Genomic DNA, 53,659 nt, shown 5'->3' with positions numbered 1-53,659 from the left:
GCCGCTCGGACATGGGCGCGGACAAGCGCGTGAACGTCGAATATGTCTCTGCCAACCCGACAGGGCCGCTGCATGTGGGCCACACCCGCGGCGCGGTGTTCGGCGATGCGCTGGCGGCACTGCTGGCCTATGCCGGCTATGACGTCACCCGCGAGTATTACATCAACGACGGCGGCGGCCAGGTGGATGTGCTGGCGCGTTCTGTCTACCTGCGCTACCTGGAGGCGCACGGGCAGGAGGTGGCCTTTGCCGATGGCACCTATCCGGGCGACTACCTGGTCCCCGTCGGGCAGGCGCTGAAGGACAAGGTTGGCGATGCCTATGTCGGCAAGGGCGAGGACGTCTGGCTGGCCGAGGTGCGTGAGTTCTCCACCGACGCGATGATGGAGCTGATCCGCGAGGATCTGGCCCAGCTCGGCATCAAAATGGACAAGTTCTACTCCGAGAAATCGCTCTATGGCACCGGCAAGATCGAGGCGGCACTGGCCAGCCTGGAATCCAAGGGGCTGATTTATCAGGGCGTGCTGGAGCCGCCGAAGGGCAAAAAGCCCGACGATTGGGAGCCGCGCGAGCAGACCCTGTTCAAATCCACCGATCACGGCGACGACGTGGATCGGGCGGTGAAGAAATCCGACGGTTCCTGGACCTATTTCGCGCCCGATATCGCCTATCACTACGACAAGGTGGAGCGCGGCTTTGACGAGCTGATCGACATTTTCGGCGCCGACCACGGCGGTTACGTCAAACGCATGAAGGCAGCGGTTTCGGCGCTCTCCGACGGCAAGGTGCCGCTGGATATCAAGCTGTGCCAGTTGGTGAAGCTGTTCAAGGACGGCCAGGAATTCAAGATGTCCAAGCGGGCAGGGACCTTTGTCACCCTGCGCGATGTGGTTGATGCTGTCGGCGCGGACGTGACCCGCTTCATGCTGCTGACACGCAAGAACGACCAGGGCTTCGACTTCGACCTCGACAAGGCGCTGGAGCAGTCCAAGGACAACCCGGTGTTCTACGTGCAATACGCCAACGCGCGGATCTGCTCGACCCTGCGCAAGGCAGAGGAGCAGGGGATTGCCGCGGATGACGCCGCCCTGAATGCTGCCGACCTGAGCCTGATCGCCGATCCGGCGCAGCTGGCTGTGGCCAAGAAGCTGGCCGAATGGCCGCGCCAGGTGGAAATCGCCGCCCGCACCCATGAGCCGCACCGGGTGGCATTCTATCTCTACGATCTCGCGTCTGAGCTGCACGGGCTGTACCACCTCGGCAAATCGAACGAAGGTTTACGATTTGTTAATGAAAGCAGCCAATCGGCAACACATGCGAATTTGGCGCTGGCGCGGGCCGTTTCCGTTGTCATTTCCGCAGGTCTTGGTATTCTTGGCGTGAAACCGGCAGAAGAGATGCGATAACCAAAGGGGCCTGTCCCCTGAGGGAATAAATCACACATTCCGCCGGACTGAGGCAGTTCAAGAGACTTGGGTCGCAGCACCACCTTAGGTGCTGCCGAACCGGGCAGTGAGGCGGACAATGGCGTATTTTGCGCAGGCGGGCCAGGGCCACGCCTATTCACAGGGCGATGTTCAGGAGCAGAACACCGCAACTGGCGGCTCATACGGGCAGCAGTACACCGATCAGACCTATGCGGCGCAGCCGTATGCCGGCCAGCAGTACTCCGGGCCCGGGGCAGAGCCGGGTTACGGCTATGAAGACCCGGCCTATGGCTATCAGCCAGAGGGGCAGGGCTACGGCGCGGATGCGTATGCGGCCTATGCCGCGGCGCCGGCGGGGCTGCGGGCGCGGTTTTCCAAATCGTTGAGCATCCTGGGCGCGGTGGCCTCCATCGCGCTGGTCGCAGGTGTCGGCTTCTGGGGCTACAAGCTGGTGATGCGCGACGTCAGCGGTGTGCCGGTGGTGCGTGCCGCCGAAGGCCCGATGCGCGAGCAGCCCGAAAACCCGGGCGGCAGCCAGGCCGACCATCAGGGGCTGGCGGTGAACGCGGTGGCGGCCAGCGGCAGCGCCGAGGCGCCCGCGGACCGGCTCACCCTGGCGCCCGCTGCCATTGAGCTGACAGAAGATGACAAGCCGCTGCCGGAACTGGCAGCCGAAGCCGCGCCGGCAGCGGAATTGCCTGCTGTCCCGGCTGAGCCTGAGATTCCTTCTGCCCCTGGTGCCTCAACCAATGTCAGCGATGAAGCGGTGGCCTCCTTCCAGAACGGTGACATTGATGCGCTGGTGGCGGAGCTTGCGCGCGAAGCCGAGGATGTTTCCGCTGCGGTTCCCGCCTCGGCAGCAGCTCCGGCGATCGTGCAGCCGGAACCGCTGCAGCCGGCACTGGCTGCAGCCGCAGCTTCTCCGGCGGTGCTGAATGCGCCCGGCGTCAAGGTCTCGCTGCGGCCCTCGGCCCGCCCCGCACGGTTCAGCTCCGCTCCGGCCGCAGCCGCACCGGCAGCGCGTGCCGGAACCGTCGATGTGGACCCTGCAACCCTTGCCGCCGGCACCCGCCTGGCGCAGCTGGGCGCCTATGAAAGCCCGGAAGTTGCGCGCGCGGAATGGAACCGTATCAGCGCCCGCTTCCCGGAGTATCTGGACACCAAGCAGCGGGTGATTCAGCGTGCCGAAAGCGGCGGTCGGACGTTCTACCGCTTGCGGGCGATGGGGTTTGACGGGCTGTCGGATGCGCGCCGGTTCTGCTCGGCGCTGGTGGCAGGGAACGCGGATTGTATTCCGGTAACCACCCGGTAATGATGTAAGTGAAATACTTCTACTGCCTGGCAGTTCCGGGCGACGCCCGCCGGTACCTCCCCGGCGGGTCGTCGGCATCCTGAAACAGGTGCTTTTGTTTCTAGGAGGAAGCGCAGGGGGCACTCATGACCTACGGAGCTACGATCCTTGACGCTGAAGGCCTGCGGCTGACAGCAGACGAAAAGGCGTTCTTCCGCGATGCTGATCCGTTTGGCTTCATCCTGTTTGCCCGCAATCTGGAAGACGTCGAGCAGATCCAGGCCCTGTGCAGTGACTTCCGCGAGGCGGTGGGCCGCAATTGCCCCATCACCATCGACCAGGAGGGCGGCCGGGTACAGCGGCTGCGCAAACCCTTGGCGCGCAACTGGCATCCGCCGCTGCAGCATGTGCAGCTGGCCGGCGAGGATGCCGTCCGGGCGATGTATCTGCGCTACCGGCTGATTGCGCATGAGCTGCACACGCTGGGCATCGACAGCAATTGCGCGCCAATCGCTGACATCGCCTATGCGGAGACCCACGAATTCCTGCGCAACCGCTGCTATGGCACCAGCGCTGCAACCGTGGCGCGGATTGCCCGCACGGTGGCCACCGCGCATCTGGATGGCGGCGTGCTGCCGGTGCTGAAGCACATTCCCGGCCACGGCCGCGCCACCGCCGACAGCCACCTGGACCTGCCGCATGTGGCCAGCCACCCGGAAATGCTGGAGGAAAACGACTTCGCAGCCTTCGCAGCGCTTAGCGACCTGCCGCTGGGGATGACCGCGCATCTGGTCTATGAGGCTTATGACGACCGGCCCGCCACCACCTCGCCGGTGATGATGCGGCTCATTCGGGAACGCATCGGCTTTGACGGGCTGATCATGACCGACGACATCTCGATGAAGGCGCTGCAGGGATCGCTGGCCGGCAACGCCCGCGCCTCGATCGAGGCAGGCTGCGATGTGGTCCTGCTGTGCAATGCCCCGCTGGAGGAGCGGATCGCCGTGGCTGAGGCCGCAGGCACCATGAGCGAGGCGGCACAGACCCGCGCAGAGCGCGCGCTGGAGGCCCGCCGCGCGCCTGTTGCCCTTGACATTATGAGCGCTGAAAGAGAACTTGCCGCCCTCATGGGCGGGCAGGTGTATGGCTGAGCAGACACTTTTTTCAGAAGCGGACACGAGCGTAGAGGAACGGCTGGCGGCCGAAGCCCTGATCGTGGACGTGGACGGGTTCGAAGGCCCGCTGGACCTTCTGCTGACGCTGTCGCGTACCCAGAAGGTGGACCTGCGCCGGATCTCGGTGCTGGAGCTGGCAAAGCAGTATCTGGCCTTTGTCGAGAAGGCCAAGGAACTGCGGATCGAACTGGCGGCCGACTATCTGGTGATGGCGGCCTGGCTGGCGTTCCTGAAATCCCGCCTGCTTTTGCCCCCGGACCCGGAGGAAGAGGGGCCGTCGGGCGAAGAACTGGCGGCGCACCTGGCGTTCCAGCTCGAACGTCTGCAGGCAATGCGCGACGCCGCCGCGCGGCTGATGGCCCGCGACCGGCTGGGCCGCGACTTCTTTGCCCGCGGCGAGGAAGAGAGCGTCGCCCGCATCAAGACCGTCACCTATACCGCCAACCTCTTGGATCTGATGCAGGCCTACGCCCGCATCCGCACCAAGGAGGATTTCCGCCCCTTCGTGATGGACCGCGACTCGGTCTTCACCATGGAGGAGGCGCTGGACCGGATGCGCCATTTGCTGGGCTTCACCGGCGACTGGACCGACCTGATCAGCTATCTGCCCGACGGCTGGCACAGCGATCCCGTGAAGCGGCGCTCTGCCACCGCGGCGACCTTTGCCGCCTCGCTGCAGCTGGTCAAGGAAGGCAAGGCCGAGCTGCGCCAGAGCGAAACATTTGCGCCCATTCAGCTGCGCAGCCTCGACGAGGATACCTGATGGAAGATCAGATCATGGATGCGGCCAGCAGCTCTGGCCGGACCGAGAACGACACCCTGTTTGATGCGCCGCCGATGGCAGAGCAGGAGCGGATGGTCGAGGCGGTGCTGTTCGCCAGCGCCGAGCCTGTTACTTTACGCGACCTTGAGGGCCGCATGCCGCCCGGCTGCAACCCGCGCGAGGCGCTGGAGCATCTGCGCAAACGCTATGAGGGCCGCGGGGTGCGCGTCGTGCGTCTGGGCGATGCCTGGGCGATCCGCACGGCGCCGGATCTGGGCTTCTTGATGCAAAAGGAAACCACCGAGCTGCGCAAGCTGAGCCGTGCCGCCATCGAGACCCTGGCGATTGTCGCCTATCACCAGCCGGTGACACGGGCGGAGATCGAGGAAATCCGCGGCGTCTCGGTGTCGCGCGGCACCATCGACCAGCTGATGGAGATGGACTGGATCCGCCTGGGCCGCCGCCGGATGACGCCGGGCCGCCCGGTGACCTTTGTGGTGACGCCGGACTTCCTGGATCACTTCGGCCTCGAAAGCGCCCGCGACCTGCCGGGGCTCAAGGAGCTGCGCGCCGCGGGCCTCCTGGAGAACCGCCCGCCGCCGGGCAGCCTGCCGCTGGGGCAGGGCAGCGACGAGGACGACGAGGCAGAAGAACAGGCGGAACTGTTCGAGGAGTAACGCCTGCGCGTCCCGGAACGCCCGGAAATTGCCGCATTGGTTTTCTAAGATGCCCGTAGGGCTAGGCAGAGGACTGAAGCCATGAACGCGAACTGGATCATCCGCATGGTGCTGCGCCGCCTGATCGGGCGCGCCGTCAATGCCGGGCTGCGCCATGCCGCGCAGCAGGGCGCGAAGCGTATGGGCAAGAGCAAGGGGCCGGCACCGGGATTCGGACCTGGCCCCAGCCCGCAGCTCAAATTCCGCAATGCAAGGTCACGCATTCCCAAGGTCAAGTAGCAGAACCGGCGTGCAGTGCGCCGGGCTTGTGCCGGAGGCTAAGCGCCTCAGCCGCGCCGCTGAGCGCCAGCAGCGCGGACAGCATCAGGCAGCCTGCGAGGCCCCAGGCAGTGAACAGCAGACCGCCGGCAAAGGGCGCCGCAAAGACGCAGAGATAGGTGACGGTGCTGTAAAGCCCCATGATCGCGCCGCGCTGCGCAGGCTCCAGCGCCGTAAGGCGCGCCACCAGCAGGTTGAGGGCAAGATGCTGGAACATGCCCCAGACCAGGGCCGCCCCCAACAGCAGCAGGTATTGCGGTGCCACCGCCATCATCAGCAGGTAGCTGGCTGTGACCACCAGCAGCACCGGCGCAGTGGCGCGGGCCAGTCCCAGCCGGTCCAGCAGCGGATCCAGCAGCACGGCGAGGCCAAAGCCGATGCCGTAGAACAGCGGCAACAGGCCCGCCTGCGTGGTGCTGAGGCCAAGCGCTTGGGTGATATGGGCACCGGTAAAGAAATAGCTGCTGTAAAACCCCATCATCAGCAGCCCGGTTGCCAGCAGGCCGCGGAAAATCCCTGGCACCCGCAGCGCCGTCAGCGGCGAGGTGGCCTGGCCGCTGGGGCTGCCCGCAGCACGCATTTGGGCCGAAGCGCCCCACAGCAGCAGCGCCACACCCGCCAGCGTGCCATAGACCGCGCGCCAGCCCGCGAGATCAGTGGCCCAGGCGCTGACGCTGACACCCAGCACCATCGACACCGTCCAGCCCGCCAGCACATAGCCCAGAACCCGCGCCTCGCGCCCCTTGGGCGCAATCACCATCGCCAGCGTGTAGATTGAGGGCAGGGCTGCCCCGGCCGCCAGCCCGCAGACAGCCTGTGCCGCCATCAGCCACCAGGCATCCGGCGCTGCAGCACTTGCGCCCAGCCCGGCGCCCAGCAGCAAGAGCGCCGCGCGCATTAGCCGCCCGGCGCCGATCCGGTCCCCCAGCGGTGCCAGCAGCAGCGCCGCCGCTGCAACCCCCAGCCCATAGGCGCTGGCGGCCCGCATCACCTCTGCGGTGGTGGCATTCAGCGTCTGGCTGACCGCCGTCACCACTGGCGACAGCAGCAGGGAGTTCGCGCCAATCACGCCAATGGCGCTCATCAGGATCAGAATTGGGGTTCGCATGGGTTTACCTTGAAGAATGTTCAGGTATCCTTGCTAAATGCTGAATGAGGTTCTGTGAAGGGCGGGCGGAAATGGTCAGGGAAAAAACAGATGAGGTTCGGAGGAACGGCGGCGCTGCCCGTGTTCTCGACGCTTTGGACCGAAAAATATTAGGCGCGCTGAGCGTCGATGCGACCCTGTCCTATGCCGCCATAGGGCAGGAGGTGGGCCTCTCGGCGCCCGCGGTTCATGAGCGGGTGAAGCGGCTCAGGGCCTCTGGCGCGATCCGGGCGACGGTGGCGCAGCTGGACGGGCCTGCGGTGGGCAAGCCGATGCTGGCCTTCATCCATGTGGACACGGTCGGCTGGGGCAAGACGGCAGAACTTTTGTCACTGGAGGCCTGGCCGGAGGTGGAGGAGATCCACACCGCCACCGGCGACACCTGTCTGATCCTCAAGGTTCGAGTCGCCTCACCCCATGCTCTGGAGGGGCTGCTGGCCCGCATCTACGACGTCGAAGGGGTGCGCGGCACCCGCACCTACATGACGCTCTCCACTCATCTGGAGCGCACTGTGCAGGCCGGCGTCAGCGCGGAACTGGAGGAGGAACTGTATATCAAGCGTTGAGGGCGCGGATGCCGCGGCCCGGCGGTGCCGCCGGGCGAACGGGGTCAAGCAGGCGTCTTGAAATGCTTCGACAGCTTCAGCCCCTGGCCCTGGTAGTTCGAGGCAATGCCAGCACCATAAAGCTGCTCCGGCACCTCGGCCATCTTCTCATAGACGAGGCGGCCGACCACTTGGCCGTGCTCCAGCACAAAGGGTGCCTCGTGGCAGCGCACTTCCAGCACCCCGCGCGAGCCGGTGCCGCCGGCCGCGTCATGGCCGAAACCGGGGTCGAAGAAACCGGCGTAATGCACCCGGAATTCACCGACCATCGCCAGATAGGGGGCCATCTCCGCCGCATAGGCGGGCGGGATATGCACCGCCTCGCGACTCACCAGAATATAAAACGCGCCGGGGTCCAGGATGATGCGGCCATCCTTGGTGCGGACCTCTTCCCAGTATTCCTGCGGGTCGTATTCGCCGATTCGGTCCAGGTCGATGACGCCGGTGTGGGGCTTGGCGCGGTAGCCGACCAGATCGGTGCTGGGCAGCTTCAGGTCGACGGAAAAACCCAGCCCATCCTCGATCACTGCCTCGCCATCCACCAGCGGGCTTCCGGCGTGCAGCATCTTCAGTTCGGCATCACTTAGGACCGCCTGGCCGGTGCGGAAACGGATCTGATTGAGGCGCATGCCAGGGCGCACCAGCACCGAGAAGGAGCGGGGGCAGATCTCCGCATAAAGCGGCCCGGTGTAGCCGGGCTTGATGCGGTCAAACTCCTCGCCGCCGTCGGTGATGGTGCGGGTCAGGAGGTCCAGACGCCCGGTGGAGCTTTTGGCATTGGCGACGGCAGAAACATCCTGCGGCAGCGCCAGCCCTTCCATCAGCGGCACCACATAGACGCAACCCTTTTCCAGAACAGCGCCATTGCTCAGGTCGATCCGGTGCATCTCAAACTCGGTCAGCCGGTCGGAAACGCTGCGGCCTTGACCGGCCAGAAAAGACGCCCGCACCCGGTAGGCCACGTTGCCCAGGCGCAAATCAAGGCTGGCGGGCTGCACCTGGCCCTCCACCAGCGGCGTGCTGACGGTGATCTCCCCGCGCTCCAGCATTGTTTCGATGGTCTGGCTGGGCAATACGCCTGTCATGTCCTGTCCCCCTCCGCGCCGGCTTTGCGGCGATGCTGGCCCAAACGGGGCCGGTTCGCAATCCCAGTTCGCAACCGGCAACGCCTTGCGCTGGATACGAAAACGCCCGGGTGCGTGAACACCCGGGCGTTTTTCATATGGTCGGGCTAGCAGGACTCGAACCTGCGACCTTCCGTCCCCCAGACGGACGCGCTACCAGGCTGCGCCATAGCCCGTTGCAAAGCCTTCTAACCGTTTTGGCGGCAGGGGCAAGAGGGGGCGGCAAGATTTTTTGCCGCCCCGCAAAGAAATTCAGCAGGCAGAAGCAGTTGCCGGGGCAGGCCCGGAAATCAGGTGATTTCCGGCGTGCCGGCTTCAGGACCTGTCCTGAACAAGCGTGCGCAGCTCTTCGGCGCAGGCGGCAATTGCCGCCAGCGACTGCGGCGGCAGGCTGCGGGTTTCTGCCAGCAGCGCCAGAATGCCGGGCTGAATTGGGGCCGGGGCAGCCGAAGACTCTTCGCTGAGCGTTTCTGCCGGCTCTTCAGCGGCATGCTCCAGCGCAGGCTCTGCTGCCGGTTCGGCTGGCTCATCCGGCATTTCCCCGGGCACAATGTCCGGCTGGGCGGATGGCTCCTCCACGGCAGCCGTTTGCACGTCCGGTTCGTCCTCAAGTGCTGTGTCCGGATGGGCTGCCTCCCCGGCGCCGTCACCATCGCCACCGTTGAAACCAGCAGCAAACTCCAGCGCATCCACCTGGCGGGCAGCTTCGTCCAAGTCGTGCGGCGGGAAGGCTGAGGCTGGGTCGGAGAGGGGGGATTCCTCCGGCTCGGGCACCGGTTCTTCCGCGGCAAAGGCGAAATCCAGCGGCTCCTCCGGCTGCATCCCTGCGGCGGCAACCAGCGTGTCTTCCGCCGGGGCCGGTTCTGCCGGCGCCTCTTCCTCAGCAGGCTCTGCTGCAAGCGGCGTCTGCTCTTCTGCATCAGGACCGGCGGCAGAGGTAAGGTCCTCTTCCTCAAAATCCATGGCTGCGGCAGCGGGTTCCGGCGCAGGTTCGGCTTGCGGAGCAGGGTCCTGAATACCCTCTTCCGCGGGCAGCCTGGCGGTCAGAGGCATTTCTGCAGCGGTGAGATCCGGTTCCGGCTCCTCAGGTTCTTCCGGCTCTGACAGGTCATCCTGACCGGTCAGCGGCGTGATCTCTTCCAGCGGTGCGGACGGTGCCTCAGAGGCTGGCTCTGCAGTCGCTTCCAGGGCGGTTTCCTGAATTTCTTCCTGCAACAGATTCCCGGCCACAGGCGGCAGCTCGGCGGCGGCCGCGGCTGGCTCCTCTGCGGGGGCATCTTCGGAGTTCAGCTCTGGTTCCGGTAAGTGCTCCTGGCCTGTCAGCGGAGCAATATCCTCCAGCGGGGAGGGGGGAGCAACAGGGGCGGGTTCCGCTGCCGGTTCCGGCGCGGTTTCCGGAATGTCTTCAACAGGTTCAGCTGTTTCAGCTGTCTCGGTTGCTTCCGGTGCCGCTTCCTCCGCAGTGGCGGGCGCATCGGCAAAACCGGCCTGAGGCTCCTTAACCCGGTCGGCGGTTTCAGGCGCGGGGACAGGCTCCGCGACGTCCTCCATCAGCGGTGTACTGGTTTCCGGTTCTGTGGCGCTGTCATCCGCGAAAAGCTTTTGGGGCGCCTCGGCCGCGGGTCCGGCAACCTGCTCCTGGGCCGCTTCGTCACTAGGCGGAAGGTTTGTCTCGGCAGCTTCCGGCTCATGATCCCGCACTGCGTCTACGGCGGCAGGCTGTTCTGCGTCCTCAGCTTCGGGCTGTGCCTCCGGTTCAAGGGCAGAGGATGGCTGCGCTGCTTCCGGCGGATGCTCAACCGGCTGATCCGCAAACTGTGCTTCATCTTCGGCCTGCTCTTGGGCCTGACCGGCATCCTCACCTGCTGAGGCAGCGGGCTCTGCCGCAGGGGCGGGGGATGCCGATGCCGGGGCCGCCGGCGCGTTTCCGGACGGGGCGGTGCCGCCGCTTGCGGCGGGCGGTGCCAGGTCCATCTGCATCTGCGGGGCAGCGGCGGCTTCGGGCCTTGGGGTTGCCGGGGAAGGCGTAGAGAGGGAAGCAGGCGGCGGGGTGTCCGGCAGGGTAGGTTTCGGGAATCCCACGACATTGCTGTCTTCGGGGGTGGGCTGGGGCGCGACCTCCGCGCTCATCTCCAGCGATTCCTGCCAGTCATCACCCAGCTTGTCCGCGGGCGGTGGCGCCTCAACAACAGGCTCTTCCTCTCCGTCCAGTGGGTGCGACAGGCTGGCGACATGGGCCACGCCCTGTTCGCGCAACAGTGCCTGCACTTCCTTGATCGACAATCCGTCAACGTGCAGCAGTTTCCTGATCCCGCCCAGAAGCTGCATGTCCGCAGGCCGGTAATAGCGCCGCCCGCCGGCGCGCTTTACAGGTTTGACCTGGGTGAACTTGCTCTCCCAGAAGCGCAGAACATGCGCCTGCACGTCCAGCCATTCCGCAACTTCGCTGATGGTGCGGAAGGCGTCCGGTGATTTCGACATGACTTAATAGGTCCCGTTACTTACGGTTGCCGTCTGCCACGCGGTCTTTCATCAGGTGGGAGGGCCGGAAAGTCAGCACGCGGCGCGGCTGGATCGGCACTTCTTCGCCCGTCTTCGGGTTGCGCCCGACGCGGGCCGACTTGTCCCTTACGCTGAAGGTGCCGAACGAGGAAATCTTAACCTGTTCACCGCGCACCAGGGCATCCGACATATGCTGCAGCATGCTTTCCACCAGCTGCGCGCTTTCGTTGCGCGACAGGCCGACTTCCCGGAAAACAGCTTCACTCAAATCCATTCTTGTCAGTGTTTTTTCGCCCATACCAATCCCCGTTGTTTGCCAAAGCATAGGGCGGAGGGAATTTCCCTGTCAATATCAATGAATTGCACGGGGGTATTCGGGCGGAAATTAGAGCTGCGCGGTTACCAGCGCAACACAACAGCGCCCCAGGCCAGGCCGCCGCCGATGGCCTCAGTCACGATCAGATCGCCTTCCTTGATCTGGCCGCGGTCCTTGCCGACCGACAGGGCCAGCGGAATGGAGGCGGCGGAGGTATTGCCGTGATCCTGCACGGTAACCACCACGTTGTCCATGCTGAGGCCCATTTTCTTGGCCGTGCCCTGGATAATGCGGATGTTGGCCTGATGCGGCACGATCCAGTCGACATCCCCCGCAGACAGGCCTGCGCGGTCCAGCGCGGTATTAGCGGTGGAGGCGAGTTTTTCGACCGCGTGGCGGAACACCTGGTTGCCCTGCATCCGCAGGTGGCCGGTGGTATGGGTGGAGACGCCGCCGTCGACGTACAGCAGGTCCTTGTAGCGGCCATCGGAATTGAGGTCGGTGGCCAGGATGCCGCGGTCCTTGTTGGTGCCGGGCTGGTCCTGCGCTTCCAGCAGCAGCGCGCCGGCGCCGTCGCCGAACAGCACGCAGGTGGAGCGGTCGGTCCAGTCCATGATCCGGCTGAAGGTTTCCGCGCCGATCACCATCACACGGGATGCCTGGCCCGAAGCAATCAGGGCGCTGGCATTGGACAGCGCATAGACGAAGCCTGCGCAAACCGCCTGCACGTCAAAGGCAAAGCCCTTGGTCATGCCCAGTTTGGACTGCACCATCGTGGCGGCAGACGGGAAGGTGAGGTCGGGGGTGGATGTCGCGACAACAATGGCGTCCACATCATCCGCGGTCAGGCCCGCGTCCGCCAAAGCGCGTTCAGCTGCCCTGGCGGCCATATCCGATGTGGTCTCTCCCTCAGCGGCAAAATGGCGGCGTTCGATGCCGGAGCGGCTGCGGATCCATTCGTCCGTTGTGTCCAGCGTGGCTTCGAATTCCGCGTTTTCAACCACCCGTTCGGGGAGATAGTGTCCTGTGCCAACAACTACCGCGCGTCGCGTCATCCGTCTGCCTGCCTATTTTCAGTCTTTTTCGGTGGCCGCCCGCATCTTGCGGGGGGCAGTATTATCTTGGGTATGCAAACCGGCAGATGCAACCCGCGCTGCCAGCTTTTCGGCGAATCCGTGCTGTGCCAGCCGGAAGGCCAGTTTGACCGCAGCGGAGACGCCCATGGCATCGGCGCCGCCGTGGGATTTCACCACCGTGCCGTTGAGCCCGAGAAACACGCCGCCATTGACGCGGCGGGGGTCCATCCGTTTGGATAGCCGTTTCAGGGAGGTCATCGCCAGCACTGCGGCAATCTTTGACAGGAACGAGTACCCGAACGCCTCGCGCAGTGCGGTGCGCATCAGGCTAGCAGTGCCTTCGCCGGTCTTGATCGCGACATTGCCGGTAAAGCCGTCGGTCACGATCACATCGGCGACATCGCCGGGAATATCGCTGCCTTCGACAAAGCCGACGAATTCGTAATTCGCCTGCTCCGCTTGTTCTGAGATCAGCCCGAAGGCCTCCTTCAGTTCGGCGCGGCCTTTGTGCTCTTCGGTGCCGACATTCAGCAGGCCCACGCGGGGGCGGGCGATGTCCATCGAGTTGCGCACGTAAGATGTGCCCATCAGGGCGTATTGCAGCAGATCCTCGGCATCCGCCTTCACGTCGGCGCCGACATCCAGCATCACGTTGAAACCTTGCGGGTTCAGCGAGGGCCACAGGATTGCAATGGCGGGCCTGTTGACGCCCGGCAGCTTGCGCAGCCGCAGCATCGAGAGCGCCATCAGCGCGCCGGTGTTGCCGCAGGAGACCGCGCCCGAAGCCTCGCCGTTCTTGACCGCGTCCAGGGCCGACCACATCGAGGTGCCCTTGCCGTTGCGCATCACCTGGGAGGGCTTGTCCTCCATGGTGACCACATCGCGGGCATCGCGAATCTCGACGCGGCCCTTGAGCGCGCGCTTTTTGGCAACCAGAGGTTCCAGCTGTTCGGTAGGCCCATGCAGGATGAACCCGATATCCGGATTCTTTTCCGCAGACATGGCAATGCCGGCCACTACAACTGCAGGGCCGGCGTCTCCGCCCATGGCGTCAACAGAAATAGTGATGCGGCCGGCTTTTGCCTGATTTTGATCGGGTTTACCCGTCATGCGAAAGCCTGCCTGGCATCAGGATCCTGTCCGTGGCTTACGCCGCGTCCTCATCGATCTCGATCTCGTCTGCAGCTGCGACGATTTCCTTGTCGTCGTAGTGGCCGCAGGAGGGGCATACGTGGTGCGGGCGCTTCAGCTCGCCGCAGTTGCCGCATTCGTTCGGATTCGCAGCAACCAGTGCATCGTGCGCGCGGCGGTTGTTGCGGCGCGATTTGGATACTTTGTTCTGTTGGACGGCCATGTCTCAACCTTTGTCTGTTTGGGCCTTGGGGCCATCCCCGCGGCGCGATTGCATTCTGTTCGATCAGTCTGACGTGCGTTTAGGCGTCTGCCCAAGCATTGTCCAACCAAAAATTCCGATGAGCGCGCGAAAATACTGCGAATCTTCGCTGGCGCAAGCTGTTTTTTAAGGCAGCCGGCGGTGCGGCGCCAGAGATGATTTTCTGCGCTGCAAAAAATCTGCGCTCAGTCCTCATCTTTCAGCTGGCCGCGCAGCGCCGCAAGGCCTGCGAACGGCCGGGTGTCCTCGTCGCGCATCGGCTGCACGCCGTCCTCGGCATAGACCGCCTCGCCCAGTTCGGCGCCGTCTTTGCGCGGATAGGCGGGGATGTGCAGTGCCAGCGCCTCTGCCATCACCGCAGCAGGGTCGATGTGGCTGCCTAGCGGTTCAATGCTGTCATCCTCGGGCATTTCAACCTCGGCGCCTTCCGGGGTTTCGATGCGGGCCAGATAGGTGATTTCCACCGCTTCCTCGACCCTTGTGGTCACCGGCTCCAGCGTCACTACACAGTCCTGCACCACGGTTGCCCCCAGCCGGCCTGACAGTTTCCAGTCCTTCTTGCCCATCGCCTTGATCTCGCCGCTGAAGCGCAGTTTGCGCAAGGCGTTCACCCCCAGTTCCGCCGCCAGCGCGGCCATGGCGGCCTTGTCCGGGATGATTTCAAAGGCGGTCGGGGTGTTCTGCGGCAGGTCCGCGACCCGCAAAGCGGTGCTGTCAGACATATTCGGGGACTTTCGTTTCTTGAACCGGAGGCGGTCATTAGGTAATCGGGTTAAAAGACGTATTCAAGCCGCCGGTGATGGCGGCAGGCTGGGGGGCAGTCATGGTTGCAAAGGCATTTCACTTCAAGGCGGTTTTGCGCGGGGCGGTATTTGCGGCAGCGGGGCTGGCCCTGGCGGCCTGTACTTCGGTCTACCGCAAGCACGGCTATGTGCCGGCGCCGGAACTGCTGGCAGAGGTGGTGCCGGGTGTCGACACCCGGGATTCGGTGGCCGAGACCATCGGTATTCCATCCTCGACCGGCGTGCTCAACGAAAGCGGCTACTACTACGTGGCCACCCGGTTCCGCCACTACGGTGCCAAGGCGCCGGAGCCGGTGGCACGCGACCTGGTGGCGATCAGCTTTGACACATCCGGCGTGGTGCAGGCGATCGAGCGTTACAGCCTGGAAGACGGCAAGGTGGTGCCCCTGGAGCGCCGCGTGACCAGCTCCGGCGTTCAGGACAACACATTCCTGCGCCAGCTGTTGGGCAACCTGGGCAATTTCGCCCCCGGTCAGCTGCTGAACAACGAATAGGACTGCTTCCTGCTCTGTCACTGCGCATATGCTAAGGTCTGAGCTGGAAAGCTGGAGGCCGCTGCCATGGCGGAACCTGACATGCTGCTGAACAGGGGGCGCTATCGCGCCCGGCTGGCTGCAAGTGCAGCGGATGTGGCTGCGGCGCAGGCCCTGCGGGCCCAGTGTTTCCGCTCCGGGTGCACAGACAGCGATGCTTTTGACAGCGAATGCTGCCATGTTCTGGTGGAGGAGCAGCCCGGCGGCGCACTGGTCTGCTGTTTCCGGCTGCTGCTGCTGGAAAGCGGCGCGGAGCTGGCGCGGAGCTATTCAGCACAGTTTTATGATCTGACAGCATTGCAGGCTTTTGAGGGGCGGATGGCCGAACTGGGCCGGTTCTGCATTCACCCGAATTGGCAGGATGCAGATATTCTGCGTGTCGCTTGGGGGGCAATGACGGGCCTTGTTGACGGGCAGGGGGTGCAGATGCTGTTTGGCTGCTCGTCCTTTGCAGGCATCTCTGCCGCACCCTACGCTGAGGCATTGGCGCTGCTTCGGCAGCGGCATCTGGCGCCGGCGCAGTGGCGGCCGGGCATCAAAGCGCCCGAGGTGGTGTGTTTTGGCGCGGAACCGCTGCGGGAGGCGGAGACTAAGAAGGCCCTTCAGAAGATGCCGCCCTTGTTGCGGACCTATCTGCTGATGGGCGGCTGGGTCAGCGATCACGCGGTGGTGGACCGGCAGATGAACACGCTGCATGTGTTTACCGGGCTGGAGATTGGCGCCATTCCTGATACCCGCAAGCGGTTGCTGCGGGCTGTGGCTGGCGGGGACTGAGTATTTCAGGAAAGATGAACGGGGAGCGTTGACGCGATTTTGCCGCCGGGGTAGCAGCCTTTCATGGCACGTATTCCTCTTTTGCAGATGTCCGGCATTTCCCTCACCTTTGGGGGCGATCCGGTTTTTTCGAACCTCGATCTGGTGGTGCAGCCCGGCGACCGGGTGGCGCTGGTGGGCCGCAATGGTTCCGGAAAATCCACCCTGATGAAGGTGATGGCGGGGATTGTTGAAGCCGATCAGGGCGATATCGTGGTGCCGCCGGGCAAGTCGGTCGGCTACATGGAGCAGGACCCGAAGATGGAGGGGTTTGCTACCTTAGGTGATTTTGCCGCCAGCGAGCTGGATCCCGGCGAGATGTACAAGGTGGAACGTGCAGGCGAGGGTCTGAAATTCGATCCCGCACGGCCGGTTGAAACCGCCTCCGGAGGTGAGCGGCGGCGCGCGGCGCTGGCCAAGCTGATGGCCGAGGCGCCGGACCTGATGCTGCTGGACGAGCCGACCAACCATCTGGATATCGAGGCAATCACCTGGCTGGAGAACGAACTCAAAAACACCCGCGCGGCTTTTGTGCTGATCTCCCACGACCGCGCGTTTCTGAGGGCGCTGACCCGGGCCACCCTGTGGGTGGACCGCGGCGAGGTGCGCCGGCAGGAAAAGGGGTTTGAACATTTCGAGGCCTGGCGCGATAAGGTCTGGGAAGATGAAGACATGCAGCGCCACAAGCTGAACCGGCTGATCAAGTCGGAAAGCCGCTGGGCGGTGGAAGGGATTTCCGCGCGCCGCAAGCGCAACATGGGCCGGGTGCGGGCGCTGCAGGATCTGAAGGCGGAGCGCGCAGGCCAGATCAAACGGCAGGGCACCGCCGAGATGGCGCTGGAATCCGGCCCCAAGTCGGGCCGCAAGGTGATCGAGGCCGAAGGGCTGAGCAAGGCGTTCGGCGGCAAGCAGATCGTCCGGGACTTCTCGCTGAAGGTGCAGCGCGGTGACCGGGTGGCTTTTGTCGGTCCCAACGGCGCAGGGAAAACCACGCTGCTGAAGATGCTTCTAGGTATGGAAGACCCGGATGCAGGTGCGGTCAAACTGGGCACCAACCTGGAGATTGCGTTGTTCGACCAGACCCGCGACCAGCTGGACGGCGATTCGACCCTGTGGGAGAATCTGACCGCCGATCCGCTGCTGGGGATTTCCGGCAAGGCCGATCAGGTGATGGTGCGCGGCCAGCCCAAGCACGTGGTTGGGTATCTGAAGGAGTTCCTGTTCGACGAGCGACAGGCGCGGGCGCCGGTGCGTTCGCTGTCGGGCGGTGAAAAGGCGCGGCTGTTGCTGGCGCGGCTGATGGCGCGGTCCTCGAACCTGCTGGTTTTGGACGAACCGACCAACGATCTGGATGTGGAAACGCTGGATCTGCTGCAGGAGCTGCTGGACAATTACGACGGTACCGTTCTGCTGGTCAGCCACGACCGGGATTTTCTGGACCGGGTGGCGACCACCACCATTGCAATGGAAGGCAACGGCAAGGCCACCGCCTATGCCGGCGGCTGGAGCGACTACATCGCGCAGCGCGGGCCGCTAGAGGTTGCGGCTAGAGCGGAGAAGGTGAAGCCCGCGAAGGCGAAGCCTAAGCAAGAGAGCCAGCCCAAGGGCGGCCTGAGCTTCAAGGAAAAGCACCGGCTGGAGGCGCTGCCTGCGGAGATCGAACGGCTGGAGGCGGAGATCGGCAAGCTGCAGGAGCTGATGAACGATCCGGAGCTGTTCACCCGCGAGCCGGTCAAGTTCAAGAAGGCCACTGAGGCGCTGGTGGAACGGCAGGAAAAGCTGGCCGCCGCTGAAGAGGAATGGCTGGAGCTGGAGGAAAAGGCCGGGGCCTGAGGCCGGTTCCTCAGTTAGGTCAGAACGTCTGACCAAATGTTTCGCGCGCGAAACATTTGGTCAAAGATGCTGCCATAATGCTTTGGAAACTATCGAGAAAGTTGAATCTTGGGTGAAGGCGGCGGGCGCTGGCTTTACCCTTTGATTACCCCTGCCGGAGGCGGGCGGGATTGCCGGTGACGGTCTGGCCCGCGGCGACATCTGTGGTTACCACGGCGCCCGCGCCAACGATGGCGCCGTCGCCGATGGTGACGCCCGGCAGGATGATCGCGCCGCCGCCGATCCAGACATCTGCGCCAAGGGTGACGGGATAGGCAATCTCCAGCCCTTTGGCCCGCAACGCACTGTTTTTGTGGTGCTGGGCACAGTAGATCTGCACGTTCGGCCCCAGCATGGTGCCGTCGCCGATGCTGACGGGAGCGGTGTCCAGAATGGTGCAGCCCGCGTTCAAATAGACGTTGTTGCCGAGGGTGATGTTGATGCCGTAGGCGCAGTGAAACGGCGCCTCGATCAGGCAGTTTTCGCCGGCGGCGGCGAAGAGTTTGGCGAGCGGCGGGCTGAGGTTTTCAGCCGGATCAGGCAGTGCGCCGTTGTGCTGATGCACCGCAACGCGGGCCTGGTGGCGCAACGCCGAGAGTTCGCTGTCCAGGCAACAGTACCAGTCGCCTGCCTGCATTTTCTGCCGTTCGGATTTGTTCATCGGGGCCTCCTGACCCGGAGTGAAGGGCGGAGGGCCGGGATTGTCAACGCCCGGGCAACTCCCGCGCCCGCAGGCGCCCTGGCTTCGCCAAGGCGCCCTTGTTCGGCCTTGGGCCCGGCACCGCTGGCGCGGTGCCGGGCGGGCTGCAACTCAGGCGGTTTGGGTCATCTCGTTGAGGGTAAAAGCGGCCACTGCGCCCTCTGTTGCGGCCATATAGGCGGCCAGGTGCGGCGCGTTCATGTGCTGCTGCCACAGCGCCCGCGATTCCCAGGTTTCGTAGAACACAAAGAAGCCGGGTGTCTGGTTGTCCTGGTGCAGGTCATAGCGGATGCAGCCTTCCTCGGCGCGGGTGATGGGCACCAGCTTTTCGAGTTCGGCTTTGACTAGGGCTTCTTTGCCGGGCTGGGCGGTGATCTGGGCGAGAATGGTCAGGGCCATTTGGGCCTCCTGTGCTTGAGTGGTTTGACGGGACGGGATATGGCTGCATGGTGTATTCTGCGCAAGAACGCACGTTTTGTGAGGGTAGGTACAGAATGGATACTGGAAATCAGGGCGAAAGCCGGGCGGCACGGTTTGAGACTTACGATTGCAGCGGCGGCTGCCCGGTTGAGGCGGCGCTGGAGCAGATCTCAGGCAAGTGGAAGGGACTGATCGTCTATCACCTGCTGCCCGGCACCTTGCGGTTCAATGCCCTGGCGCGGGCGCTGGGGGATGTGACACAGCGCAGCCTGACCAAGCAGCTGCGGGAGCTGGAGGCGGATGGCATCGTGCACCGCAAGGTCTATGCCGAGGTGCCGCCGCGGGTGGAATACAGCCTGACCGGCAAAGGGCAGGCGCTGCGCCCGGTGATCGAGGCGCTGGCGGCCTGGGGTGCCGGTCCGGGGAGCTAAGGCGGCAGTTTGGCAAGAAGCTCCCGCGGCCGCAGGTGCCCTGGCTGCGCCAAGGCGCCTTTGTGCGGCCTTGGGCCGGGCATTGCTGCGCAATGCAGAAGATTCTGCTGAGACGCGCTTTAGGGGCAGGCTTGCCCTGAAGGCGCGATTTCCAGTGTGTGATCTGCTGAGGCCGCTTCAAGGGTGAACGGCGCAGGCGCCGCCGCTTTGGGCTCCGCCCGTTCGCAAGCGAAACGCTCCCCCGGAGCGTTTCCAGGGAGCTTGCTCACCCCTTGACCCGGCCTCAGCAGCGGGGTGTCAGCGCATGCGCAGGGCGCCGTCGATGCGGATGACTTCGCCGTTGAGGTATCCCATCTCGACGATGAAGCCCGCGAGGCGGCCGTATTCGCGCGGATCGCCCAGGCGGGCGGGGTTGGGAACATCTGCAGCCAGCTGCTGCTGCACCTCTTCCGGCAGGCCAGCCAGCATGGGGGTCATGAAGATGCCCGGCGCGATGGTCATCACCCGGATGCCGGAGGACGCTAGATCCCGCGCCATTGGCAGGCACATGCCGGCAACCCCGCCCTTGGAGGCAGCATAGGCGGCCTGGCCCTTTTGCCCGTCAAAGGCCGCAATCGACGCGGTGTTGATGATCACGCCGCGGGCGTTGTCTGCATCGGGCGCGTTCTTGGTGATCTCGACAGCGGCAAGGCGGGCGACGTTGAAGGTGCCGACCAGATTGATGTCGATGGTGCGCTTGTAAGCATCCAAGGGGTGCGCGCCTTCCTTGCCCACGGTCTTGGCGCCGATGGCGATACCGGCGCAGTTCACGCAGGCAGTGATCTTGCCCATCTTCTCAGCAGCGTCGGCGATGGCAGCAGAAACAGACTCTTCGCTGGTCACGTCGGTCTGGGCGAAGTTGCCGCCGATTTCTTCGGCCACCTGCTGGCCGCGTTCGGCGTCGCGGTCCAGAATGGTGACCTGGGCGCCTTGTTCGGCGAAGTAGCGCGCGGTGGCCTCACCCAGGCCGGACGCGCCGCCGGTGACGACGGCTGCAGTGTCTGCAAGTTTCATGAGCGGGGCTCCTCCCGGTTATCTGAACATGTGTTCATATAATGGAGGGGCCGGGGATCTGTCCAGCGGGACGGGGCGTCGCGGGTGTTTAAGCGCCCATCAGGCGGCGGTCGAGCAAGGATAGCGGTTGCAGAAGGCGGCCCAGCGGTGGCCATAGGCCCCAGGTGCCGCCCAGGCGGTGCAGTTGTGCGCCGGTGCCAAGCTTGAAGCGGGCAAGGCCGGGGGCGTCCTCGGTGTTGATGAGGCCGAGGTCCAGGCGGCAGACGCCCTTGGCGGCGAGCCAGTTTGCGGCCTCCCATAGCAGGAGCGGGTGGGCGCTGAGCCGTTTACCGCGCGTGGTGGTGTGGGCGATGTGGTAGCTGGCGGCATTGCCATGGGTGAGGATCAGGATTGCGGCGACCGGTTCCTTGCCCTCAAACGCCTGGAAGAGTTTTACCTGCCCCTTGTTCTCGCGCGCATAGGCGAGGGTGAGACCAATCGGCCAGCTGCGATAGCCGCGAGCGGATTGCTGTTTTGCGTCGGCGCGGAACAGCCAGTGGCGCACGTCATGCGGCAGGTTCTGGCGGGTGAGGCGGAGGGGCTGCGCCTCGCCGTGTTTCAGCCGGTTGCGCCATTTCGGGTGCAGCGCGGCGCGGCGCTGGTCCGCATCGCCGCTGAGGTCCCAGAGCGCGGCGTGGGCGGGCGTGGCCAGCGGCACGGCGCCGAGGCGGGCAAGATGCGGCGCTGGGGATTCGGGCGACAGGATCAGCGGCGTACGGGCAAGGGCGCCTGCGCGCAGGGCCGCCAGCAGGGGGGCGGGATCTGTCAGATCCGCCCGGTTCACCATCGCCAGCCGCAGCCCGCCGGGCAGGCGGCGGTGCAGCACCAGCGTATCGTCGAGTAACAGCGGGTCTTGGCCGCAGGCCATCAGCGCGCGGGCGAACTCCGGTGATTGCTGGAGCGCGCGGGGTTGGGGGCGGGCGGTAGCTGCTGCGGGCAGATCGGGATCGGGGGCGCTGTCGAACATAATTCCATTAACGCGCTGGAAACCTAAATTATGGTTAATTTCCAGTATGAGAAATGCAAAACAGATCATGGGGCAGGCGGCAGCCGCCCCGCGGATGACCAAGGCGGCGGCGCTGCTGATTGCGATCGGGTTGTCGGTGCCGGTCTTTCTGGTGCTGACGCTGGTGGAGGCGCTGCTGTTTTAGAGGCAGGATGATTTGCTGAGAGGCGCCTAAGGTCAGGTCTGCCCTTAGGCGCCTGTTCCAGTGTATCCCGGCCATCCCCGCCTCAAGGGTGAACCGTGCTGCGCACGGCCGCATGCGCGGCCCTTGACCCGGGGCTGGCCTGAGTGGGGTGTTGCGAGGAAGTGCTGGCGCGCCGCGCAGCGGCGCGCGGCCCAACCGTGAAGGCTCATCTTGGATGAGGCTGGAATGGGCGGGAGCATCTGCGGGCAAAAAGAAAGGGAGCCAATGGCTCCCTTTTTCCGTTTCATGGCAGAAGGCTCAGCCGTCCAGCCGCACCAGCGCGTGGCGCTTTTTGCCGGCGCTCAGCTTGATCGGCGAAGACAGAGCGCCCGCGTCGATCATCAGGCCTGCATCGGTCAGCGGCTGGTCGTCGATTTTGGCACCATTCTCGGAAATCAGCCGCTTGGCGTCCTTGCCGGATTTGGCAAGGCCGGATTTCACGATCAGTTGCACGATCGAGATGCCGTCGCCCAGATCGGCAGTCGTCAGCGAGAGAGTGGGCAGGTCATCGCCCACGCCGCCCTTCTCGAACACTTCACGTGCGGTGGCTTCGGCGGCGGCTGCGGCCTCGGCGCCGTGCAGGAGGGTGGTCACTTCGTTGGCGAGGATGACCTTGCCCTCGTTGATCTCAGAGCCCGCCAGCGCGCCGATGCGTTCGCATTCCTCCACCGGCAGTTCGGTGTAGAGCTTCAGGAAGCGGCCCACGTCGGCGTCGGTGGTGTTGCGCCAGAACTGCCAGAATTCATAAGGCGACCGCATGTCGGCGTTGAGCCAGATCGCGCCTTCGGCGGTCTTGCCCATCTTCTTGCCGTCCGAGGTGGTCAGCAGCGGCGAGGTGAGGCCGTAGACCTCATGATCGATGGTGCGGCGGGTGAGGTCGATGCCGTTGACGATATTGCCCCACTGGTCAGAGCCGCCCATCTGCAGGATGCAACCGTAGCGGTTGTTCAGCTCCATGAAGTCATAGGCTTGCAGGATCATGTAGTTGAATTCAAGGAACGACAGGGACTGCTCGCGATCGAGGCGCGATTTGACGCTCTCGAACGACAGCATCCGGTTCACCGAGAAATGGCGGCCAATGTCGCGCAGGAATTCCAGGTAGTTCAGCCCATCCAGCCATTCGGCGTTGTTCAGCATCAGCGCCTTGTTCGGCGCGTCGCTGTCATAGTCGATATAGGCCGAGAACACCTTTTTGATGCCGGCGATATTGTCGTCGATCTGTGCTTCGGTCAGCAACGGGCGCTCGTCGGCGCGGAAAGACGGGTCGCCCACCTTGGTGGTGCCGCCGCCCATCAGGGTGATCGGCTGGTGGCCGGTCTTCTGGAACCAGCGCAGCATCATGATCTGAATGAGTGAGCCGACGTGCAGCGATTTCGCTGTGGCGTCAAAGCCGATATAGGCCGGGCGCACACCTTGCAGCAGGGCGTCGTCAAGGCCCTGATAATCGGTGCAGTCCGCGAGGAACCCGCGTTCCATCATGACTGCGACGAAATCCGATTTCGGTGTGTAGGTCATAATATGCCTCGGTCTTTGATTTTGCACCATGCCCTATAAATCGCATTGGCGCCGGTTGGAACCTGTTTTCCCGGCAAATTATGCGCTGTAGTATCCCCAGCAACGGGCGGTACGGCCCGGATCCAGAAGGATGGGGGCAGGCCATGAGCAGGGCCATTGCAAAAACGGGTGCGGTACGGGCGCTGGGGGCGATGAGCGGCACCTCGCTGGACGGGGTGGATGCGGCGGTGGTGGTGACCGACGGCGCGCGCATTCACGGGTTTGGCGAGAGCAGCTACCGCGAGTATTCGGCAGAAGAACGCAGCGTGTTGCGTGCGGGCCTCGGCAAGTGGGCGGGGCCGGAGGTGGAGGCTGCGGCAGAGGTCTGCGATGCGGCCCATGCGGCGGCGCTGGCGGAGTTCGGCGATGTGGAAATCATCGGCTTTCACGGCCAGACCCTGGCCCATGCGCCGCGGCTGCAGGGAACCCTGCAGGTAGGCGACGGCGCGGCGCTGGCCGAACACCTGGGCAAGCCGGTGGTCTGGGATTTCCGCAGTGACGACGTGGCAATGGGCGGCGAGGGCGCGCCGCTGGCGACGTTCTTTCACTTTGCCTGCGCCAAGTATATAGGTGCTGAGCGGCCCTTGTGTTTCCTGAACCTGGGTGGGGTTGGCAATATCACCTATGTAGATCCGCGGTTTGAGCGGCCAGAGGAGCCAGGAGCGCTGTTGGCCTTTGACACCGGCCCGGCCAATGCGCCGGTCAATGATCTGGTACAGGAGCGTTTGGGCATTCCCTGGGACGCGGATGGCAAGGTGGCGCGCTCAGGCAAAGTGGAAACAGGCGCGCTGGAGCTGTTCCTGGCCGAGCCGTATTTTGCAAGAATGCCGCCCAAGTCGCTGGACAGGAACGATTTTGCTGAGATGGTTGAACTGGTCAATGAACTGAGCGACGCGGATGCTGCGGCCACCCTGATTGCCATGTGCGCCGCTGCCGTCGCGCAGGGCATGGAGCATTGCCCGGAACCGCCGGAGATGGTGCTTGTCACCGGCGGCGGGCGGCACAATCCGGTACTGATGGAGATGCTGCGGGTGTCGCTTGATTGCCCGGTGAAGCCGGTAGAGGACGCAGGGCTGGACGGTGACATGCTGGAGGCGCAGGCCTTTGCCCATCTGGCGGTGCGGGTGGCGCGGGGAATGCCGACATCGGCGCCTGGCACCACCGGAGTCAGCGCCTGTGTGGGCGGCGGTGTGGTGAGCGTGCCGGGGGCGTAAGGTTGTGACCGGCGGACAAGAAACTTCGAAGTTTCTTGGCAAATTTCTTCCAAGAAATTTGTGCGGCCTCTGGCGGCGGATCAGCGGGAGAGCTGGCGGAGGTAGTCCGCCGTGAACTCCCCGTACCCGTCTGACGTCGACTTCAGATGTGCCCGGGTAAAGGTGTGGAATGCGGGGAGCCTGTGGAAGGGCACGTTCGGAAAGGCGTGATGCTCGGCGTGGTAGGGCATGTTCCAGGCCAGGAAACGCACCACCCGGTTGGTGAAGGTGGTGCGGGAGTTCTCCAGCATGTTCGCCACCGGGGGGCAGAGACCGTGTTCCGCCAGCAGATAGGCGCGCAAGAAAGGCTGGCCGATCAGCAACGGGACAATCCACAGCCATAGAACCAAGGGTGAGGCCAGCAGGCTCAGCAGGGCGGCGGCGTAGAGGACCAGCAGCGCACGCGCCTCTAGCTGCACATGCGCGTGGCGGCGTTCGGGCAGGTAGGGGGCGTTGATGGTGCCAAAGGCGTTGCGCCAGAGGGTTGCGGCCATTGCGCGCCAATAGCCCCAGCCGCTCAGGTATGTGAGCCATTGGCCGAATGTCCCAGGCCGTCCGCCATGTTCCAGCTCCGGGTCGCGCTGGGGGTCGTTGGTGTATTTGTGATGCGCCAGGTGAAAGTAGCGGAACCAGACAAAGGGCAGCGCGATGGCAATGGCGCAGAAATGGCCCGCTGCTTCATTCAGCCATTTGCTGCGGAACGGCGTCTGGTGGGTGCATTCGTGGCTGAGCGTGAAGAGAAAGACCAGCAGTATGCCTTGCGGCACCATCAGCAGCGGCCAGAAGGGTATTTGCAGAGCGAGACCCGCGGTGCAGGCAGCAAGGGCAGCCAGATACAGGGCAAGATGCCGAAGTCCCGCCGCATCGGAACGGGCCGTCAGGGCGGCCTTTGTCTCTGGCGGCAGCGATTTGATCAGGGCTGTGTGATCCAGTGCGGCAGACATGTGGACACTCTTGTCCAGTCTGGCGATTCGCTGCAAGGGGCTGGTCAGCTGCGCGGGATGTCGAAGCCCGGAGCAGCCAGTTCAAACCCCTCAAACTCAAACCCCGGCGAAACCGTGCAGCTGACCAGCGTGTAGTCCCCGGTGCTGCGGGCAGCCTGCCAGTGGCCCTCGGGCACAATCAGCTGCGGCGCGCCTTTGGTCAGGTCCGGGGTGAGCAGGTGGTCCTGCGCCGGGCCCTCATCGGTCGCCGCCAGCGACAGCACCAGCGGTGCGCCGGCGTGGTAGAGCCAGATCTCGGCGGCATCGACCCGGTGCCAGTGGCTGGCTTCGCCTGCCTTCAAAAGGAAGTAAATACAGGTGCCTGTGGGGCGGCCTTCATTTTCCGCACGCCAGGTTTCCTTGTACCAGCCGCCCTCCGGGTGCTGCTGCAGTCCCAGGTGTTCGATGATCCGGTCTGCGTCCATTGCTGCTGCCTCCGCTTTGGTGCTGGTAAATCTCTATTCCAGTCATATGTTTGGGCCATGACATTCACGATCCCCTTTGACAACACCTATGCTGCCCTGCCGGGGCAGTTCTACTCCAAACTGCCGCCGCAGGCGGTAAAGGCGCCGCGGCTGGCGGCCTTTAACGAGGATCTGGCGCGGATCATGGGGATCACATCCGGTGAGGCCGGGGAGATGGCGGCGGTGTTCGGCGGCAATCTGGTGCCGGAGGGGGCTGATCCGCTGGCGCAGCTTTATTCCGGGCATCAGTTCGGCACGTATAATCCGCAGCTGGGCGACGGGCGCGCGATCCTGCTGGGCGAAGTGGTGGGAACGGACGGCAGGCGCCGTGATATCCAGCTGAAGGGTTCGGGACGGACGCCGTATTCGCGCAATGGCGACGGGCGGGCCTGGCTGGGGCCGGTACTGCGCGAATATGTGGTGAGCGAGGCGATGCACAGCCTGGGCATCCCGACCACCCGCGCGCTGGCGGCGGTGGAGACGGGTGAGACCGTCTGGCGCGAGGGCGGCCTGCCCGGTGCGGTGCTGACCCGGGTGGCGGCGAGCCATTTGCGGGTGGGCACCTTCCAGGTGTTCGCGGCCCGCGGTGACAAGGCGAGCCTGCAGCAGCTGACGGACTATGCCATTGCCCGCCATTACCCGGAGGTGGAAGGCCCGATGGGCCTGCTGCAAGCCGTGCGCGATGCGCAGGCGGAGCTGATAGCCGCCTGGATGTCCGTGGGGTTCATTCACGGGGTGATGAATACCGACAATTCTTCGATCTCCGGCGAGACCATCGATTATGGCCCGTGCGCCTTCATGGATGTTTATCACCCGCATACTGTGTTTTCCTCGATCGACCGGGGGCGGCGCTATGCCTATGCCAACCAGCCCGCGATTGCGGTCTGGAACCTGGCGCAGCTGGCAACCGCGCTGATCCAACAGATGGACGACCCGCAGGACGGTGTCGCGGCGGCGACAGAGATTGTGCATGCGATGCCCGCGCTGACCGAAGCGGCCTGGCTGCGGCGGTTCCGCGCAAAACTGGGGATCACTTCAGAACAGGAGAGTGATTTGGAGCTGGTTACTTCCCTGCTGGGGCGGATGGCAGAGAACCAGAGCGATTTCACCAATACGTTCCGTACCCTGGGTGAAGGCACGGCAAGGGACCAGTTCACCGATCCGGTGGCTTTTGATGCTTGGGAGCCGGACTGGCAGGCGCGGCTGGAAGGCGAACCAGACCCGCAGGCGGTCATGCGTGCGGCGAACCCTGCCTTCATTCCGCGCAACCACCGGATCGAGGAGATGATTGCCGGTGCGGTGGCAGGCGACTATGCGCTGTTCCACCGGCTGAACACGGTGCTGGCCAACCCTTATGAGGACCAGCCGGAGCACAAGGATCTGCAGCGCCCGCCGCTGCCGGAGGAAGTGGTGCAGGCGACCTTCTGCGGCACCTGACTGGCTTCTTTCTGGTGCAAAATACCCCGGGGGTGAATTGAGCCGAACGGCTCAAGAGGGGGCAGGCAGCCCTACTTAACCAGAACAGATCTGGTTTATTTGCGGTTGATCAGGAACACGCCTGCAGCAACCAGCGCCAGGGCGGCCCAGACCTGCAGCCCGATCACCTCATCCAGCAGCGCCCAGCCCATGAGCACTGCCAGCACCGGCGAAAGAGAGCTGAAGGATGCCACCGAACTGGCGCGGTAGATCTTGATCAGCTGGAACCACAGGAGATAGCCGAGGCTGGCGATGCAGATCCCCTGGAAGGCTAGCCCCCAGAGGTGCAGGGGTTCGATACCGCGGATCAGCGGTCCGAACAGCGGCGCAGCAGCCGTCAGCAGCACGGCTGAGACTGCCAGCTGGAACACAAGCTGGGTGACCGGCGGCACTGCGGCCAGCGGCGTGATACGCAGGCAAAGCGCAATGCCCGCCCAGCCGAAGGTGGCACCTAGTGCCAGCAGATCGCCCGCCAGGCTGGCGGTGCCGCCGCCCCGGTCCAGAACCGCCAGCGCCACCCCGCCCATCGCCAGAACCAGGCCGAGGCTGCGGACCCGGTTGAACTGTTCGCCGGGCAGCAGCAGATGCGCAGCCAGCGCCAGCCAGACCGGCATGGAGTAGAAGATGATCGACGCGCGCGAGACGGAGGTCACATCCAGTGCGATGAACAGGCAGATGAATTCAAAGCAGAACAGAAGGCCCGCAACCACACCCCAGAGCGCGGCGCCGCGGGGCAGCGGGCCGAGCCGCGGACGGCGGAGGATGATCCAGACCGCCAGCACCAGGAGGCCAATGGCGGAGCGAAGCCCGGCCTGAAACACCGGGCCAAAGCCGCCGCCTGTCACCTTGATCACCACCTGGTTGAAGGCGAGGAGCAGGGCAAAGCCGGTCAGAAGTGCAGCGCCGGAGGTGTCGATGGGGCGTTTTTCTGTCATGGCGGCAACTGGAGGCGGGCAGCCGCGGCAAGTCAAGCGGAACCCGGTGGCGCTGGCGGCCGGATCGGGGCTGTACGGCGGCACGGGTTTTGCGCAAGATCGGGACAGCGAAAGGGGGACGGATGCCGAAAGCCAAAAGGCCTGATACGCTGCGGATTGCCACGTACAACATTCAGAAATGCATCGGCCTGGACCTGCGTCGGCGGCCCGAGCGGATTCTGCAGGTGCTGGGCGGGATCAAGGCCGATGTGGCTGTGTTGCAGGAGGCGGACAAGCGCCTGCCGCCGCGCCCGGCGGCACTGCCGCATTTCCTGGTGGAGGAAACCGGCTGGCAGGCGGCGGACCTGGGCGGCGCGGGTTCGCTGGGCTGGCACGGGAATGCGGTGCTGTTCAGGAATGCGGTTCGGCTGAGGGCCAAGGGACATATCGCCCTGCCGGGGCTGGAACCGCGCGGTGCGGTTTGGGTGGAACTGGACACTGGACTGGGCGTGGTGCGGGTGATTGGTGCGCATCTGGGGCTGACAGGCCGGGCGCGGCGCGAGCAGATGCATGCGCTGGCACGGGCCGCCAAACATGATGACGCTGCCGTGGTGCTGGCGGGTGATTTCAATGAATGGTCGCGCGGCCAGGTGCTGGAGCATATCGCACCGGCGCTGAAGTTCCTGCCGCCCAGGCCCAGCTTTCCAGCGCTCAGGCCCCTGGGGGCGCTGGACCGGATCGCTCATTGCAAGCGTTTGCAGGCCGTGGCGCATGGGGTGCATGGGGGGCGGCCTGCCCATATCGCTTCGGACCATTTGCCGGTCTGGGCGGATCTGCGGGCGGTTTGAGGCGGGCGCGCTTCCGCGCCTTTTCCGGCAAATTGCCGTCAGGCTTGGGCGTGGCGCTGCTGCTCAGCGCAGGGATTATATGCTGAGAGGCGCCCAAGGGCAGATTTGCCCTTGGGCGCGAATTCAAATGTGTGGTTTGCCAGTGCCGCGTCAAGGGCAAGCCGCGCGTTTCGCGCGGTCCCTTCGGGACCCTTGACCCGGCGCTGGCGGAGAGAGCTTATCGCGCGCGCTGTTTCTGGCTGCGGCGCTGGGCGTTGCCGGGCTTGCCGCCCTGCGGTTTGCCCTGGCCGCTGTTACCGCCGCCGCCACCGCGGCGGCGCTGGCCGCCGGGTTTGCCGCCGCCGCGGCGTCCGCCGGGACGGCCGCCCGGTTTGCCTGCGGGGGCTGCCGGATCGGGCATCGCTTCCCAGGGGCGGCCGGAAGCGGTGGGGATGGTGATCTTCATCACCTTCTGGATCGCCTTCAGCTCTTCCATTTCATCCGGGGCGCAGAGCGCGATTGCCTGACCGTCCTTGCCCGCGCGGGCGGTGCGGCCGATACGGTGGACATAAGCGTCCGGGACATTGGGCAATTCGTAGTTGTAGACGAATTTCACATCCGGAATGTCGAGACCGCGGGCCGCCACGTCGGTGGCAACCAGAACCTTGATCTCACCTGCCTTGAAGGCGGCAAGCGCGCGCTCGCGCTGGCCCTGGGATTTGTTGCCATGGATGGACGCCGCGGCAAAACCTGCCTTGTCCAGCGTCTTCATCAGCTTCTCCATGCCCCATTTGGTGCGGCCGAAGACCAGGGTGCGTTCGTCCTTGTGCTCGTTCAGCAGTTCCTTCAGCAGGTCCAGCTTGGCGGCCTTGGCGATGAAATGCACCGACTGGGTGATCTTGTCGGCGGCCTTGCCCGGAGGTGAGACCTCGATCCGGACCGGGCTTTGCAGGTAGGAGTTGGCGATCTCGTTCATCTGTTTGGGCATGGTGGCCGAGAACAGCATGGTCTGGCGTTCTGCCGGGATCAGCGCCGCGATCTTGCGCAGCGTGTGGATGAAGCCGAGGTCCAGCATCTGGTCGGCCTCGTCCAGCACCAGGAAATCACAGGAGCCGAGGTCCAGCGCGCCGCGGTCGAGGATGTCGATCAGGCGGCCGGGGGTGGCAACCAGGATGTCGGTGCCCTTGGCGATGCGGGCGATCTGCGGGTTGATGGAAACACCGCCGACCACCAGGCCCACTTTCATCGGGGTGCCCTCGGTCAGGCCCTTCAGCGTGTCGGCGATCTGGTTGGCCAGCTCGCGGGTCGGCGCCAGCACCAGGCCGCGCACGGTCATCGCGGCGGGCTTGCGGCCGTATTCCAGCATCCGTGCCACCAGCGGCACACCGAATGCGGCGGTTTTGCCGGTGCCGGTCTGCGCCAGGCCCAGCACGTCCTTGCCGTTCAGGGCATGGGGAATGGCGCGGGCCTGGATCGGGGTGGGGTCGTTCAGACCCATGTCCTTGAGGCGGGCGAGGAGCTTCTCAGGCAGCCCCATGGTCGAAAATTCAGTCACGTATCGTCCTTTCACGGCCCTGCGGTCTGCACGGGCCGGGTCCGCTGCGCGGCAGCGGGTTCATGCGGGGCAGGGACCTCGGGCGCGCGCTGGCCGGATGCCAGGCCGCTGGCCTCTGCAATCCCCACGCGTGATCTTGGGAATGGCGGCATATCACTAGACCCCGGAATATTGTCATGCGCTGGATGCGCGCCCGGTCTCATGGCCTCTGCTCACGCGGCAGGGAGGGATGCCTGTGCGCCAAATGGCTGTGGATAAGGTGTTTGTCAAGCTTTGATACGGGTGAAAAGCCTGTTTTCGCCGCAGAATGCATCCGTTAAAGAGGAAGGTCAGAAAACCACGAGGAAGAGATGCGAAAGACGATTATCGCCCGCTGCGAGGCCAAGGGGCTGCGCATGACCGGCCAGCGCCGGGTGATTGCCCAGGTGCTGCAGGACAGCGATGATCATCCGGATGTCGAGGAGCTGTATACGCGCGCCAGCGCGATGGACGCGGGGATTTCCATCGCCACAGTGTACCGCACTGTGAAGCTGTTCGAGGAAGCGGGGATTCTGGAACGGCTGGAGTTCGGCGATGGGCGGGCGCGGTATGAGGATGCTGAACGTGAGCATCATGACCACCTGATCGACATGAACACCGGCGAGGTGATTGAGTTCTGCGACCCGGAAATCGAGGCACTGCAGGAGCGGATCGCGCGTAAGCTGGGCTATGAACTGCGCGGGCACAAGCTGGAGCTTTACGGGGTGCCGGCCAAGAAGGCCTGAACCTGCCGGAGAACTGGCCAAGCTACAGCTTGGCTTCGCCTTTGATCTGCACCGTGATCTTGTAGGACTTCATCAGTTTCATTTGCTGCGCCAGATAAGCGGCATTGCCTGCATAGCGCAGCTTGAACCCTCTGACTGTTTTCTTCTTGGGGACCCAGTCCCAGCGGAAGTCATAGACATCGTTCACTGTTCCATCGAATTCGAACGTCTTGCCCTTGGGGGTCAGATTGCCGGAGAGGGACGCCTGATACAGTGTTCTGGCAAGGTCGCGGTTCTTGACGAAGAAGATCGTCACATTCTTCAGCTTGACCGGATTCTTGTGCTTTGCAGCAATCTTGCGCAGTTCCGCGCTGTTCAGGATGGCTTGCGAGATTTTTGATTTCACCCCGTGACTGATGTTCCCCTTGCCATCAATGGAACGTTTCATGTGCTCATAGGCGATGGGATAGCTCTTGTTCTCCGCCTTGTTGGCATCATGCATGGCTGCCCTGATTTCATCCACGGCGGATTTGCCAAGCTCGTCGATCGCCTTCTCGGCGTCCTTGGCGGTTTTGATCAGTGAATTCAGCGGGTCGAAGTCTGGCATCAGGGTGTCTCCTGCTGGATATGGAAACGGTGTGCGGCGCGATATGTGGTGCGGCGGAACCCCGGGACACTGCCGATATGCTGCGGCTGCAACCGGGAGCTGGTACTCCTTAATATATATCAGAAGTCTTGATGGTTGCCGTAACGACTTGTCATGGCAGGGCGTCGGAAACGGAGTTGCCCACGCCGGGACACTGATGTTTTTTGCCCGGATGGTCTGGCGTGCTGCCGGTCTGCAATACAGGACGCGCGAACATGAACAACCTGCACGGCATTTTGCTGGTCATCGTCTCGATGGCCGCCTTCACGCTTGAAGACATGTTCATCAAGCAGCTGTCCGGTACCTTGCCCGTCGGGCAGATCCTGATCTGCCTTGGTGTTGGCAGCGGGCTGGTCTTTGCGGTAATGGCCAAGATGCAAGGGCACAACCTGTTTGCGCCGCGGTCCTGGCGGCTGCGGCCCGTACTGCGTGCGGGGACAGAGGCGGTATCGGCAATGGGCTTTGCCTCGGCGCTAGCGCTGGTCGACATCTCGGTTGTGGCCGCCGTGTTTCAGGCGACGCCGCTGGTGATCACTATGGGGGCTGCGCTGTTTCTGGGCGAGCAGGTCGGCTGGCGGCGCTGGCTGGCGATTTGCGTCGGTTTTGCCGGGGTGCTGCTGATCATCCGGCCGGGGCTGGACAGCTTTGAGCCTGCGGCATTACTGGTTTTGATCGCGGTGCTGGGTGTTGCCACGCGTGATCTGATGACACGGGTAATGGACAGCGCGGTGCCCTCCACCATTGTCAGTTTTCAGGCGTTCCTGTCGGTCATTCCTGCGGGTCTGCTACTGCTTGCGTTCACCCCTGGCGACGCGCAGGTGATGGAGCAGAATGAATACCTGATGCTGGCAGGCGGTGTGCTGTTCGGCGTGCTGGGGTATTACGGCATTGTCACGGCAACGCGGGTGGGGGATGCCTCTGCGGTGACGCCGTTCCGCTATACTAGGCTGTTGTTTTCGATCCTGGCGGGCGTGCTGGTCTTTGGCGAAAGGCCGGATGCACTGACGCTGACAGGGGCTGCGCTGATCATCGGATCGGGGCTTTACACCTTTGTGCGCGAGCAGCGGCTGGCACGGCGGGCCCGCCGGGCGGCTGCTGCTGCGGCCTGACGTCCCTGCTGGCGGAAATCCTCTACCCTGTTGGCGCAAACAGCGCCTTGTTAGCCCTAACCTGCCGCTTTTATGCGTGTTAGCGATAACGATCCCGGTTTACTTTCCTGCAGCGGCTGGTATGACGCTGGCAGCAAAACGCGCCGCTTTCAGGCCAAACCAAGGATGGACAGATGAGCACCATTATCGACATTCACGCCCGTGAGATCCTCGACAGCCGGGGCAACCCGACGGTTGAGGTCGACGTGATCCTGGAAGACGGCACCATGGGCCGTGCTGCCGTGCCCTCGGGCGCCTCTACCGGCGCCTATGAGGCGGTGGAGAAGCGCGACGGCGACAAGTCCCGTTACATGGGCAAAGGCGTGCTGGAAGCGGTGGCCGCGGTGAATGGCGAGATTGCCGAGGAACTGGTGGGTTTTGACGCGACCGAGCAGGTCGCGGTCGATCAGGCGATGATCGAACTGGACGGCACCGAAAACAAGGGCCGCTTGGGTGCCAACGCGATCCTGGGCGTGTCGATGGCGGTGGCCAAGGCAGCCGCAGATTTCACCACCCAGCCGCTGTACCGCTATATCGGCGGCACCTCGGCGCGCGTCCTGCCGGTTCCGATGATGAATATCATCAACGGAGGCGAGCATGCCGACAACCCGATCGACATTCAGGAATTCATGATCATGCCAGTGGCCGCGGACAACATCCGCGAAGCGGTGCGCATGGGTTCCGAGGTGTTCCACACCCTGAAGAAAGAACTGTCGGCAGCAGGTCTGTCGACCGGTATCGGCGACGAGGGCGGCTTTGCCCCCAACATCGGCTCCTCCCGCGAGGCGCTGGACTTCATCCTGAAGTCGATCGAAAAGGCAGGCTACAAGCCCGGTGAGGAGATTTACCTTGCGCTGGATTGCGCGGCGACCGAATACTACAAAGACGGCAAATATGTCCTGTCTGGCGAAGGCAAATCCCTGACTTCCGAAGAAAACGCCGACTATCTGGCGGCGCTGGTCAATGACTACCCGATCATCTCCATCGAAGACGGCATGTCCGAAGACGACTGGGACGGCTGGAAGCTGCTGACCGACAAGATCGGCAACTCTGTGCAGCTGGTGGGGGACGACCTGTTCGTGACCAACCCGGCGCGTCTGGCTGAGGGCATCGAGCGCGGGGTGGCGAACTCGATGCTGGTGAAGGTGAACCAGATCGGTTCGCTGACCGAGACCCTGAAGGCGGTCGATATGGCGCACCGCGCCCGTTACACCAACGTGATGTCGCACCGCTCGGGCGAGACCGAGGATGCCACCATTGCGGACCTGGCTGTGGCCACCAACTGCGGCCAGATCAAAACCGGCTCGCTGGCGCGCTCTGACCGGCTCGCGAAATACAACCAGCTGATCCGTATCGAGGAAGCGCTGGGCGAAGTGGCTGAATACGCGGGCCGTACGATCCTGAAGTAAGGCCTGAGGCCGGAAGATTTGCATGTCTATCTTGCAGGAAAGCCCCGCCTGAATGGCGGGGCTTTTTTCCTGTTTGCCGGTCCGTTTGAACGTCCGGCGGCTGGAAGAAGCGGCAAGCGCAGTCTATTGCTCCCCTACGAGACTTCTTAAGAGGCAAAGATGCAGGTGCCCGGACCGGAGAACAGCTATCAAGCCGCGCACGCAGAGCTACTGCTGACGTCATTTTTGAATGTGACGGGCCGAACGCTGCTCAATCGCGCGGACGCCGAAGCACTCTATCACGCGCCATTCCCGGTTCTGTCGCATAACACCGCCGCCGATCCGGTGCTGACCTATGGCAACCTGGCGGCGCAGGCGCTGTGGGAGATGGGCTGGGAGCAGCTGACCGCGATGCCCTCGCGGCTGACAGCGGAGCCTGCGCACCGGGAGCAGCGCGAAGCGATGTTTGCGCAGATGCGCGCCAAAGGGTTTATCGAAGATTATGCGGGCGTCAGAACCAGCGCCTCGGGGCGGCGGTTCGAGATCCGGGGAGCGGTGATCTGGCCGCTGCTGGGGCCGGACGGCGTGAAGCTGGGAGAGGCAGCAAGTTTCCGGGAGTACGGGTTTTTCTGACAGCATACCTGCCGGAAACGGCATATGTGGCCCGGATCACAGACGCTCACGCGGGCGTCATGCTAGCGTGTTCTTACGCGGTGCAAAGGCGCTGCGGGAAAGGGGAACAGGCCATGACGATGCGGATGATGCGCACAGTGGCAATCTGCGCAGTTCTTTCAACCCTTTTGGGGTGCAGCGGACCGGGGATGTACCCGTTCAGCGGTCAGGCCGCGTCACCGGATGATCCGGTCCAGCGGCTGAACCTTGGCGGGGAAATACGCTGATACCAGGGCTGCGGCTTGAACGCAGGCTGCAGCCGGAGATCTGGCGCCCTAGCCGGGGGGAGGGCGCCAGATCAAAAAACTCTTAACAGGCTGCGGTGTAATAGGTGCCGTCGCCGCGGGAATAGGCGCACTGATTTGACTGGTTGTTTTGGGCGACCAGGGTGCCAGCGGCAGCGCCGCCAAGCGCCGCGATAAGCCGCCAGTCGTCGTCAGCCTTGAGCGCGTCAGCGGCAATCAGGCCAGCTGCGGCGCCGCCTGCCACACCGGCAACAGTGCGCTGTTCCGGGGTCAGGTTGGTACAGGCGCCAAGGCCCAGTACGGCGGAACTTGCAAGTGCAGGGATCCAGCGGAAAGTCATTTGATATCTCCATTTTCAGGTCCGGTGCGGCCATATTGCTGGCCGCAGACGGGACTATAACGCCGGCCTCTGCAGGATGGTTCCGTATAAATGCGCGCGGTTACGACAGCAGCGCAATTCTGCCGGAGGGGGGCGCACAGCGGCGGGCTTTTGCCGGGGAGGGGGGGAAAAGCCCGCCGTGAAGTGCTGGATTTCAATTCAATTTCAGGCCTGGAAGCTGGGGGGCTTCCGGGCCGTATTCTGTACGTCAAACTGCTTGCGGGTCTGGCGTGTCAGAGCTGCTTGGACATCAGGATGTAGTTTTTGCGCGGCTGGAAGCGGGTGCGCAGGTAGAGCCGCTGGGCAGTTTCGTTTTCCCGGTCAACCTCCAGATGCAGGGCGCGCATGCCGGCAGTGGCCAGCGATTTCGGCAGTTCGGTCAGCACCTCGGTGGCGACGCCTCGGCCGCGCACGGCAGGGCGGATGTAAAGTTCATCCACGAAACCGTCCATGCCGCCGAATTCCACCGACCAACCGAAGGTGATCACGATATAGCCTATCGGCGCGCGGGTGGGGCCGATCAGGTAGACAGCACCGTAAGGGTGGCCATTCAGCAAGGGTTCGATTCCAGCGCGGCGATGTTCGTCGCTGCTTTCCAGTCCGGATTCGGTGTGGAAAGCGGCAACCAGCGCCAGAACGGTGTCCAAATGTTCGGGCTTGGCGAGATGCAGGGCGGCGCTCATAGTCGGGCGAGCCTTTCGGTCAGAAGGGTGAAGAAGCCATCTGCGTCAACATCGCCGATGAACATCGCGTTGGCACCACGGTCCGTGACGCCCCACCAGTCGGCGACGGTCATACCGAGGGTGAGGTCCGACTTGGTTTCGATTTCGACGTTCACATGGCGGCCGGAAAACAGCTCCGGCTGCAAGAGCCAGGCGATAACGCAGGGATCGTGCAGCGGGCCGCCTTCGGAGCCGTATTTCTCCACATCGAAGCGCTCGAAGAAATCCAGCATCTCTGCGGTGAAATGGCCGACCCGGGTATCGAGAGCACGGATCGCTTCGACGCGCGGCTTGGTGGCCAGCACCTTGTGCGTGACATCCAGCGGCATCACGGTGATCGGTGCGCCGGATCTGAACACAATTTCAGCAGCTTCCGGGTCGACGTAAATGTTGAATTCCGCGGCCGGGGTGATGTTGCCGACCTCGAAATAGGCACCACCCATCATCACGATCTCCTGCACCCGGTCGATGATGTCCGGGGCAGTGTTGAACGCGGCGGCGACATTGGTGAGCGGCCCCAGCGTGCAGAGCGTGACAGATCCGGGTTCGTGCGCGCGCAGAGTTTCGATGATGAAATCGACGCCATGGCCTTTGGCCAGCGGCATCTCGGGCTCCCACAGGTCCGGGCCGTCGAGGCCGGTCTGGCCATGCACATGTTCGGCGGTGATCAGCGGACGGGCAAGCGGTGCTGCGCTGCCTGCATACACGGGCACATCCGGGCGGGCGGCGGCTTCGCAGACAATGCGGGCGTTTTTGCTGGTCAGCTCCAGAGGGACATTGCCCGCCACGCAGGTGATGCCGAGCAGGTCCAGGTCTTCCGGGCTGGCCAGCGCCAGCAGGATGGCGACGGCATCGTCCTGGCCGGGATCGGTGTCGATGATGATTTTTCTGGCACTCATGGCGGCCTCCGCGGGATCGTGAACCGGGAGACTACGCGCTGTTTCATCAGGATTGAACCGCTGCTGTGCAGGTATGCGAAAATTTCACGGGATTTTCTGCGACGGAAGTTTGCTGTGCCCGCGTTTGCTTTCTATAGTTGCCTGACGCAGCGTCACGGACGGGATGGTTCGCAGGCGCAAGCGATGATTTTCTGGCCCGGATTTCGGGCATTATTGGTACGGCATTGTTTGGCCGGAAACACATTGATTTGCATGGGGAAAACAAGACATGCCCAAAGAACCCAAGGTTGTTGGCGATATCCTGAAAGACAAGAAGATGACCGCCGCTTACATGGATTACTGCAAGCGGCGCTATTGCCTGAACGAGTTCATGTTCACCCAGAACAAGGGCAACGCGGAATCGCTGTGGGTGCGCTACATGGACCAGAAGAAGGGCAAGGAGCCGGTCAACATCACCTCCAAGACCCATCTGGCGGCCAGGGCGCTGGCTGACAAGGGCGATTTCAAGCACGCCGACTGGAAGAAAATCATCGCGACCGGCAAGGAAGAGGTCGTGAAGATGCTGAACAAGGATGTGATGGGGTTCACCGGCGGCGACGAATACAAGAAATACGTGGCTGAAAACGGAATGGGCGACCCCAAAAAGGCAGCCAAGCTCTTGGGCATCACCGATGTGAAGAAGCTGAAGGAAGTGATGGTGAACGTCGCCGTCGACGACAAGAAGACCGCTGAAAAGCTGTGGAAAGAGCTGGCGAAGAAGGAAAAGATCCTTGAGGATTACAAGGCGATTTCATCGTCCTTGAAAAAGGCAAATCTGGTCTGATCCGGTCGGCCCCGGAGCCCGGCCGCTCTGCCATCGGGATTTGAGTATTTGGGGAAAGATGAAAGGTTTGGGCGCGTTCAGGCGCGCTCGTCTGCCTTCACCTCGTCCCAAAGCGCATCCATTTCGGCCAGATCGCTGTCTTCGGGACGTTTGCCGCGCGCGGCGAGCTTGGTCTCGACGCCCTCGAAGCGGCGGGTGAACTTGGCGTTGGCGGCGCGCAGCGCGGCTTCCGGCTCAACCCCTAGGTGGCGGCCCAGGTTGGCCATCACAAAAAGCAGGTCGCCGAATTCCTCCTCGACTTCCGTGTGGGAGAGGGTGTCACGGGCCTCGACCAGCTCGGCGCATTCCTCGGTGATCTTGGCGATGACGTTGTCGGCGGACGGCCAGTCAAAACCGACGCGGGCAGCGCGTTTCTGGAGTTTGTAAGCGCGCAGCAGCGCGGGCAGGCCAACGGCAACGCCGTCCAGCGTGCCTTTCTGTTCCTTGCCTGCGCGCTCTGCCGCCTTGATCGCCTCCCAATCCTGTGTCTGCTGCTCTGCGGATTTCTCTCGGCTCTCATCGCCGAACACATGCGGGTGGCGCGAGACCATCTTGTCCGACATGGTTCGCACCACGTCCTGAAAGGTGAAATACCCGGCTTCCTCCGCCATCTGGGCGTGGAAGACGGATTGAAACAGCAGGTCGCCCAGTTCCCCCTTCAGTTCGTCCCAGGCCTCACGTTCGATTGCGTCGGCAACTTCATACGCCTCTTCAATGGTATAGGGGGCGATGGTGGCGAAATCCTGTTCGATGTCCCAGGGGCAGCCGGTTTGCGGGTCGCGCAGGCGCGCCATGATTTTTAGAAGGCGCTCGATACCGGCGGTTTGGTCGTGGATCAGGTCTGTTTCTTGCATTGCGGCTGCTCATTTTCCGGTGTCAGATGCATCATCCCGAGTCTGGAGCAGGAGTCCACCCCGATGCCCGTTGTGAACCGTATTGCCGATTATGCCGAGGAGATGAAAGCCTGGCGGCGGCATTTGCACCAGATCCCGGAACTGGCGCTGGACCTGCCCAAGACCGCTGCATTTGTGGCGGAGCGGCTGCGGGAATTCGGAGTGGATGAGCTGCATGAGGGCATCGCGCAGACCGGCATGGTGGCGATCATCAACGGGCAGGGTGAAGGACCTACCATCGGCTTGCGTGCCGATATGGATGCGCTGCCCATCCCCGAGGAAACCGGTGTCGACTACGCGTCCGGCCATGCGGGCAACATGCATGCCTGCGGCCACGACGGCCATACCGCGATGCTGATGGGCGCGGCGAAATACCTGGCAGAGACGCGCAATTTCCGGGGGCGGGTCGCGCTGATCTTCCAGCCCGCAGAGGAAGCGATCGGCGGCGCCCGCATCATGGTCGAAGAAGGCATCATGGAGCGGTTCGGTATCGGCGAGGTCTATGCGCTGCACAATGCGCCGGGCCTGCCGGAGGGGCATTTCCTGACCACGCCCGGCGCGCTGATGGCAGCGGTTGATACCTTCCACATCCATATCCAGGGCAAGGGCGGCCATGGGGCGATGCCGCATGAAACCCGCGATCCGGTTATGGCGGCCTGCGGCATGACGCAGGCGATCCAGACCATCGTCAGCCGCAACCATCACACGCTGGAGGATCTGGTGGTTTCGGTCACCCAAATCCACACCGGCACCGTCGACAACGTGATCCCGGACACCGCCTATATCAACGGCACTGTGCGCACCTTTAACCCTGACGTGCAGAAGATGGCGATGCGGCGGATGAAGGAGATCGTTGCCGGGCAGGCGGCGAGTTACGGCGTTGAGGCAGAACTGGACTATGAAATCGGCTATCCGGCCACGTTCAACGACGCCGAAAAAACCTCCTTTGCAGTGGAGGTTGCCAAGGAGGTTTCCGGCGATGCCAATGTAGAGGCTGACGGCGGACGCGAGATGGGGGCAGAGGATTTCGCCTATATGCTACAGGTGCGGCCCGGCTCCTACCTGTTTCTGGGGCAGGGTGACAGCGCCGGATTGCATCACCCTAAGTATGATTTCAATGACGCGATTGCACCGGTGGGGGCGTCTTTCTTCGCCCGGCTGGTGGAGCGCGCACAGCCGCTGAACGGTTGAAGGCGCTGAGTGATGACAACGGCCCGCTGGCCCTGTATTTGATCAAAAGGTCGGCATAAACAGGAACAATCCGCCATGGCATTGGAAGACGCAAAACGCATCGTCGATCACGCCTTCACCCGCGAGGATTTGAAGGGGTTGAGTCCGGAGATCACCTTTGGAGGGGCGACATCCTTTTTGCGCCGGAAATACACCAAGGACCTGACGGGCGTTGACATCGCGGTGACTGGTGTGCCCTTCGACCAGGCCGTCACCAACCGTTCCGGCACCCGGTTGGGGCCGCGAGCGATCCGCGAGGCGTCGTCAATGCAGGCGCCGGATGAGCCCTATGGCTGGCCGTACAAACCGCTCAGCACCCTGGCGATTGCCGATTACGGCGACCTTGCCTTTGATCATGCCAATGTGCCGGAGTTTCCCGCGGCGCTGACGGAGCATATCCGCGGCATCCTGGCCAAGGATACGGCGTCTGTGGTGCTGGGCGGCGATCACTACATCAGTTTTCCAATCCTGAAAGCCTATGCCGAGAAATACGGCCCCATTTCGCTGCTGCAGTTCGATGCCCATACGGACACCTGGGCGGATGACAATATGGACCGGGTGGACCACGGCACCATGTTCTACAAGGCGGTGAAGACAGGGATCGTCGATCCGGACACGTCCGTGCAGGTGGGGATCCGCACCACCAATGACGACACGCTGGGGGTCAATATCATCGATGCGCCCACCGTTCACGAAATCGGACCGGTGGAAACCGCGCGGCGGATCAAGGAAATCCTGGGGGACCGGCCAGTCTATCTGACCTTTGATATCGACTGTCTGGACCCGGCGTTTGCGCCCGGCACCGGCACCCCGGTCTGGGGCGGGCTGAGCTCGGCACAGGCGTCGCGCATCCTGCGGGAGATTGTCGGCATCAATATCAAGGGCGGTGACGTGGTGGAGGTCTCTCCGCCCTTTGACACAACCGGCGCAACTGCTATTGCCGGAGCACACGCAGCGACGGAAATCATCTGCCTTCTTGGCTGGAACATGAGAGACAATGACTGACTTCAATCAGCCGATCAGCGGCAATGACCTGGCGCGGTTTTCCGGGCCGAACACCTTTATGCGGCTGCCGCAGGCGACTTCGCTGGACGGTTTGGATGTGGCAGTGCTGGGGGTTCCGATGGATATCGGCACCTCCTGGCGGTCGGGCACCCGGTTCGGACCAAAGCAGATCCGCGCCGAGAGCGCGATGCTGCGGCCCTACAACATGGCGACGGGCGCGGCGCCCTTTGACAGCCTGAACATCGCCGACATCGGCGATCTGGCGATCAACACGTTTTCGCTGCCTGAGTCGCTGCGGATCATTGAAGACAGCTATGACGCGATCCTGTCCGGCGGGGTGGTCCCGGTGGCGATGGGGGGCGATCATTCGATCACTTTGCCGATCCTGCGCGCCATCGCCAAGAAATACGGCCCCGTGGCGCTGGTGCATGTGGATGCCCATGCTGATGTGAACGACGAGATGTTCGGCGAGCGCGAGACCCATGGTACCGTGTTCCGCCGTGCCTATGAGGAAGGGCTGATCGTCCCCGACAAGACCTATCAGATCGGCATCCGTGGCACCGGCTATGCCGCCACCGATTTCTCCGAGGCGCAGGGCTGGGGATTCCAGCACTTCCCGGCGCAGGAATTGTGGAACCGCTCCCTGCACCAGATGGGTGCGGAAATTCGCCGCGATATCGGCAATAGGCCGGTCTATGTGTCCTATGATATCGATAGTCTTGACCCGGCCTATGCGCCGGGCACCGGCACGCCGGAAATCGGCGGGCTGACTACGCCGCAGGCACTGGAATTGATCCGGTCCCTGAAGGGGGTCAACATCGTTGGCTGCGACCTTGTGGAGGTGTCGCCGCCTTATGATCCCTCGGGCAACACCGCCCTGGTGGGCGCCAACCTGCTCTATGAGCTGTTGTGCGTGCTGCCGGGCGTGGCAACGAGATAAGCGGTCCGGCCTCAAGCGGAAGGCCGGGGGAGGGCCGCGTGAGGAGGAGGCAAGGGGTGACCTTGAAACCGCATTGAGGCGGCTGATGCTGCTGGGCTGGCTGTTGCTGGCCGCGATTATCGCCGGGCTGGGCTTTGTCCGGCTGGCACCAAGCGATCCGCTGGATTGGAACACGCAGCCGGAACTGAGCGAGGACAAGGAGTTCCGCGGCGGTGTGTTCCGGGTGGTCCGGACCGGGCCTGACGGGCTGGAGCGGTTTCACCGCATCGCCAGCCACGCGCCACGCACCAGCGTGCTGGCGGGCGGGCCGGACGACGGGATGGTGACCTATATCACCCGTACCCAGGTGCTGGGCTTTCCCGATTACACCACTGCGGCGCAGGACGGCGATCTGCTGAAAGTCTATGCCCGGCTGCGGTTCGGCCGGTCCGATCTGGGCGCCAACAAGGAGCGGATCAACACCTGGCTGGCGGAAATGGAGGAGACTCCGCGAGCGGCCACCGCAAGGGAGTAAGCAGATGCTCCCGCCTGTTCTCGGGCTTTTTGCAAAAGCCTTCTACAGTTGGGCCGGGCGCCGCGCTCTCGCGCGGCGCGGGCTCTTCCGCCACGGGCGGCAGAGCCATTTCTATTCGCTGAGAAGCGTTTCAGGGGCAGGGCTGCCCCCGAAGGCACCAATTCGAGTGTGTTTGCTGATACCGTATCAAGGGCAAGCCGCGCTGGCGCGCGGTGACTGTGCCACCCTTGGTCCGGTTCTGTGATTGTTGATTGTGGTTTGCATAGCCTTGTTAAGAAAAGAATTTTAGGTGCTGAGCATCAGTGCTGACTTGAAAATGGAGAGCATTTCATGACCCCTAGATTTACGAAGCCTGTGCTGTCTCTTGTTTGTTGCGCGCTGTTTGCTGCCTGTGGTGGAGTGCCTGCCAGCAATGAGCTGCAATTCGACAACGACGGGAATGGCCGTTTCAGCGGAAGTGCGGGTTCAGGCTGGACGGTACAGGATATCAACACCTATGCCGTCAATCAGATATGCGGCGGCGGTCCTGTTACAGGCTTCAGTGTCAGAGTGTTGCCAACTGCCCCTGACTACAAGATTTTTTCAGGCGCTTGCGCATCGGGAGAATATAGCGTGGCTGCTGCAGACGCAGGTCAGAACTATGTTGTGGCCGCCCCGACCGCCCCAGCCGCGCCGGCGGCGCCGGTCGCGACCCCGGCAGGCAACAGTTCAGGGTGGGACGGTTCCACTCCCTTTGTGGATTGATCAGGCTGGTGTCAATTTGGGGGTGAAGTGCAGCGCGCGCAAAGCAAGGTCACGGATACTGGTCTTCGCCCTTCAAACCCGTCGTAGGCAACCTTGCTGCTCCAAGCGCGGTTGCAGGCCCTGTGGGGGAGAGAATGCCCGAGCAGCTGCTCGCGGCAAAGGCGCTTTCACCGAGCAGCAGAGATTGCGCCCCAGCGGATGCGACTGCGGTTTAGATCTTCGGGAGTTCTGGTGGAGCTGCTGAAGAACCGCGCTCATCCCCTAGAGACGCCGACAGGCAGCTGCTTTGCACCTCGCGCCACATCGGCACGTTCAGCGACATCTGGCATTGCGCCATGAACATGCGGCCGTCGACTTGCAGGCAGCGCAGTTCACCCAATTCCACGCGGGAGCCGGACTTGTCAGTGCAGTAGCAGTCGATTGTCTTGCCGCCCGGACCCTTCACATCTGCCAGCCCCAGGCCGGGCAGGGTGAGGAGGATTGTGGCAATAAGGGCTCTGGCATGTCGCATGGCTCTAGCATATCACATGGGGGTCACTTGGCCAAAACATGAACAACAATAGGCGTGCCCATGGTCCCCGAAGAACGGCTGGAACAGATCCTGCAGCGGTTTCAGTATCTTGAAGCTGCGATGGCGGACGGTGCCGGGGGCGGGGATATTGCAGCGCTGGCCAAGGAGTATTCCGACCTGCGCCCGGTGGCGGAGCAGGTGACGGCTTACCGCAAGCTTTTGGGCGATCTGGAAGAGGCCGAGCTGATGCTGGCCGATCCGGACATGAAGGATTTGGCGGCGGAGGAGATCCCGGCCTTAAAAGCGGCCATTCCTGAAGCCGAGCACGCCTTGCAGCTGGCCTTGCTGCCCAAGGATGCCGCCGACAGCCGTCCGGCGATGCTGGAAATCCGCCCAGGGACCGGCGGTGACGAGGCGGCGCTATTTGCCGGTGACCTCTTGCGGATGTACCAGCGCTATGCCGAAGCACAGGGCTGGAAGTTCGACATCATCGGGGAGCAGGTGACTGAATTGGGCGGCATCAAGGAGGTGGTCGCCCATATCAAGGGTGAAAACGTCTTTGCCCGGCTGAAGTATGAATCCGGGGTGCACCGGGTGCAGCGGGTGCCAACGACTGAAAGCGGTGGGCGTATCCACACCTCGGCAGCCACTGTGGCAGTGCTGCCGGAAGCAGAGGATGTGGACATTCAAATCGATGCAAATGACATCCGTATCGACACCATGCGGGCGTCGGGGGCGGGCGGGCAGCACGTGAATACGACCGACTCTGCGGTCAGGATCACTCACCTGCCGACCGGGTTGATCGTCACGTCCTCGGAAAAGTCCCAGCACCGCAACCGCGAGATTGCCATGCAGGTGCTGAAGACGCGGCTTTACGACTTGGAGCGCCAGCGGATCGACAGCGAGCGGTCAGCGGATCGCGCAAGTCAGGTGGGCTCAGGCGACCGGTCGGAGCGGATCCGGACCTATAACTTCCCGCAGGGGCGGATGACCGATCACCGTATCAACCTGACGCTTTACAAGCTGGACCAGGTGATGAGCGGTGATCTGGAGGAGATCATCGACGCGCTGACCGCGGACAATCAGGCGCGGCTTCTGGCCGAGATGGGGCAGTGACCATGGCAGAGACCGCGGCACAGGCAATGGCGGCTGCTACAGCGAAACTGCGGGCGGCCGGAGTGCAGGACCCGGCCCGAGATGCACGGGTGCTGCTGGCGCATGCGGCAAGGATCGAGGCCAGCCGGGTTACGCTTATCGCACCGGAGGAGCTGGCGCCGGAAATCTCTGAGCGCTATGAGCAGCTGATTTCGCTGCGGGCGGTTCGGGTGCCGGTGTCGCATCTGATCGGCGAACGGGAGTTTTACGGGCGCCGCTTCAAGGTCTCGCGCGATGTGCTGGACCCGCGGCCAGAGACCGAGATCCTGATCGAGGCGGCGCTGGCTGAGCCTTACGCGCGGGTTCTGGATCTGGGCGTCGGCTCCGGCTGCATTCTGGTGACTCTGCTGGCCGAGCGGCAAGAGTCCACCGGTCTGGGCGTCGACATCAGCGAGGCGGCCTGCCTGCAGGCCAGCGCCAATGCGGTGCTGCACAGGGTGGAGGCGCGCGCCGACATTCAGCAATCGGATTGGTTTGAAAAGATCGAGGGACAGTTTGATCTGATCGTGTCGAACCCGCCCTATATCGCGCTGGACGAGATGGACGGGCTGTCGGCAGAGGTGCGGGGGCATGAGCCGGGCATTGCGCTGACCGATGGCGGCGATGGCCTGGGTGCCTACCGTCAGATCGCCGCACAGGCTGCCGCACATCTTTCACCGGGCGGGCGGGTGCTGTTGGAAATCGGTCCGACCCAGGGCCGGGCGGTCAGCGCGCTGCTGGAAACGGCGGGCTTCAGCGGCCTCGCGGTGCTGCCGGACCTGGACGGGCGTGACCGGGTGGTGCGGGCGCATTCCCCCTCAAATCGCGGATTTTAACGCGGTAATCCGCAGATTCGGGTGAAAAAACACAGAAAAACCTTTTGGCCCCCTTGTCTGCGCTTCCGGAACATGGTTACTCAAGATGAGCCGTACAGAGGTGAACGCTTTTCAAGCATTCCCGCGGCATCAAGCCCAAAAAAGCTAACGATCCGGCGCTGAGGCGCGCTGCACAGGGTCAACGGCGCATTAACTCAAGGCTTATGATAGGCATATGAGATCGTCCAAATCACGTTCACGCTCCAAGTCGAACCGGAATCGCCCGAACGGCGCCAATGTGGTCAACCGGGTGTTCGACAGCTCCGGCCCCGAAGGCAAGGTGCGCGGAACCCCGCAGCAGATCATTGACAAATACAACCAGCTGGCGCGCGATGCGCAGCTGGGCAATGACCGTGTTGCAGCAGAGAATTTCCAGCAGCACGCAGAGCATTACCTGCGGATGCTGAACGAGGCGCAACGCGAGATCGAGGCGCGCCGTGAGGAGCAGGAACGCCAGAACCGCGAACGCCAGGCAGAGCGCGACCGTGAGCGGGCTGAACGGCTGGAGCGTCAGGAGCGCGAGGCTGCGGTCTCAGCACCTGCTGACAGTGATCCGGCAAGCACGCCGCAACCCGAAGTGATCGACCCGCGCGGCGACAACGGCAATGGTCAGGACAGCGGCCTGGTTGAGACGCCGGAAAGCCAGAGCGCGGCACCGGCAGAGGGTGGCGAGGAAGCTGCCCCGAAGAAAGCTCCGGCGCGCAAGCCCCGTGCCCGCAAGCCCGCAGCTAAGGCTGACGGCGGCGAGGCGGCCGGCGAGGGCGGTGACGCCCCGGCCCCGAAGAAACCAAGCCGCCCGCGCGCCAAGCCGAAGCCGAAGGCCGAGGATGGCCCGGCGGAAGCTGCCGAATAAAGGCAGCAAACAATCAATCAAAACCCCCGAAGCTTACGGCTTCGGGGGTTTTCTTTTGGAGGGACGCTGGCGGTGCGTTCAGGTGTCGTGGCCCAGCACCCTCAGGTAGCGGCGCACAGCTTCGGGGAAGCCCAGCATCAAGGCATCTGTTGTCAGGCCATGGCCGATGGAGACCTCGGCCAGATCGGGAATGGCCTGGCGCAGGCCGGGCAGGTTTTCGACGGTCAGATCATGGCCTGCATTCATCATCAGGCTGTTGCCCTTAGTGCCCAGGATGCGGACGGCATCTGCCGTTTGCCGAAGCATGTCCAATTCGCGCGCGATGGCATCAGGATCGGTCTGGTCAGCATAGGGCCCGGTATAGAACTCGATACGGTCGGCGCCTGCCTGCTGCGCCAGCGCCGGATCAGCGGGGCTGGCGTCCACGAAATAGGAGACCCGAATGCCGGCAGCCCTGAATTCCTCAGCGATGGGCAGGAGCATCTCGCCATCGGCAGCAAAGTCCCAGCCGTGATCAGAGGTGGACTGCTCCGGCGTGTCCGGCACCAGCGTCACCTGATGCGGTTTGTTCTCCAGCACCAGGTCGATGAAGTGGCGGGTCGGGTAACCCTCGATGTTGAACTCGGTCTGAGGGAACTCCTCGGCAATCAGGCGGGACAGGGCAGGCAGGTCGGAAAAGCGGATGTGGCGTTCATCCGGGCGCGGGTGCACGGTTATACCGTGGGCGCCGGCCTGCAGGATTGCACGGGAAATGTCGATCAGGTTCGGCCAAGGCACGTCGCGCCGGTTACGCAGGTAGGCAACTGCGTTGACATTCACGGACAAAAGGGTCGGGCGCGCAGTAACGGCTTGGGTCATCTGATGAACAGGCTCCGGTATTGTCGGGAAAGGAGGGTCAGGCCTTGGCGACTTCACGCGCAAGAGCGCAGAAGGCCTCCAGGCTCACTTGTTCGGCGCGCTCGGTGGGCGGGATGCCAGCCGCGGTCAGATGCGCCTCGATATCTGGAGAGATGCCCTTGAGCGAGGCACGCAGCATTTTGCGGCGCTGGTTGAAAGCGGCGGCGACGACGCGCGACAGCACTGCAGCATCAGCCTGGAAACGCGGCTCGGGCAGGGCGTCCAGATGCACCACGGCACTGGAGACCTTGGGCGGCGGGGTGAAGGCACCGGGCGGCAGCGACAGCACGATGCGCGCATCCGCCCGCCACTGCGCCAGGATTGCCAGGCGGCCATAGGCCTTGGAGCCGGGCTGGGCAACGATGCGCTCCGCCACCTCGCGCTGGAACATCAGGGTGAGGCTCTGCCAGAACGGCGGCCAGTCCTTGGGAGTCAGCCAGCGCACCAGAAGCTCGGTGCCGACGTTGTAGGGCAGGTTGGCGGCGATGCGGATCGGCGGTGTCAGATGTTCTAGTGGGTCGATCTCCAGAGCGTCGCCGTTGATCACCTCGAACCGGCCCGGATAGGCGTCTGCGATCTCCTGCAGCGCGGGCAGGCAGCGGCTGTCCTTCTCCACCGCCAGAACGCGGCGGGCGCCCTCGGCCAGCAAACCGCGGGTCAGGCCGCCAGGGCCGGGGCCGATTTCCAGCACGTCGCAGCCGGTCAGATCTCCGGCTTGCCGTGCGATCTTGGCAGTGAGGTTGAGGTCGAGCAGAAAGTTCTGGCCCAGCGACTTGCGTGCCGACAGCTGATGCGTCGCGATCACTTCGCGCAGAGGGGGAAGGCTATCGATAGCGCTCATGTCATCTGGACCTCAGGACGTGACGCGGGCGGTGCGCCGGAGTTTTCATGCCTTCGGCGGGGATATTTCCGGCAAGAGGAAGAATCAAGAGCTGGCGGCCATGGCCTGCGCCAGCTTGAGTGCCTCGATCAGGCTGGAGGGGTTGGCCTGACCGGTCCCCGCGATGTCGAAGGCAGTGCCGTGATCCGGAGAGGTGCGGATGAAGGGCAGGCCCAGAGTCACATTTACGCCCCTGTCGAAATCCAGCGTTTTGATCGGGATCAGTGCCTGGTCGTGATACATGCAGACCGCGACGTCATAGCGGGCGCGGGCGGCGGCGTGGAACATTGTGTCAGCCGGGTGCGGGCCGGTGACCTTCAGGCCTTCACTCTGCATTTGCGCGACCAGCGCATTGATCCAGTCGAGTTCTTCCCGGCCCATGGCACCGCCTTCGCCTGCGTGCGGGTTGAGGCCCGCGACAGCGATGCGCGGCGCAGCAATGCCGAACTGGCTTTGCAGGCCGGCAGCTGTGATCTCGATCGTTTCACGCAACGTTTCCGGGGTCAGCGTGGCAGGCACGTTCGACAAGGCGATGTGGATGGTTGCCGGCACCACCCGCAACTGCTCGCTGGCGAGCATCATCACCACGCGGCTGCGCCCCGCCAGCGCGGCCAGAAACTCGGTATGGCCGGGATAGGCAAAGCCTGCGCCGTCGATCAGTGCTTTTTTGTGAATGGGGGCGGTGCAAACGGCCGAAGCCTCACCCGCCTGAACCAGTTTCACGGCAGTTTCGATCGACTGGATCACGCCTGCAGCATTGGCCGGATCGGCCGTGCCCTTGGCAGTGCTGCCGCCGAAGGCTAGCGGCAGGACCGGAAAGCTGCCCGCGCAGGCTGCGGCGGCCTCAGCGGGGGATGATATCTCGCTGACTGGTGTGCCTGAGGGAAGGTGCTGTGGATCGCCGATCCAGAAGAACGGGCAGTTGTCCCGCAGTGCGTTCCATGCCTTGACGGCGATTTCCGGGCCGATGCCTGCGGGTTCTCCGCAGCTAAGGGCAATGGGCCCGGAAAGTGTCATTTGATGTCGATCCGGGCGTCGGCGCGCAACTGTTCGAGAAAGCTGTCCGTCAGCGAGGTCATCCGCTGCGCCACCAGCGCATTGGCCACGGTTTCGCGGTTAGCGCCTTCTCCGAGGTCGGCGGTGCGGCCGCAGAGCATAAGAACCATAAGCGTCTGGCCGTTGTTGCGAGTCAGCGCAGTGGAGGTCTCAGTGGGGTCGAGCTTGGCCAGTTCCAATGCGATGTCGCGGGGAATGTCAGCAGGCGGCAGGCTTTGGATGTCCAGCACCGACGGGTCCTGACCTTGAGCGAGGCCGTAGAAGTCCTCGCAGGTGTCGACGCTGTTCACAACCTTCTGTGCTGCGGCCAGCCCTTCAGGCGTGCGTCCGCCGGGGATGAAGTAGGTGGCGTATTCGATTGCGGTGTAACGCGGTGCAGCGCCTTCAACCTCGCGCACGCCGCGCATCTGGAACAGTGCCACGGCGTTTTGCAGCGGCAGCGGTTCGGAAATTTCGCCCGGCTTCAGTGCTAGTGCGATTTCCTGCAACTGGGGTGGCAGTTTGGTCAGGGGCATCCAGGGCAGGCGGCCGCCTTCATTGCGGCTGGCCGCGGCTGAGTACTGGGTCGCCGCAGCAGAGAAGCTGTCATAGCTTTTGAGGCGTGCGACCTGCTCAATCAGTTCTTCGACCTGTGCGGCGTTCTGGTCGTTGATCGGCACGATGAATTCGCTCAGCAGCACCTGGACGCTGCCGGTTCCCGCAGAGCCCATGGCGCGGTCAATCTCTTCCGGGGTCGGGCGCGCCTGGGACAGGAAACGGGCGCGGGTGTATTCGCGCCAGCCCAGACCGACCCTGGTGAAATCGCGGAGGGTTTGCGGGGCGACGCCCTGCTGTTGAAGTGCGGTCAGGAATTCGTTCAGCGACAGGTTGGCGCGGCCTGCCATTTCTTCCATGCCCGCGGAAATATCCTCATCTGACAGTTCGATACCGGCCTGTTGCAGCACTTGAAGCTTGAGCCGGTCGTTGATCAGCTCCTCGCGTGCAGTTTCCAGCGGGTCGCCCGGAACCCTCAGTGCTGCCTGGAAGCGGGCGCGCTGTTCCAGCTCATAGCGGGTGATGACCTCGTCATTGACTGTAATCGCGGGGGCAAAAAGATTCTGAGCCCCAGCCGGCAGAGCGGTCAGGGAAAGACCTGCGGCCAGCGCCAGCGCGGCTGCGGATTTGAGGGTACGGGATAGGAAGGGAGCCGGGAACCGGTAATTCACGTCTTGCTGCATGACCGCCTGTACTGTTTGTTGCCGCTCTTTACGGAAAAACCGCTGAGGGAGATGGTAAAGCCGAAATCCGTTGTCGGCTCAACACTTGTTGTTGAGGTATAGCGGCGGTTGACCGAAAGGTCGACCGTTACGCATTCGTTCTGGTAGGCCAGCCCCAGGCCCGCCCGGGTGGCTTGGGCGCCGGAGATATCGTAGCGCAGCCGGGCGCTAGCAGACCAACTGGGGGTGATGTCGTAGCGTCCATCGACCCAGATTTCGGAGCTTTCTTCTGTCCGTTCCTCGACAGGATCGGTGCCAAGCCACAAATAGGTGCCGGCCAAGCTGGAACGGTCCGTGTGCCATTCACCGCGGACCTCGGCTTTGGAGAAGTTCAGCGAGCCATTCAGCAGACCGCGGGTTGAGATCGCAAGCCCGTCGCCAAACTTGATCTGACCTGCCAGCAAAAGGTCTGACGATGTGCCGCTGAGCCCCGAGCTCTTGGTGAAGCGGATGTCATTTTCGCTGCGCAGCACCTGGCCTATCGTTGCGTAAGCCTGCCAGCCCTGGGGCGAGTAGCGCGCCCAATTGGCGCCATAGACCAGGGTAAACCCGTCCTCGCGGGCATCGGTGGCAGGGAAGCGGGACAGCGACAACAGGTTACCCTGGTCGAACTCGACGAATCTGCTTTCCTCGCTGACCACATCACCACTGCCTTCGTTGCGCCAGCCCAGCTGCAGGATCGGCTCCAGGTATTGGGTGGCGCCATTGGCTTCACGGCGGGTCATCGGCAAGCGGAAGGTCATTGAGCCTCGGGGCGTCAGGCGGGTGACTTCATCGGTGAAATAGGCATCATCATACGCCCTGGAAGCATCTGCCGCAGCGCCTAGCTCTGCCTCTGCCAGGATCCCGTAGCCGAGCCTCCAAGTGCGGAGCCAGCTCAGATCAGCAGTCAGCCGGACGAGGTCCCGGCCAGTAGCGGAATCTTCGCTCAGGCCATCGCCCCGGTTTGTTGAGCGGCGGTAACGCCCGTTGCCTTGAAGCGTAAGCCGGACTTCGCCGCCCGTGAGGCTGGGGAAATAGCGTTTCTGAAAAAGCGCTTCCGCAATACCAGAGGGGATTTCGTCAGGGTCTTCGTCGGAGCGGAGGGTTTTATAGTGAGTCAGCGACGTGCGGAGCAAGCTGTCCCGGCGGACCCGTGACAACTCAAGCCTGGAGCGCAGCCGGTCGAGGTCAGGCAGGCCATAGTCCGCCAGGTAGGCATCATCGGAAACCACCTTTGCGTCGAAGGTCAGTCGGTAGCCGCGCGGCAATTCGAACTGGCCATTGCCGAAGATGTATCCGCGGTCCTGGTCCGGGTAGAGGTCGTCACGAGTATATGCACCGTTGAATTCGATCCGGCCGCGCCGGAAGGCCTGCCGGTAACGCAGATCCAGTGTCCGGGTGCTGGATGAGATATAGGGCGCGATCGTCAGATCTTTGTGCGGGCCGAGGGTGAAGAAGTAGGGAACCTTGACCCCGGTGCCGAGGTTCGACGTTGAGCGCACGGACGGGATCAGAAAGCCGCTGGTCCTCTTCAGTGAGGGGTCCGGCAGGCGGAACGCCGGGAAATAGAATACCGGCACATCCAGTACACGCAGCTGTGCGTTCTCAAAGTAAAGCTGGCGCTCCTGCTGGTCGTGGGTGACGCGCTCAGCGCGGATCTGCCAGAGCGGTGGTCGCCCGTCTTCGCAGACATGGCAGGAGGACACAGCGGTCTTGTAGAGCTGGGTATAACGGCCGCTGACCCGTGTCATTTGCAACGAGGCAAGCTGAAGCTGCTGCTGCAAAACCATGCGGGCGCCGTCCAGCAGTCCGTTGCGCAGGCTGCTGTCCATTTCCGCAGCGTTTGCCAGAATGGTGATATCACCGTTTTGGTCTATACGGATCGGGCCCTCTATCTGCAGAGTGCCGGTCCCCTGATCAAAGGTGATCTTCTGCGCGCGCAGGCGGATGTCGCCCTGGAAAGCTTCGACATTACCTTCTGCGACAAGTGTCCGGTCCGGGGTGATGAACACCTGGTCGGCGACAAGCATTGCAGGCTGGGCCTGATCCGGGGGCGTAGCAGTCTGAGCCTGAGGAGCAGGGGCAGACAGCGCTAGCCAGGGCAGCACGGCGGAAAGAAGCAGCGCCCGGCGCAGGTTACCCGTCTTCGGCATGGAGAAGTAGTCCCAAAGTCAAAAGTATCGCAGCAGCGGGAGGTGCCCAGGCAGCCAGAGCCACCGGGATTTGCCCGTTCTCGCCAAGGATTTGCGCGAAATTGCGGATGAAATAAAGCCCAAATCCTAGCAGCACCGCCATCAGCACGGCCAGGCCGGTGCCGCCAAAGCGGGCGTGCCGCATGGTGAAAGATGCGCCGACCAGCACCATGGCAATCAGAAACAGGGGGCGGGCAAGTTCCGCCTGCAGTCGGACTTCGTAGCGCTTGGTGGTAAAACCGGCGGCTGACAATTCGCGGATGGTGGAGGGCAGGTCATAAATCGAGATGCCGCTGGCG

The 53,659-nt window shown here is 63.5% G+C and carries 57 protein-coding genes and 1 tRNA gene (2 of these 58 only partly in view); 28 read left to right on the top strand and 30 right to left on the bottom strand.

The annotated features are described in order from the left end of the window. The 6 genes from argS to RA26_RS01070 form a co-directional block, all read left to right on the top strand. Positions 1 to 1,406: the 3' portion of an arginine--tRNA ligase gene (gene argS / locus RA26_RS01095; protein WP_039178627.1), read on the top strand. The gene continues 340 nt to the left of window position 1, outside the view; the window shows 1,406 of its 1,746 coding nt (coding positions 341–1,746); its start codon lies off the left edge, out of view; the stop codon is at positions 1,404 to 1,406. Positions 1,407 to 1,524: 118 nt separating this feature from the next. Continuing rightward, the gene (locus tag RA26_RS01090) at positions 1,525 to 2,739 is read left to right on the top strand and encodes an SPOR domain-containing protein (protein ID WP_039178625.1); all 1,215 of its coding nucleotides are present in this window, start codon (positions 1,525 to 1,527) and stop codon (positions 2,737 to 2,739) included. A gap of 125 nt (positions 2,740 to 2,864) precedes the next feature. Beyond that, on the top strand, positions 2,865 to 3,869 hold the full coding sequence (nagZ, locus tag RA26_RS01085; RefSeq protein ID WP_039178622.1) for a beta-N-acetylhexosaminidase: 1,005 nt from the start codon (positions 2,865 to 2,867) through the stop codon (positions 3,867 to 3,869). Next, positions 3,862 to 4,656 carry a segregation and condensation protein A gene (locus tag RA26_RS01080; RefSeq protein ID WP_039178619.1) on the top strand — a complete coding sequence of 265 codons (795 nt, stop codon included), beginning with the start codon at positions 3,862 to 3,864 and terminating at the stop codon, positions 4,654 to 4,656. Before nagZ ends, RA26_RS01080 begins: the two co-directional genes overlap by 8 nt. After that, positions 4,656 to 5,333 carry an SMC-Scp complex subunit ScpB gene (scpB, locus tag RA26_RS01075; protein ID WP_193747570.1) on the top strand — a complete coding sequence of 226 codons (678 nt, stop codon included), beginning with the start codon at positions 4,656 to 4,658 and terminating at the stop codon, positions 5,331 to 5,333. The genes RA26_RS01080 and scpB overlap by 1 nt, the downstream gene beginning before the upstream one ends. Before the next feature lie 81 nt (positions 5,334 to 5,414). Further along, a complete protein-coding gene (locus tag RA26_RS01070) occupies positions 5,415 to 5,612 on the top strand; it encodes a hypothetical protein (RefSeq protein ID WP_039178616.1) in 198 nt (65 codons plus the stop codon). Here RA26_RS01070 and RA26_RS01065 read toward each other — a convergent pair. After that, entirely contained in the window at positions 5,605 to 6,759 is a 1,155-nt protein-coding gene (locus RA26_RS01065; RefSeq protein WP_039178613.1) for an MFS transporter, read from the bottom strand. The two genes, RA26_RS01070 and RA26_RS01065, sit on opposite strands and share 8 nt — an antisense overlap. 44 nt (positions 6,760 to 6,803) lie before the next feature. Here RA26_RS01065 and RA26_RS01060 point away from each other — a divergent pair, with 44 nt between their 5' ends. Further along, positions 6,804 to 7,364 (top strand): Lrp/AsnC family transcriptional regulator, encoded by a 561-nt coding sequence (locus tag RA26_RS01060; protein ID WP_241482567.1) that lies wholly within the window; start codon positions 6,804 to 6,806, stop codon positions 7,362 to 7,364. 44 nt (positions 7,365 to 7,408) lie between these two features. Here the strand turns inward: RA26_RS01060 and RA26_RS01055 are convergent, their stop codons facing one another. The 8 genes from RA26_RS01055 to RA26_RS01020 form a co-directional block, all read right to left on the bottom strand. Continuing rightward, positions 7,409 to 8,488: a 2'-deoxycytidine 5'-triphosphate deaminase gene (locus RA26_RS01055; protein ID WP_039178611.1), complete on the bottom strand. Its 1,080-nt coding sequence runs from the start codon at positions 8,486 to 8,488 to the stop codon at positions 7,409 to 7,411. A gap of 138 nt (positions 8,489 to 8,626) precedes the next feature. Beyond that, positions 8,627 to 8,703 (bottom strand) — tRNA-Pro (locus tag RA26_RS01050). A gap of 139 nt (positions 8,704 to 8,842) precedes the next feature. Further along, complete coding sequence (locus RA26_RS23125; RefSeq protein WP_082015729.1) at positions 8,843 to 11,008, bottom strand: MerR family transcriptional regulator; 2,166 nt, start codon at positions 11,006 to 11,008, stop codon at positions 8,843 to 8,845. Between the two features lie 16 nt (positions 11,009 to 11,024). Then, positions 11,025 to 11,327, bottom strand: a complete 303-nt coding sequence (gene ihfA / locus RA26_RS01040) for an integration host factor subunit alpha (RefSeq protein WP_008207184.1) — start codon at positions 11,325 to 11,327, stop codon at positions 11,025 to 11,027. Positions 11,328 to 11,428: 101 nt separating this feature from the next. After that, positions 11,429 to 12,400: a beta-ketoacyl-ACP synthase III gene (locus RA26_RS01035; RefSeq protein WP_039178607.1), complete on the bottom strand. Its 972-nt coding sequence runs from the start codon at positions 12,398 to 12,400 to the stop codon at positions 11,429 to 11,431. An 18-nt stretch (positions 12,401 to 12,418) separates the two neighbouring features. Continuing rightward, positions 12,419 to 13,531 (bottom strand): phosphate acyltransferase PlsX, encoded by a 1,113-nt coding sequence (gene plsX / locus RA26_RS01030; protein ID WP_039178605.1) that lies wholly within the window; start codon positions 13,529 to 13,531, stop codon positions 12,419 to 12,421. 37 nt (positions 13,532 to 13,568) lie between these two features. Next, positions 13,569 to 13,775, bottom strand: coding sequence for a 50S ribosomal protein L32 (rpmF, locus tag RA26_RS01025; RefSeq protein ID WP_008558107.1), 207 nt, complete (start codon positions 13,773 to 13,775; stop codon positions 13,569 to 13,571). A 224-nt stretch (positions 13,776 to 13,999) separates the two neighbouring features. Next, positions 14,000 to 14,536 (bottom strand): YceD family protein, encoded by a 537-nt coding sequence (locus tag RA26_RS01020; RefSeq protein ID WP_039178602.1) that lies wholly within the window; start codon positions 14,534 to 14,536, stop codon positions 14,000 to 14,002. 101 nt (positions 14,537 to 14,637) lie between these two features. Here RA26_RS01020 and RA26_RS01015 point away from each other — a divergent pair, with 101 nt between their 5' ends. From RA26_RS01015 to RA26_RS01005, 3 genes are all read left to right on the top strand, one after another. Beyond that, positions 14,638 to 15,111 (top strand): outer membrane protein assembly factor BamE, encoded by a 474-nt coding sequence (locus RA26_RS01015; protein WP_039179862.1) that lies wholly within the window; start codon positions 14,638 to 14,640, stop codon positions 15,109 to 15,111. A 66-nt stretch (positions 15,112 to 15,177) separates the two neighbouring features. Beyond that, positions 15,178 to 15,924 (top strand): GNAT family N-acyltransferase, encoded by a 747-nt coding sequence (locus RA26_RS01010; protein ID WP_052272267.1) that lies wholly within the window; start codon positions 15,178 to 15,180, stop codon positions 15,922 to 15,924. A gap of 63 nt (positions 15,925 to 15,987) precedes the next feature. Beyond that, positions 15,988 to 17,796 (top strand): ABC-F family ATP-binding cassette domain-containing protein, encoded by a 1,809-nt coding sequence (locus RA26_RS01005; RefSeq protein ID WP_082015728.1) that lies wholly within the window; start codon positions 15,988 to 15,990, stop codon positions 17,794 to 17,796. Between the two features lie 145 nt (positions 17,797 to 17,941). On the opposite strand, the gene RA26_RS01000 is transcribed toward RA26_RS01005, so the two are convergent. Continuing rightward, positions 17,942 to 18,496 (bottom strand): sugar O-acetyltransferase, encoded by a 555-nt coding sequence (locus RA26_RS01000; protein WP_039178597.1) that lies wholly within the window; start codon positions 18,494 to 18,496, stop codon positions 17,942 to 17,944. A gap of 150 nt (positions 18,497 to 18,646) precedes the next feature. Further along, a complete protein-coding gene (locus tag RA26_RS00995; RefSeq protein ID WP_039178595.1) occupies positions 18,647 to 18,934 on the bottom strand; it encodes a putative quinol monooxygenase in 288 nt (95 codons plus the stop codon). Positions 18,935 to 19,029: 95 nt separating this feature from the next. Between RA26_RS00995 and RA26_RS00990 the strand changes: the two genes are divergently transcribed. Then, a complete protein-coding gene (locus RA26_RS00990) occupies positions 19,030 to 19,386 on the top strand; it encodes a winged helix-turn-helix transcriptional regulator (RefSeq protein ID WP_039178594.1) in 357 nt (118 codons plus the stop codon). 297 nt (positions 19,387 to 19,683) lie between these two features. Here the strand turns inward: RA26_RS00990 and RA26_RS00985 are convergent, their stop codons facing one another. Beyond that, a complete protein-coding gene (locus tag RA26_RS00985) occupies positions 19,684 to 20,439 on the bottom strand; it encodes an SDR family NAD(P)-dependent oxidoreductase (RefSeq protein WP_039178591.1) in 756 nt (251 codons plus the stop codon). An 88-nt stretch (positions 20,440 to 20,527) separates the two neighbouring features. Then, positions 20,528 to 21,445: a GNAT family N-acetyltransferase gene (locus RA26_RS00980; RefSeq protein WP_052272266.1), complete on the bottom strand. Its 918-nt coding sequence runs from the start codon at positions 21,443 to 21,445 to the stop codon at positions 20,528 to 20,530. Positions 21,446 to 21,491: 46 nt separating this feature from the next. Here RA26_RS00980 and RA26_RS22880 point away from each other — a divergent pair, with 46 nt between their 5' ends. Next, a complete protein-coding gene (locus tag RA26_RS22880; RefSeq protein ID WP_193747569.1) occupies positions 21,492 to 21,629 on the top strand; it encodes a hypothetical protein in 138 nt (45 codons plus the stop codon). Positions 21,630 to 21,926: 297 nt separating this feature from the next. On the opposite strand, the gene tyrS is transcribed toward RA26_RS22880, so the two are convergent. Next, positions 21,927 to 23,183 carry a tyrosine--tRNA ligase gene (gene tyrS, locus RA26_RS00975; RefSeq protein WP_039178589.1) on the bottom strand — a complete coding sequence of 419 codons (1,257 nt, stop codon included), beginning with the start codon at positions 23,181 to 23,183 and terminating at the stop codon, positions 21,927 to 21,929. Between the two features lie 143 nt (positions 23,184 to 23,326). On the opposite strand from tyrS, the gene RA26_RS00970 reads away from it, so the two are divergent. Further along, positions 23,327 to 24,436 (top strand): anhydro-N-acetylmuramic acid kinase, encoded by a 1,110-nt coding sequence (locus RA26_RS00970; protein ID WP_039178586.1) that lies wholly within the window; start codon positions 23,327 to 23,329, stop codon positions 24,434 to 24,436. 80 nt (positions 24,437 to 24,516) lie between these two features. Here RA26_RS00970 and RA26_RS00965 read toward each other — a convergent pair whose 3' ends face one another. Next, a complete protein-coding gene (locus tag RA26_RS00965) occupies positions 24,517 to 25,419 on the bottom strand; it encodes a fatty acid desaturase (RefSeq protein WP_052272265.1) in 903 nt (300 codons plus the stop codon). A gap of 44 nt (positions 25,420 to 25,463) precedes the next feature. After that, positions 25,464 to 25,883 (bottom strand): cupin domain-containing protein, encoded by a 420-nt coding sequence (locus RA26_RS00960; protein ID WP_039178583.1) that lies wholly within the window; start codon positions 25,881 to 25,883, stop codon positions 25,464 to 25,466. Between the two features lie 57 nt (positions 25,884 to 25,940). Between RA26_RS00960 and RA26_RS00955 the strand changes: the two genes are divergently transcribed. Then, complete coding sequence (locus tag RA26_RS00955) at positions 25,941 to 27,359, top strand: protein adenylyltransferase SelO (protein WP_039178582.1); 1,419 nt, start codon at positions 25,941 to 25,943, stop codon at positions 27,357 to 27,359. Between the two features lie 95 nt (positions 27,360 to 27,454). Here RA26_RS00955 and RA26_RS00950 read toward each other — a convergent pair whose 3' ends face one another. Further along, on the bottom strand, positions 27,455 to 28,333 hold the full coding sequence (locus RA26_RS00950; protein WP_039179851.1) for a DMT family transporter: 879 nt from the start codon (positions 28,331 to 28,333) through the stop codon (positions 27,455 to 27,457). 122 nt (positions 28,334 to 28,455) lie between these two features. On the opposite strand from RA26_RS00950, the gene RA26_RS00945 reads away from it, so the two are divergent. Then, a complete protein-coding gene (locus tag RA26_RS00945; RefSeq protein ID WP_039178580.1) occupies positions 28,456 to 29,160 on the top strand; it encodes an endonuclease/exonuclease/phosphatase family protein in 705 nt (234 codons plus the stop codon). Between the two features lie 217 nt (positions 29,161 to 29,377). Here the strand turns inward: RA26_RS00945 and RA26_RS00940 are convergent, their stop codons facing one another. Then, a complete protein-coding gene (locus RA26_RS00940) occupies positions 29,378 to 30,694 on the bottom strand; it encodes a DEAD/DEAH box helicase (RefSeq protein ID WP_039178578.1) in 1,317 nt (438 codons plus the stop codon). Between the two features lie 350 nt (positions 30,695 to 31,044). On the opposite strand from RA26_RS00940, the gene RA26_RS00935 reads away from it, so the two are divergent. Continuing rightward, positions 31,045 to 31,458 carry a Fur family transcriptional regulator gene (locus RA26_RS00935; RefSeq protein ID WP_039178575.1) on the top strand — a complete coding sequence of 138 codons (414 nt, stop codon included), beginning with the start codon at positions 31,045 to 31,047 and terminating at the stop codon, positions 31,456 to 31,458. A gap of 22 nt (positions 31,459 to 31,480) precedes the next feature. On the opposite strand, the gene RA26_RS00930 is transcribed toward RA26_RS00935, so the two are convergent. Further along, positions 31,481 to 32,044 carry a hypothetical protein gene (locus tag RA26_RS00930; protein WP_039178574.1) on the bottom strand — a complete coding sequence of 188 codons (564 nt, stop codon included), beginning with the start codon at positions 32,042 to 32,044 and terminating at the stop codon, positions 31,481 to 31,483. Between the two features lie 254 nt (positions 32,045 to 32,298). Between RA26_RS00930 and RA26_RS00925 the strand changes: the two genes are divergently transcribed. The 3 genes from RA26_RS00925 to RA26_RS00915 all read left to right on the top strand — a co-directional run bounded on the left by RA26_RS00925 (position 32,299) and on the right by RA26_RS00915 (position 35,252). Further along, positions 32,299 to 33,192 (top strand): DMT family transporter, encoded by an 894-nt coding sequence (locus tag RA26_RS00925; RefSeq protein ID WP_039178572.1) that lies wholly within the window; start codon positions 32,299 to 32,301, stop codon positions 33,190 to 33,192. A 173-nt stretch (positions 33,193 to 33,365) separates the two neighbouring features. After that, complete coding sequence (gene eno, locus RA26_RS00920; protein WP_039178569.1) at positions 33,366 to 34,640, top strand: phosphopyruvate hydratase; 1,275 nt, start codon at positions 33,366 to 33,368, stop codon at positions 34,638 to 34,640. A gap of 159 nt (positions 34,641 to 34,799) precedes the next feature. After that, a complete protein-coding gene (locus RA26_RS00915) occupies positions 34,800 to 35,252 on the top strand; it encodes an MEKHLA domain-containing protein (protein WP_039178566.1) in 453 nt (150 codons plus the stop codon). A gap of 348 nt (positions 35,253 to 35,600) precedes the next feature. Here RA26_RS00915 and RA26_RS00905 read toward each other — a convergent pair whose 3' ends face one another. The 3 genes from RA26_RS00905 to RA26_RS00895 all read right to left on the bottom strand — a co-directional run bounded on the left by RA26_RS00905 (position 35,601) and on the right by RA26_RS00895 (position 37,536). After that, the gene (locus RA26_RS00905) at positions 35,601 to 35,876 is read right to left on the bottom strand and encodes a glycine zipper 2TM domain-containing protein (protein ID WP_039178560.1); all 276 of its coding nucleotides are present in this window, start codon (positions 35,874 to 35,876) and stop codon (positions 35,601 to 35,603) included. Between the two features lie 272 nt (positions 35,877 to 36,148). Beyond that, the gene (locus tag RA26_RS00900; protein WP_039178555.1) at positions 36,149 to 36,598 is read right to left on the bottom strand and encodes a GNAT family N-acetyltransferase; all 450 of its coding nucleotides are present in this window, start codon (positions 36,596 to 36,598) and stop codon (positions 36,149 to 36,151) included. Then, the gene (locus RA26_RS00895; RefSeq protein ID WP_039178553.1) at positions 36,595 to 37,536 is read right to left on the bottom strand and encodes a nucleoside hydrolase; all 942 of its coding nucleotides are present in this window, start codon (positions 37,534 to 37,536) and stop codon (positions 36,595 to 36,597) included. Before RA26_RS00895 ends, RA26_RS00900 begins: the two co-directional genes overlap by 4 nt. Before the next feature lie 268 nt (positions 37,537 to 37,804). Between RA26_RS00895 and RA26_RS00890 the strand changes: the two genes are divergently transcribed. Beyond that, complete coding sequence (locus tag RA26_RS00890; RefSeq protein ID WP_039178550.1) at positions 37,805 to 38,359, top strand: hypothetical protein; 555 nt, start codon at positions 37,805 to 37,807, stop codon at positions 38,357 to 38,359. 77 nt (positions 38,360 to 38,436) lie between these two features. On the opposite strand, the gene mazG is transcribed toward RA26_RS00890, so the two are convergent. Then, positions 38,437 to 39,252, bottom strand: a complete 816-nt coding sequence (gene mazG, locus RA26_RS00885; protein WP_039178549.1) for a nucleoside triphosphate pyrophosphohydrolase — start codon at positions 39,250 to 39,252, stop codon at positions 38,437 to 38,439. A gap of 63 nt (positions 39,253 to 39,315) precedes the next feature. On the opposite strand from mazG, the gene RA26_RS00880 reads away from it, so the two are divergent. The 5 genes from RA26_RS00880 to RA26_RS22270 all read left to right on the top strand — a co-directional run bounded on the left by RA26_RS00880 (position 39,316) and on the right by RA26_RS22270 (position 43,724). Beyond that, complete coding sequence (locus RA26_RS00880; protein WP_039178547.1) at positions 39,316 to 40,482, top strand: M20 aminoacylase family protein; 1,167 nt, start codon at positions 39,316 to 39,318, stop codon at positions 40,480 to 40,482. A 75-nt stretch (positions 40,483 to 40,557) separates the two neighbouring features. Next, on the top strand, positions 40,558 to 41,526 hold the full coding sequence (gene speB, locus RA26_RS00875; protein WP_039178544.1) for an agmatinase: 969 nt from the start codon (positions 40,558 to 40,560) through the stop codon (positions 41,524 to 41,526). Then, positions 41,519 to 42,466, top strand: coding sequence for an agmatinase (gene speB, locus RA26_RS00870; protein ID WP_039178543.1), 948 nt, complete (start codon positions 41,519 to 41,521; stop codon positions 42,464 to 42,466). The genes speB (RA26_RS00875) and speB (RA26_RS00870) overlap by 8 nt, the downstream gene beginning before the upstream one ends. A gap of 85 nt (positions 42,467 to 42,551) precedes the next feature. Next, the gene (locus RA26_RS00865) at positions 42,552 to 42,980 is read left to right on the top strand and encodes a DUF1499 domain-containing protein (protein ID WP_446720166.1); all 429 of its coding nucleotides are present in this window, start codon (positions 42,552 to 42,554) and stop codon (positions 42,978 to 42,980) included. A gap of 330 nt (positions 42,981 to 43,310) precedes the next feature. After that, complete coding sequence (locus RA26_RS22270; RefSeq protein ID WP_082015727.1) at positions 43,311 to 43,724, top strand: hypothetical protein; 414 nt, start codon at positions 43,311 to 43,313, stop codon at positions 43,722 to 43,724. 211 nt (positions 43,725 to 43,935) lie between these two features. Here RA26_RS22270 and RA26_RS00860 read toward each other — a convergent pair whose 3' ends face one another. Beyond that, on the bottom strand, positions 43,936 to 44,235 hold the full coding sequence (locus tag RA26_RS00860; protein WP_039178538.1) for a hypothetical protein: 300 nt from the start codon (positions 44,233 to 44,235) through the stop codon (positions 43,936 to 43,938). Between the two features lie 60 nt (positions 44,236 to 44,295). Between RA26_RS00860 and prfA the strand changes: the two genes are divergently transcribed. From prfA to RA26_RS00845, 3 genes are all read left to right on the top strand, one after another. Further along, positions 44,296 to 45,351 carry a peptide chain release factor 1 gene (prfA, locus tag RA26_RS00855; protein WP_039178537.1) on the top strand — a complete coding sequence of 352 codons (1,056 nt, stop codon included), beginning with the start codon at positions 44,296 to 44,298 and terminating at the stop codon, positions 45,349 to 45,351. A 2-nt stretch (positions 45,352 to 45,353) separates the two neighbouring features. Continuing rightward, positions 45,354 to 46,205, top strand: a complete 852-nt coding sequence (gene prmC / locus RA26_RS00850; RefSeq protein ID WP_039178535.1) for a peptide chain release factor N(5)-glutamine methyltransferase — start codon at positions 45,354 to 45,356, stop codon at positions 46,203 to 46,205. A 214-nt stretch (positions 46,206 to 46,419) separates the two neighbouring features. Further along, on the top strand, positions 46,420 to 47,097 hold the full coding sequence (locus tag RA26_RS00845; protein ID WP_039178532.1) for a DUF4167 domain-containing protein: 678 nt from the start codon (positions 46,420 to 46,422) through the stop codon (positions 47,095 to 47,097). Between the two features lie 78 nt (positions 47,098 to 47,175). Here RA26_RS00845 and RA26_RS00840 read toward each other — a convergent pair whose 3' ends face one another. From RA26_RS00840 to lptG, 6 genes are all read right to left on the bottom strand, one after another. Then, positions 47,176 to 47,955 carry a pyridoxine 5'-phosphate synthase gene (locus tag RA26_RS00840; RefSeq protein WP_039178530.1) on the bottom strand — a complete coding sequence of 260 codons (780 nt, stop codon included), beginning with the start codon at positions 47,953 to 47,955 and terminating at the stop codon, positions 47,176 to 47,178. A gap of 37 nt (positions 47,956 to 47,992) precedes the next feature. After that, positions 47,993 to 48,835, bottom strand: coding sequence for a 16S rRNA (adenine(1518)-N(6)/adenine(1519)-N(6))-dimethyltransferase RsmA (rsmA, locus tag RA26_RS00835; protein ID WP_039178527.1), 843 nt, complete (start codon positions 48,833 to 48,835; stop codon positions 47,993 to 47,995). Between the two features lie 84 nt (positions 48,836 to 48,919). Continuing rightward, a complete protein-coding gene (pdxA, locus tag RA26_RS00830; RefSeq protein ID WP_039178525.1) occupies positions 48,920 to 49,891 on the bottom strand; it encodes a 4-hydroxythreonine-4-phosphate dehydrogenase PdxA in 972 nt (323 codons plus the stop codon). Continuing rightward, a complete protein-coding gene (locus RA26_RS00825) occupies positions 49,888 to 51,147 on the bottom strand; it encodes a peptidylprolyl isomerase (protein WP_039178523.1) in 1,260 nt (419 codons plus the stop codon). Before RA26_RS00825 ends, pdxA begins: the two co-directional genes overlap by 4 nt. Beyond that, on the bottom strand, positions 51,132 to 53,321 hold the full coding sequence (locus tag RA26_RS00820; protein WP_193747568.1) for an LPS-assembly protein LptD: 2,190 nt from the start codon (positions 53,319 to 53,321) through the stop codon (positions 51,132 to 51,134). Before RA26_RS00820 ends, RA26_RS00825 begins: the two co-directional genes overlap by 16 nt. Further along, positions 53,305 to 53,659, bottom strand: the 3' portion of a protein-coding gene (gene lptG / locus RA26_RS00815) for an LPS export ABC transporter permease LptG (RefSeq protein WP_039178521.1). 749 nt of this gene lie beyond the right edge of the window; the window shows 355 of its 1,104 coding nt (coding positions 750–1,104); the start codon falls outside the window, past its right edge — the gene reads right to left on this strand; it ends in the stop codon at positions 53,305 to 53,307. Before lptG ends, RA26_RS00820 begins: the two co-directional genes overlap by 17 nt.

The organism is Leisingera sp. ANG-M7, from assembly GCF_000813965.1.
GTDB lineage: Bacteria > Pseudomonadota > Alphaproteobacteria > Rhodobacterales > Rhodobacteraceae > Leisingera.
This window is presented reverse-complemented; position numbering and strand designations above follow the sequence as displayed.

Excerpts from the sequence above, each read along its gene's own strand:
- RA26_RS01090 (WP_039178625.1), top strand. The coding sequence starts at position 1,525 with ATGGCGTATTTTGCGCAGGCGGGCCAGGGCCACGCCTATTCACAGGGC.
- nagZ (WP_039178622.1), top strand. The coding sequence starts at position 2,865 with ATGACCTACGGAGCTACGATCCTTGACGCTGAAGGCCTGCGGCTGACA.
- RA26_RS01080 (WP_039178619.1), top strand. The coding sequence starts at position 3,862 with ATGGCTGAGCAGACACTTTTTTCAGAAGCGGACACGAGCGTAGAGGAA.
- scpB (WP_193747570.1), top strand. The coding sequence starts at position 4,656 with ATGGAAGATCAGATCATGGATGCGGCCAGCAGCTCTGGCCGGACCGAG.
- RA26_RS01070 (WP_039178616.1), top strand. The coding sequence starts at position 5,415 with ATGAACGCGAACTGGATCATCCGCATGGTGCTGCGCCGCCTGATCGGG.
- RA26_RS01065 (WP_039178613.1), bottom strand. The coding sequence starts at position 6,759 with ATGCGAACCCCAATTCTGATCCTGATGAGCGCCATTGGCGTGATTGGC.
- RA26_RS01060 (WP_241482567.1), top strand. The coding sequence starts at position 6,804 with ATGAGGTTCTGTGAAGGGCGGGCGGAAATGGTCAGGGAAAAAACAGAT.
- RA26_RS01055 (WP_039178611.1), bottom strand. The coding sequence starts at position 8,488 with ATGACAGGCGTATTGCCCAGCCAGACCATCGAAACAATGCTGGAGCGC.
- RA26_RS23125 (WP_082015729.1), bottom strand. The coding sequence starts at position 11,008 with ATGTCGAAATCACCGGACGCCTTCCGCACCATCAGCGAAGTTGCGGAA.
- ihfA (WP_008207184.1), bottom strand. The coding sequence starts at position 11,327 with ATGGGCGAAAAAACACTGACAAGAATGGATTTGAGTGAAGCTGTTTTC.
- RA26_RS01035 (WP_039178607.1), bottom strand. The coding sequence starts at position 12,400 with ATGACGCGACGCGCGGTAGTTGTTGGCACAGGACACTATCTCCCCGAA.
- plsX (WP_039178605.1), bottom strand. The coding sequence starts at position 13,531 with ATGACGGGTAAACCCGATCAAAATCAGGCAAAAGCCGGCCGCATCACT.
- rpmF (WP_008558107.1), bottom strand. The coding sequence starts at position 13,775 with ATGGCCGTCCAACAGAACAAAGTATCCAAATCGCGCCGCAACAACCGC.
- RA26_RS01020 (WP_039178602.1), bottom strand. The coding sequence starts at position 14,536 with ATGTCTGACAGCACCGCTTTGCGGGTCGCGGACCTGCCGCAGAACACC.
- RA26_RS01015 (WP_039179862.1), top strand. The coding sequence starts at position 14,638 with ATGGTTGCAAAGGCATTTCACTTCAAGGCGGTTTTGCGCGGGGCGGTA.
- RA26_RS01010 (WP_052272267.1), top strand. The coding sequence starts at position 15,178 with ATGGCGGAACCTGACATGCTGCTGAACAGGGGGCGCTATCGCGCCCGG.
- RA26_RS01005 (WP_082015728.1), top strand. The coding sequence starts at position 15,988 with ATGGCACGTATTCCTCTTTTGCAGATGTCCGGCATTTCCCTCACCTTT.
- RA26_RS01000 (WP_039178597.1), bottom strand. The coding sequence starts at position 18,496 with ATGAACAAATCCGAACGGCAGAAAATGCAGGCAGGCGACTGGTACTGT.
- RA26_RS00995 (WP_039178595.1), bottom strand. The coding sequence starts at position 18,934 with ATGGCCCTGACCATTCTCGCCCAGATCACCGCCCAGCCCGGCAAAGAA.
- RA26_RS00990 (WP_039178594.1), top strand. The coding sequence starts at position 19,030 with ATGGATACTGGAAATCAGGGCGAAAGCCGGGCGGCACGGTTTGAGACT.
- RA26_RS00985 (WP_039178591.1), bottom strand. The coding sequence starts at position 20,439 with ATGAAACTTGCAGACACTGCAGCCGTCGTCACCGGCGGCGCGTCCGGC.
- RA26_RS00980 (WP_052272266.1), bottom strand. The coding sequence starts at position 21,445 with ATGTTCGACAGCGCCCCCGATCCCGATCTGCCCGCAGCAGCTACCGCC.
- RA26_RS22880 (WP_193747569.1), top strand. The coding sequence starts at position 21,492 with ATGAGAAATGCAAAACAGATCATGGGGCAGGCGGCAGCCGCCCCGCGG.
- tyrS (WP_039178589.1), bottom strand. The coding sequence starts at position 23,183 with ATGACCTACACACCGAAATCGGATTTCGTCGCAGTCATGATGGAACGC.
- RA26_RS00970 (WP_039178586.1), top strand. The coding sequence starts at position 23,327 with ATGAGCAGGGCCATTGCAAAAACGGGTGCGGTACGGGCGCTGGGGGCG.
- RA26_RS00965 (WP_052272265.1), bottom strand. The coding sequence starts at position 25,419 with ATGTCTGCCGCACTGGATCACACAGCCCTGATCAAATCGCTGCCGCCA.
- RA26_RS00960 (WP_039178583.1), bottom strand. The coding sequence starts at position 25,883 with ATGGACGCAGACCGGATCATCGAACACCTGGGACTGCAGCAGCACCCG.
- RA26_RS00955 (WP_039178582.1), top strand. The coding sequence starts at position 25,941 with ATGACATTCACGATCCCCTTTGACAACACCTATGCTGCCCTGCCGGGG.
- RA26_RS00950 (WP_039179851.1), bottom strand. The coding sequence starts at position 28,333 with ATGACAGAAAAACGCCCCATCGACACCTCCGGCGCTGCACTTCTGACC.
- RA26_RS00945 (WP_039178580.1), top strand. The coding sequence starts at position 28,456 with ATGCCGAAAGCCAAAAGGCCTGATACGCTGCGGATTGCCACGTACAAC.
- RA26_RS00935 (WP_039178575.1), top strand. The coding sequence starts at position 31,045 with ATGCGAAAGACGATTATCGCCCGCTGCGAGGCCAAGGGGCTGCGCATG.
- RA26_RS00930 (WP_039178574.1), bottom strand. The coding sequence starts at position 32,044 with ATGCCAGACTTCGACCCGCTGAATTCACTGATCAAAACCGCCAAGGAC.
- RA26_RS00925 (WP_039178572.1), top strand. The coding sequence starts at position 32,299 with ATGAACAACCTGCACGGCATTTTGCTGGTCATCGTCTCGATGGCCGCC.
- eno (WP_039178569.1), top strand. The coding sequence starts at position 33,366 with ATGAGCACCATTATCGACATTCACGCCCGTGAGATCCTCGACAGCCGG.
- RA26_RS00915 (WP_039178566.1), top strand. The coding sequence starts at position 34,800 with ATGCAGGTGCCCGGACCGGAGAACAGCTATCAAGCCGCGCACGCAGAG.
- RA26_RS00905 (WP_039178560.1), bottom strand. The coding sequence starts at position 35,876 with ATGACTTTCCGCTGGATCCCTGCACTTGCAAGTTCCGCCGTACTGGGC.
- RA26_RS00900 (WP_039178555.1), bottom strand. The coding sequence starts at position 36,598 with ATGAGCGCCGCCCTGCATCTCGCCAAGCCCGAACATTTGGACACCGTT.
- RA26_RS00895 (WP_039178553.1), bottom strand. The coding sequence starts at position 37,536 with ATGAGTGCCAGAAAAATCATCATCGACACCGATCCCGGCCAGGACGAT.
- RA26_RS00890 (WP_039178550.1), top strand. The coding sequence starts at position 37,805 with ATGCCCAAAGAACCCAAGGTTGTTGGCGATATCCTGAAAGACAAGAAG.
- mazG (WP_039178549.1), bottom strand. The coding sequence starts at position 39,252 with ATGCAAGAAACAGACCTGATCCACGACCAAACCGCCGGTATCGAGCGC.
- RA26_RS00880 (WP_039178547.1), top strand. The coding sequence starts at position 39,316 with ATGCCCGTTGTGAACCGTATTGCCGATTATGCCGAGGAGATGAAAGCC.
- speB (WP_039178544.1), top strand. The coding sequence starts at position 40,558 with ATGGCATTGGAAGACGCAAAACGCATCGTCGATCACGCCTTCACCCGC.
- speB (WP_039178543.1), top strand. The coding sequence starts at position 41,519 with ATGACTGACTTCAATCAGCCGATCAGCGGCAATGACCTGGCGCGGTTT.
- RA26_RS00865 (WP_446720166.1), top strand. The coding sequence starts at position 42,552 with ATGCTGCTGGGCTGGCTGTTGCTGGCCGCGATTATCGCCGGGCTGGGC.
- RA26_RS22270 (WP_082015727.1), top strand. The coding sequence starts at position 43,311 with ATGACCCCTAGATTTACGAAGCCTGTGCTGTCTCTTGTTTGTTGCGCG.
- RA26_RS00860 (WP_039178538.1), bottom strand. The coding sequence starts at position 44,235 with ATGCGACATGCCAGAGCCCTTATTGCCACAATCCTCCTCACCCTGCCC.
- prfA (WP_039178537.1), top strand. The coding sequence starts at position 44,296 with ATGGTCCCCGAAGAACGGCTGGAACAGATCCTGCAGCGGTTTCAGTAT.
- prmC (WP_039178535.1), top strand. The coding sequence starts at position 45,354 with ATGGCAGAGACCGCGGCACAGGCAATGGCGGCTGCTACAGCGAAACTG.
- RA26_RS00845 (WP_039178532.1), top strand. The coding sequence starts at position 46,420 with ATGAGATCGTCCAAATCACGTTCACGCTCCAAGTCGAACCGGAATCGC.
- RA26_RS00840 (WP_039178530.1), bottom strand. The coding sequence starts at position 47,955 with ATGACCCAAGCCGTTACTGCGCGCCCGACCCTTTTGTCCGTGAATGTC.
- rsmA (WP_039178527.1), bottom strand. The coding sequence starts at position 48,835 with ATGAGCGCTATCGATAGCCTTCCCCCTCTGCGCGAAGTGATCGCGACG.
- pdxA (WP_039178525.1), bottom strand. The coding sequence starts at position 49,891 with ATGACACTTTCCGGGCCCATTGCCCTTAGCTGCGGAGAACCCGCAGGC.
- RA26_RS00825 (WP_039178523.1), bottom strand. The coding sequence starts at position 51,147 with ATGCAGCAAGACGTGAATTACCGGTTCCCGGCTCCCTTCCTATCCCGT.
- RA26_RS00820 (WP_193747568.1), bottom strand. The coding sequence starts at position 53,321 with ATGCCGAAGACGGGTAACCTGCGCCGGGCGCTGCTTCTTTCCGCCGTG.